General features: G+C 59.2%; 46 protein-coding genes, 2 tRNA genes and 2 pseudogenes (1 of these 50 running past the window's edge). 29 read left to right on the forward strand and 21 right to left on the reverse strand.

Translation table 11 applies throughout. The features are described from left to right. The 11 genes and pseudogenes from AXK12_RS07015 to AXK12_RS07060 form a co-directional block, all read left to right on the forward strand. Positions 1-515: pseudogene (locus tag AXK12_RS07015) on the forward strand (hypothetical protein); the annotation flags it as partial. Between the two features lie 57 nt (positions 516-572). Further along, positions 573-1,070: a 3-hydroxyacyl-ACP dehydratase FabZ family protein gene (locus AXK12_RS07020; RefSeq protein WP_068712877.1), complete on the forward strand. Its 498-nt coding sequence runs from the start codon at positions 573-575 to the stop codon at positions 1,068-1,070. Continuing rightward, the gene (locus AXK12_RS07025) at positions 1,067-1,981 is read left to right on the forward strand and encodes an enoyl-ACP reductase FabI (RefSeq protein WP_082782723.1); all 915 of its coding nucleotides are present in this window, start codon (positions 1,067-1,069) and stop codon (positions 1,979-1,981) included. Before AXK12_RS07020 ends, AXK12_RS07025 begins: the two co-directional genes overlap by 4 nt. After that, the gene (locus AXK12_RS07030) at positions 1,978-3,051 is read left to right on the forward strand and encodes a 3-oxoacyl-ACP synthase III (protein ID WP_068712879.1); all 1,074 of its coding nucleotides are present in this window, start codon (positions 1,978-1,980) and stop codon (positions 3,049-3,051) included. The genes AXK12_RS07025 and AXK12_RS07030 overlap by 4 nt, the downstream gene beginning before the upstream one ends. A 70-nt stretch (positions 3,052-3,121) precedes the next feature. After that, a complete protein-coding gene (locus tag AXK12_RS07035) occupies positions 3,122-4,042 on the forward strand; it encodes an alpha/beta fold hydrolase (RefSeq protein WP_068712881.1) in 921 nt (306 codons plus the stop codon). Between the two features lie 228 nt (positions 4,043-4,270). Then, complete coding sequence (locus tag AXK12_RS09325; protein ID WP_197457018.1) at positions 4,271-4,447, forward strand: hypothetical protein; 177 nt, start codon at positions 4,271-4,273, stop codon at positions 4,445-4,447. Positions 4,448-4,458: 11 nt separating this feature from the next. Next, a complete protein-coding gene (locus tag AXK12_RS07040) occupies positions 4,459-5,514 on the forward strand; it encodes a PDDEXK nuclease domain-containing protein (RefSeq protein ID WP_068712948.1) in 1,056 nt (351 codons plus the stop codon). Further along, entirely contained in the window at positions 5,511-5,735 is a 225-nt protein-coding gene (locus tag AXK12_RS07045; RefSeq protein WP_068712883.1) for a hypothetical protein, read from the forward strand. The genes AXK12_RS07040 and AXK12_RS07045 overlap by 4 nt, the downstream gene beginning before the upstream one ends. Before the next feature lie 206 nt (positions 5,736-5,941). Next, positions 5,942-6,763 (forward strand): hypothetical protein, encoded by an 822-nt coding sequence (locus AXK12_RS07050; protein ID WP_156468923.1) that lies wholly within the window; start codon positions 5,942-5,944, stop codon positions 6,761-6,763. Between the two features lie 314 nt (positions 6,764-7,077). Then, a pseudogene (locus tag AXK12_RS07055) lies at positions 7,078-7,272 on the forward strand (type II toxin-antitoxin system RelE/ParE family toxin); the annotation flags it as partial. A gap of 44 nt (positions 7,273-7,316) precedes the next feature. Next, on the forward strand, positions 7,317-7,631 hold the full coding sequence (locus AXK12_RS07060; protein ID WP_068712887.1) for an addiction module antidote protein: 315 nt from the start codon (positions 7,317-7,319) through the stop codon (positions 7,629-7,631). A 246-nt stretch (positions 7,632-7,877) separates the two neighbouring features. Here AXK12_RS07060 and AXK12_RS07065 read toward each other — a convergent pair. Beyond that, positions 7,878-7,954, reverse strand: a tRNA-Pro gene (locus AXK12_RS07065). 214 nt (positions 7,955-8,168) lie between these two features. Here AXK12_RS07065 and AXK12_RS07070 point away from each other — a divergent pair. The 5 genes from AXK12_RS07070 (at position 8,169) to AXK12_RS07090 (ending at position 14,322) form a co-directional block, all read left to right on the forward strand. Further along, positions 8,169-8,753: a LysM peptidoglycan-binding domain-containing protein gene (locus AXK12_RS07070; protein WP_082782725.1), complete on the forward strand. Its 585-nt coding sequence runs from the start codon at positions 8,169-8,171 to the stop codon at positions 8,751-8,753. Positions 8,754-8,955: 202 nt separating this feature from the next. Next, entirely contained in the window at positions 8,956-10,350 is a 1,395-nt protein-coding gene (locus tag AXK12_RS07075) for a phenylacetate--CoA ligase family protein (RefSeq protein ID WP_068712891.1), read from the forward strand. A gap of 216 nt (positions 10,351-10,566) precedes the next feature. Beyond that, on the forward strand, positions 10,567-11,367 hold the full coding sequence (locus tag AXK12_RS07080; RefSeq protein ID WP_068712893.1) for a succinate dehydrogenase cytochrome b subunit: 801 nt from the start codon (positions 10,567-10,569) through the stop codon (positions 11,365-11,367). Positions 11,368-11,440: 73 nt separating this feature from the next. Next, positions 11,441-13,426 carry a fumarate reductase/succinate dehydrogenase flavoprotein subunit gene (locus tag AXK12_RS07085; protein ID WP_068712895.1) on the forward strand — a complete coding sequence of 662 codons (1,986 nt, stop codon included), beginning with the start codon at positions 11,441-11,443 and terminating at the stop codon, positions 13,424-13,426. 113 nt (positions 13,427-13,539) lie between these two features. Further along, positions 13,540-14,322: a succinate dehydrogenase/fumarate reductase iron-sulfur subunit gene (locus tag AXK12_RS07090; protein WP_068712950.1), complete on the forward strand. Its 783-nt coding sequence runs from the start codon at positions 13,540-13,542 to the stop codon at positions 14,320-14,322. Between the two features lie 212 nt (positions 14,323-14,534). Here the strand turns inward: AXK12_RS07090 and AXK12_RS07095 are convergent, their stop codons facing one another. Both AXK12_RS07095 and AXK12_RS07100 read right to left on the reverse strand, forming a co-directional pair. After that, positions 14,535-15,023 carry a hypothetical protein gene (locus AXK12_RS07095; RefSeq protein ID WP_068712897.1) on the reverse strand — a complete coding sequence of 163 codons (489 nt, stop codon included), beginning with the start codon at positions 15,021-15,023 and terminating at the stop codon, positions 14,535-14,537. A gap of 97 nt (positions 15,024-15,120) precedes the next feature. Next, positions 15,121-15,375, reverse strand: a complete 255-nt coding sequence (locus tag AXK12_RS07100) for a hypothetical protein (RefSeq protein WP_156468924.1) — start codon at positions 15,373-15,375, stop codon at positions 15,121-15,123. Positions 15,376-15,478: 103 nt separating this feature from the next. On the opposite strand from AXK12_RS07100, the gene AXK12_RS07105 reads away from it, so the two are divergent. Next, positions 15,479-16,486: an NAD(P)H-dependent glycerol-3-phosphate dehydrogenase gene (locus AXK12_RS07105; protein WP_068712901.1), complete on the forward strand. Its 1,008-nt coding sequence runs from the start codon at positions 15,479-15,481 to the stop codon at positions 16,484-16,486. A gap of 104 nt (positions 16,487-16,590) precedes the next feature. Here AXK12_RS07105 and AXK12_RS09330 read toward each other — a convergent pair whose 3' ends face one another. The 5 genes from AXK12_RS09330 to AXK12_RS07130 form a co-directional block, all read right to left on the reverse strand. Next, positions 16,591-16,908: an Arm DNA-binding domain-containing protein gene (locus AXK12_RS09330; protein WP_068712903.1), complete on the reverse strand. Its 318-nt coding sequence runs from the start codon at positions 16,906-16,908 to the stop codon at positions 16,591-16,593. Positions 16,909-17,358: 450 nt separating this feature from the next. Then, positions 17,359-18,942: an ABC transporter substrate-binding protein gene (locus tag AXK12_RS07115; protein ID WP_068712905.1), complete on the reverse strand. Its 1,584-nt coding sequence runs from the start codon at positions 18,940-18,942 to the stop codon at positions 17,359-17,361. Next, a complete protein-coding gene (locus tag AXK12_RS07120; protein WP_068712907.1) occupies positions 18,939-19,826 on the reverse strand; it encodes a tetratricopeptide repeat protein in 888 nt (295 codons plus the stop codon). The genes AXK12_RS07115 and AXK12_RS07120 overlap by 4 nt, the downstream gene beginning before the upstream one ends. A gap of 137 nt (positions 19,827-19,963) precedes the next feature. Continuing rightward, positions 19,964-20,824: a DUF3108 domain-containing protein gene (locus tag AXK12_RS07125; protein ID WP_068712909.1), complete on the reverse strand. Its 861-nt coding sequence runs from the start codon at positions 20,822-20,824 to the stop codon at positions 19,964-19,966. A 1-nt stretch (position 20,825) separates the two neighbouring features. Next, positions 20,826-21,995: an AI-2E family transporter gene (locus AXK12_RS07130; RefSeq protein ID WP_231863587.1), complete on the reverse strand. Its 1,170-nt coding sequence runs from the start codon at positions 21,993-21,995 to the stop codon at positions 20,826-20,828. 169 nt (positions 21,996-22,164) lie between these two features. On the opposite strand from AXK12_RS07130, the gene uvrA reads away from it, so the two are divergent. The 3 genes from uvrA to AXK12_RS07145 all read left to right on the forward strand — a co-directional run bounded on the left by uvrA (position 22,165) and on the right by AXK12_RS07145 (position 26,476). After that, positions 22,165-25,059, forward strand: coding sequence for an excinuclease ABC subunit UvrA (gene uvrA, locus AXK12_RS07135; RefSeq protein ID WP_068712914.1), 2,895 nt, complete (start codon positions 22,165-22,167; stop codon positions 25,057-25,059). 20 nt (positions 25,060-25,079) lie between these two features. Then, positions 25,080-26,258, forward strand: coding sequence for a Y-family DNA polymerase (locus AXK12_RS07140; protein ID WP_068712916.1), 1,179 nt, complete (start codon positions 25,080-25,082; stop codon positions 26,256-26,258). 143 nt (positions 26,259-26,401) lie between these two features. Next, positions 26,402-26,476, forward strand: a tRNA-Arg gene (locus tag AXK12_RS07145). Positions 26,477-26,595: 119 nt separating this feature from the next. On the opposite strand, the gene dusB is transcribed toward AXK12_RS07145, so the two are convergent. The 5 genes from dusB to AXK12_RS07170 all read right to left on the reverse strand — a co-directional run bounded on the left by dusB (position 26,596) and on the right by AXK12_RS07170 (position 33,888). Then, the gene (gene dusB, locus AXK12_RS07150) at positions 26,596-27,708 is read right to left on the reverse strand and encodes a tRNA dihydrouridine synthase DusB (protein ID WP_068712918.1); all 1,113 of its coding nucleotides are present in this window, start codon (positions 27,706-27,708) and stop codon (positions 26,596-26,598) included. A gap of 173 nt (positions 27,709-27,881) precedes the next feature. After that, on the reverse strand, positions 27,882-28,484 hold the full coding sequence (locus tag AXK12_RS07155) for a hypothetical protein (protein ID WP_068712920.1): 603 nt from the start codon (positions 28,482-28,484) through the stop codon (positions 27,882-27,884). Between the two features lie 164 nt (positions 28,485-28,648). After that, positions 28,649-29,335, reverse strand: coding sequence for a DUF4198 domain-containing protein (locus tag AXK12_RS07160; RefSeq protein WP_068712922.1), 687 nt, complete (start codon positions 29,333-29,335; stop codon positions 28,649-28,651). 197 nt (positions 29,336-29,532) lie between these two features. Beyond that, complete coding sequence (locus AXK12_RS07165; RefSeq protein WP_082782727.1) at positions 29,533-31,674, reverse strand: TonB-dependent siderophore receptor; 2,142 nt, start codon at positions 31,672-31,674, stop codon at positions 29,533-29,535. Between the two features lie 48 nt (positions 31,675-31,722). After that, positions 31,723-33,888, reverse strand: a complete 2,166-nt coding sequence (locus AXK12_RS07170) for a TonB-dependent siderophore receptor (RefSeq protein WP_197457019.1) — start codon at positions 33,886-33,888, stop codon at positions 31,723-31,725. 641 nt (positions 33,889-34,529) lie between these two features. Between AXK12_RS07170 and AXK12_RS07175 the strand changes: the two genes are divergently transcribed. Beyond that, positions 34,530-36,779, forward strand: a complete 2,250-nt coding sequence (locus AXK12_RS07175) for a TonB-dependent siderophore receptor (RefSeq protein WP_068712924.1) — start codon at positions 34,530-34,532, stop codon at positions 36,777-36,779. An 88-nt stretch (positions 36,780-36,867) separates the two neighbouring features. On the opposite strand, the gene AXK12_RS07180 is transcribed toward AXK12_RS07175, so the two are convergent. After that, on the reverse strand, positions 36,868-38,511 hold the full coding sequence (locus AXK12_RS07180; protein WP_068712926.1) for a glycosyltransferase family protein: 1,644 nt from the start codon (positions 38,509-38,511) through the stop codon (positions 36,868-36,870). 643 nt (positions 38,512-39,154) lie between these two features. Between AXK12_RS07180 and AXK12_RS07185 the strand changes: the two genes are divergently transcribed. Beyond that, the gene (locus tag AXK12_RS07185; RefSeq protein ID WP_068712928.1) at positions 39,155-40,525 is read left to right on the forward strand and encodes an ABC transporter substrate-binding protein; all 1,371 of its coding nucleotides are present in this window, start codon (positions 39,155-39,157) and stop codon (positions 40,523-40,525) included. A 385-nt stretch (positions 40,526-40,910) separates the two neighbouring features. Here the strand turns inward: AXK12_RS07185 and AXK12_RS07190 are convergent, their stop codons facing one another. From AXK12_RS07190 to AXK12_RS07215, 6 genes are all read right to left on the reverse strand, one after another. Then, positions 40,911-43,061 (reverse strand): TonB-dependent siderophore receptor, encoded by a 2,151-nt coding sequence (locus AXK12_RS07190; RefSeq protein WP_068712930.1) that lies wholly within the window; start codon positions 43,059-43,061, stop codon positions 40,911-40,913. A gap of 189 nt (positions 43,062-43,250) precedes the next feature. After that, the gene (locus AXK12_RS07195; RefSeq protein ID WP_068712932.1) at positions 43,251-44,507 is read right to left on the reverse strand and encodes a MalY/PatB family protein; all 1,257 of its coding nucleotides are present in this window, start codon (positions 44,505-44,507) and stop codon (positions 43,251-43,253) included. Between the two features lie 500 nt (positions 44,508-45,007). After that, positions 45,008-46,186 carry a mandelate racemase/muconate lactonizing enzyme family protein gene (locus AXK12_RS07200; RefSeq protein ID WP_068712934.1) on the reverse strand — a complete coding sequence of 393 codons (1,179 nt, stop codon included), beginning with the start codon at positions 46,184-46,186 and terminating at the stop codon, positions 45,008-45,010. A 22-nt stretch (positions 46,187-46,208) separates the two neighbouring features. Beyond that, entirely contained in the window at positions 46,209-47,198 is a 990-nt protein-coding gene (locus AXK12_RS07205) for a transketolase family protein (protein ID WP_068712935.1), read from the reverse strand. After that, positions 47,195-48,040, reverse strand: coding sequence for a transketolase (locus AXK12_RS07210; RefSeq protein ID WP_068712936.1), 846 nt, complete (start codon positions 48,038-48,040; stop codon positions 47,195-47,197). Before AXK12_RS07210 ends, AXK12_RS07205 begins: the two co-directional genes overlap by 4 nt. A 4-nt stretch (positions 48,041-48,044) precedes the next feature. Further along, positions 48,045-48,872, reverse strand: a complete 828-nt coding sequence (locus tag AXK12_RS07215; RefSeq protein WP_082782729.1) for an SDR family NAD(P)-dependent oxidoreductase — start codon at positions 48,870-48,872, stop codon at positions 48,045-48,047. 219 nt (positions 48,873-49,091) lie between these two features. Between AXK12_RS07215 and AXK12_RS07220 the strand changes: the two genes are divergently transcribed. The 4 genes from AXK12_RS07220 (at position 49,092) to glcF (ending at position 53,832) form a co-directional block, all read left to right on the forward strand. Further along, positions 49,092-49,949 carry a fumarylacetoacetate hydrolase family protein gene (locus AXK12_RS07220; protein WP_068712938.1) on the forward strand — a complete coding sequence of 286 codons (858 nt, stop codon included), beginning with the start codon at positions 49,092-49,094 and terminating at the stop codon, positions 49,947-49,949. A gap of 81 nt (positions 49,950-50,030) precedes the next feature. Then, positions 50,031-51,530, forward strand: a complete 1,500-nt coding sequence (glcD, locus tag AXK12_RS07225; RefSeq protein WP_068712940.1) for a glycolate oxidase subunit GlcD — start codon at positions 50,031-50,033, stop codon at positions 51,528-51,530. Then, positions 51,530-52,591 (forward strand): glycolate oxidase subunit GlcE, encoded by a 1,062-nt coding sequence (gene glcE / locus AXK12_RS07230; RefSeq protein ID WP_068712942.1) that lies wholly within the window; start codon positions 51,530-51,532, stop codon positions 52,589-52,591. The genes glcD and glcE overlap by 1 nt, the downstream gene beginning before the upstream one ends. A 2-nt stretch (positions 52,592-52,593) precedes the next feature. Beyond that, positions 52,594-53,832: a glycolate oxidase subunit GlcF gene (glcF, locus tag AXK12_RS07235; protein WP_068712944.1), complete on the forward strand. Its 1,239-nt coding sequence runs from the start codon at positions 52,594-52,596 to the stop codon at positions 53,830-53,832. 141 nt (positions 53,833-53,973) lie between these two features. On the opposite strand, the gene leuB is transcribed toward glcF, so the two are convergent. Continuing rightward, positions 53,974-55,089, reverse strand: coding sequence for a 3-isopropylmalate dehydrogenase (gene leuB, locus AXK12_RS07240; RefSeq protein ID WP_068712955.1), 1,116 nt, complete (start codon positions 55,087-55,089; stop codon positions 53,974-53,976). A gap of 110 nt (positions 55,090-55,199) precedes the next feature. Between leuB and AXK12_RS07245 the strand changes: the two genes are divergently transcribed. From AXK12_RS07245 to AXK12_RS07255, 3 genes are all read left to right on the forward strand, one after another. Beyond that, complete coding sequence (locus AXK12_RS07245; RefSeq protein WP_068712957.1) at positions 55,200-55,835, forward strand: MBL fold metallo-hydrolase; 636 nt, start codon at positions 55,200-55,202, stop codon at positions 55,833-55,835. A gap of 68 nt (positions 55,836-55,903) precedes the next feature. Continuing rightward, positions 55,904-57,214: a bifunctional diaminohydroxyphosphoribosylaminopyrimidine deaminase/5-amino-6-(5-phosphoribosylamino)uracil reductase RibD gene (gene ribD / locus AXK12_RS07250; RefSeq protein WP_231863588.1), complete on the forward strand. Its 1,311-nt coding sequence runs from the start codon at positions 55,904-55,906 to the stop codon at positions 57,212-57,214. Continuing rightward, positions 57,189-57,671: the 5' portion of a non-canonical purine NTP pyrophosphatase gene (locus tag AXK12_RS07255; protein WP_068712946.1), read on the forward strand. Its footprint extends 183 nt past the window's final position; only the first 483 of its 666 coding nucleotides appear in the window; the start codon lies at positions 57,189-57,191; its stop codon lies beyond the right edge, outside the window. Before ribD ends, AXK12_RS07255 begins: the two co-directional genes overlap by 26 nt.

A 57,671-nucleotide genomic window follows, 5' to 3' on the forward strand; every position in this document is an offset into this window, starting at 1 on the left:
CCGACCTGCACACGACGAGCCGCACCTTTTCGGTTTACTACCCCGACACGCGCCCCGGCTCTGATCGCTACACCGTCGTTGCCTCGCTCAACAGCCGCTACCTCGACTGGGAAAAGATGAGCGACGAAGAGTATGCGCAGCACAAGCAGCGGCTAATTGAGGAGTCGCTTGCTTCGCTCGAAAAATTCATCCCCGGCGTGCGCGACAAAATCGATTGGATGGAGGCGGCGACACCGCGCACGGTCGAGCGTTACACGACTCACTGGAGCGGTGCGTCCTTTGGCACGAAGTTCGAGGGGCTGAAAGTTTCGATGGACCTCCCCGAGCAGCTTCCCGGGCTCTATCACGCGGGCAGCGTGGGCATCATCATGTCCGGCTGGCTCGGCACGATTAATTACGGCGTCATCACTGCCAATAAGATCGATAAAGCTCTCTTTGAGATGAAGAAACGGGAAGCGGGGAAAACGCCTACACGGATTTCCGAAGCGGTCGAGCCGGCACCCGCCGCTCACTGATTCACCTGCACCGCCCGCCCAATAAAGACCGCTGTCTCTTCACGCCCGCCCAATAAAATGACCGACGAAGTCACTGCACTCATCCCGCACCGACCGCCTTTTCTTTTTGTCGACCGTATCCTGAGCGCGGATACCGACTCGCTCGTTGCCGAGCGGACTTGGGCTCCGGAGGAAGACTTTTATCGCGGGCACTATCCCGAAGCTCCGATTACGCCTGGAGTGTTGTTGTGCGAAGCGGTTTTTCAGACCGGCGCACTGTATATGGCCAAGCGTGCGCAAGCGGAAGCTGCGGCGGCGGGGCAGGGAGGAAAGAGTGAGGGCGTGCCTTTGCTCGCGAAAATCAGTGACGTGCGTTTCCGCTCGCCCGTTTTTCCCGGTGACGTCGTGCAAATCGAAGTGCGCAAAAAGGAGACTCTTGGCGGCTTTACGATGATGGACGGCGCGATTCGCAAGGCCGATGGCACGCGCGTCCTCAACGTCAGTTTCGCCGTCGCGTGGAAAACGCCGGAGGGCGGCGGCGGCGGAGCAGGGGCGCTAGGAGGGCGCGCGAAGTGAGCCGCGACTTTCTCCAGCTCGCGGGTAAGCGCGTGCTCGTCCTCGGTGTCGCCAACCGTAAAAGCGTCGCGTGGCACATCGCCCAAGCTCTCGAAGAGCAGGGCGCGACTGTCCTCTACAGCGTGCGCTCCGAAGCGCGTCGCAAATCTCTAAACACGCTTTTGGCGCAAAAGCCCGTTTACCTTTGCGATGTGGAGGAGGAGGGGGCCGTCGAGCGACTTGCCGCGCAAATTGCGGCGGATGCGCAGGGCGAGCCGCTGCATGGCGTCGTGCACTCAATCGCCTTCGCTAACTACAGCGAAGGCTTTAGGCCGTTTCACGAAACGCGCCGTGCCGACTTCCTCCAAGCGACCGCGATCTCTGCCTTTTCGCTCGTCGAACTCGCTAACGCGCTAAAACCGCAACTCGCGCCGGACGCTTCGGTGGTGACGATTGGCATTTCTTCGCTGCAAGTCACACCCGACAACTACGGCTACATGGGCCCGATAAAGGCCGCGCTAGAGTCGAGCGCGCGTTTTTTAGCCAAGTCGTTTAGCGCGGACAGCGCAGTGCGCTTCAATGTCGTTGGCGCAGGCCCGCTCAAAACCAGTGCCTCGGCGGGCATTCCCGGCTACCTCGAAAGCTACCTTTACACCGAAAAACTCACACTGCGCCGCCAAAATCTCTCGACCGCCGAAGTGGCCAACGCGGCACTCTTCCTGCTCAGCCCGCGCAGCAGCGGCATCAACGCCACAACGCTCGTGGTCGATGCGGGCCTGGGCTCCAACTTTTACGACGCCGACCTCGTCCGGCTCGCCATGCGGCCCGAGCATCCGGCGCGAACAGCGGCGCTTTCTCCTTCTGCCGGCAAGCCGACAAGTAACGGGGCTGCGCTGCCCGGCTCGCCAATAAGAGGGGCTGTGACCCAATGAAATTTTCCCAAACCTACATCGAGTCCCTCGCCGCCGCGCTCCCCGATGAAATCCTCACTTCTGCGGAGATTGAGCGCCGGCTTGCGCCGCTCTACGAGCGGCTCCACCTGCCCGAAGGCCGCCTCGAATTAATGACCGGCATTCGCGAGCGCCGACTCTGGCCAGCGGGTACGCGGGCCTCCGATGCGAGCGCACGGGCCGGTCGCGCTGCGCTCGCCAAATCGTGCATCCGCCCCGAGCAAATCGAGCTCTACATCCATGCCGCCGTTTGCCGCGACATGCTGGAGCCCGCGACCGCCGCCTTTGCCCATCGCAAAATCGGGCTTAGCCCGAACTGCCAAATCTTTGATCTTTCCAATGCCTGCCTCGGCTTCCTCAACGCGCTGACACTTGCCGCCAGCATGATTGAAGCGGGGCAAATCCGCGCCGCCCTCATCACTTGCGGCGAAGACAGCCGCCCGCTCGTCGAGCAGACCTTGCGCACGCTTAATGCCGAGCCTTTAACGCGAAACGGGATAAAGCCCTACTTTGCTAACCTCACAGTCGGCTCGGGCGCAGTCGGCGCGGTCGTGTGTCACGAAAGCCTCGTGGTGCCTGAAGGGCTCGGCAGCGGTGGCGCAGCAGGGGAGTCGTCGCGCGCGCACCGGTTGATCGGTGGGGTCGTACGCGCGGCGACCGCGCACAGCGAGCTCTGCCAAGGCGAGACGCACGGCGCAGACTCACTGGCTATGCAGACCGACTCCGAAGCACTGCTCATTGCGGGGGTCACACTCGCGCACGAAACTTGGGGGCAGTTTTGCGAAGAAACCGGCTGGGACGCGGCTACGCCCTCCCGCTTTATTTGCCACCAAGTCGGCAGCATTCATCGGCGTAAGCTTTACGACACGCTCGGGATCGATCTCGCGAAGGATTTTTCGACCTTTGAGTTTTTGGGCAACACCGGCTCGGTCGCGCTGCCCGCGACGCTCGCGCTCGCAGTAGAAAAAGGCGTCGTCCGCTCCGGCGACAAAGTCGCACTCCTCGGCATCGGCAGCGGGCTTAACTCGCTGATGCTCGCCGTGGAATGGTAGTAGTAGGCGTGTGCGCAACACAGGGGCGCAGCCCCGTCTTTTCCGCCGAGCCCGCCGTAAAAAACGAACCATGAATCCACCTCCTGCCGCGATTTTTCCACCCGAACTCCGCGAAGCACTTTATCCCTTTGTGTCGCACTGGTTCACGACACCGAGCGGCGCACGAATGCATTACTTGGACGAGGGCCCGGAGGGAGACGGCACGACGTGCGACGAGGCGGTGCTGATGCTCCACGGAAACCCGACTTGGTCGTTTTATTATGCCCAACTCGTAAAAGCGGTTTCGCCCAAGCTGCGTTGCATCGCTGCCGACCACATCGGAATGGGGCTCTCCGAAAAGCCGCAGAACTACGATTACCACTTAAAAACGCGAATCGACGACATCGCTGCGCTCGTTGCCACGCTCGGACTCCGGCGCGTGCATTTAGTCGTTCACGATTGGGGCGGAGCGATTGGCTTTGGCTTCGCGGCGCGGCACCCCGAGCTCATTGGCCGAATCGTCATCCTCAACACGGCGGCCTTTCGCTCAAAATGGATTCCCGCACGAATTGCGCTCTGTAAACTCCCAGTAATCGGCCCGGCAATCGTGCGCGGATTAAATGGCTTTGCGCGCCCCGCGCTCGCGATGTCGATGAGCCGCCGCGCGCTCAGTGGCGATGAACGACGTGCATTGATTTTCCCCTATAACTCATGGGCAAACCGCGTGGCCGTTAGCGGCTTTGTTCGCGATATCCCGATGAGCGCCGCACATCCGAGTTGGGACACCTTGAGCGAAGTCGAAGCGGGGCTCGCGCAGTTTCAGAAAACCCCCGTACTGATCCTGTGGGGCGGACGCGACTTTTGTTTCAACAAACGCTTCTACGACGAATGGCGGGCGCGACTGCCAAATGCCGAGGCGAGTTTTTATAAAGACGCCGGACACTACGTGCTCCTCGACGCAGCGGAACAAGTCATCCCCAAAATTAGCGAATTCCTCACCCGTCCAGCCTGACCACGCGCCAAAGCGCAAGCCTCGCCATTCATGGCGAGGTCAAGCGAGGCAGTTGTTATATGGAGCCGAAGGCTCCGCCAACTGGTGGCGGAGAATCCCCAGACTCAAGGCCGGGGTTCTTCACTCAAGCCAAGGCGCCTCGAAGAGCAGATAGGGGGACCGGATGCAGGGCTCCGATTTTTTCGCTATAATGGACAAAGCTGAAAATATTTGTCTTTAATAGCGAACATGCCCCGCAAACCACCTGTTGTCTTTCCACAGGAGCAGCGCCTGGCCGGCAAGCGGCGCAAGCTGAGCAACGCGGTGGTGGCCCGCGACGCCGGGTTCAAAGACAGCGCGGTCAAGATCAACGTGGAACAAATCTTCAAACTGTTGTCGCCATCCACCGAAGTGAAGAGCATTTGAGGGAGGCGCACATGAGTAAAGATCAATTGACTGTCAGCCCAGTTGGATATGCCGACTGGCTGGCTGAACTTAAGCAGCGTATCCATTCAGCGCAGCAACGCGCTACGCTTGCGGTCAATCGTGAGCTGGTGCTGCTGTACTGGCAGATCGGTCAGGACATTTTGGCGCGTCAGGCCAGTCAGGGTTGGGGCACGAAGGTGATCGAGCGGCTGGCGCATGACTTGCGCGCAGCCTTTCCGGACATGAAGGGCTTTTCCCCGCGCAACCTCAAATATATGCGGGCCTTTGCCGAGGCGTGGCCGGATGGCGAATTTGTGCAAGCGGCGCTTGCACAATTGCCCTGGTATCACCAGTTGGCCCTGCTGGACAAGCTCCAGAGCACCGAGGAGCGGCAATGGTACGCCGCGCAAGCCCTGGAAAACGGCTGGTCGCGCAACGTGCTGGTGATGCAGATCGAATCCGGCTTGCGCCAGCGTACGGGCAAGGCCGTTACCAACTTCGATCAGCGCCTGCCTGCACCGCAATCCGATCTGGCCCGCGAGTCACTGAAAGACCCGTACCGCCTGGACTTTCTCGGTCTTGGCAAGGAGGCGCAGGAACGTGCCATTGAGGATGCGCTGGTCAAGCACGTCACCCAGTTCCTGATGGAGCTGGGTGCGGGCTTTGCTTTCGTCGGACGGCAGGTGCATGTGGAGGTGGGCGACAAGGATTTCTACATTGATCTGTTGTTCTATCACCTGAAGTTGCGCTGCTATGTGGTGGTGGAACTGAAGGCCGGGGAGTTCCAACCCGAATACGCAGGCAAGCTCAATTTCTACCTCAGCGCGGTGGACAGCCAACTCAGGCATCCCAGCGACAACCCCAGTCTGGGCCTGTTGCTGTGCAAAAACCGCGACAAGGTGGTGGCCGAGTACGCCTTGCGCGACATGAACAAGCCCATCGGCGTTGCGGAGTATCAACTGGTGCAGGCCTTGCCCAAGGAACTGCAAACAGACTTGCCTCGCATCGAGGATATCGAGAGTGAGTTGCGGGATGCGGAGGATGCGCCCGGGGAGGCGCGGGCATGAAGCTGAAATTCAAGACCCAAGCCTACCAGACCGCCGCCGTGCAGGCGGTGGTGGACTGCTTCAAGGGGCAGGTTCCGTATCATGGCGGCATCCGCTACCGCCTTGACGGTGGCACCCGCAAGGCAGCACCGACCAGCCCTCAGGGCGCGCTGGCGCTGGAGGCCGCGCCGGAGTTTGGTCGATCCCAAATCCTGTTTTTTCAAAAGTCTGACCGTCCATGAACACGGACACCCTCACGCTGGCAGGCCACACGTACACCTCGCGCTTGCTCGTCGGCACCGGCGGCGGGCGGGCTTGAGGCGCGTTATTGCCTCCCGCCGGTTTTGAAGCGATGGCGTGCTCTTGGCCTGCCGCTTAAAGAAAGCTGGCGCGTGAGGCTTTACAGTCGGCGGTGGCGGCGTTTCGCTCCGGGGTTTTCCCTTTTCTTATGAGTTCACCCGAGAAATCCGCTGCTGCTGCCGTTGCTCCCACTGCGCCCGCTTCCGAAAATGCCCCCGCCAGTCCTAGCTTCGAAGAGAAGCTAAATGGGTTTTGGGCAAAGAACCGGAAGCTCGTTTTCCTGCTCTGTGCCGTGGTTGTCGTGGTGATTGTCGCGCGCGAAGTTTCGGTGCTCAGTGCCGCTCAATCGCGTGAGCGTCTGGCGCAAAGCTATGCTACCGCGGCGGCGACCCCTGAGGGATTACGCCAGTTTGCGCAGGACAATGCGGGGCTCCAACTCGGCGGGGTCGCGTGGTTGCAGGTCGCTGATGCCGCTTACGAGGCGGACAAGTTTTCGGATGCGGCGAGTGCTTACGAGCAGAGCCTGAAGGGCTTGGCTCGTGGGTCCACGCTTGCGAATCGTGCCGCGCTGGGCTTGGCGGTTTCGCAGCTAAAGGGCGGCTCCGAGGCGCAAGGCAAGGCGGCACTCGCCGCGCTGGCGGATAGTCCGAGCGTGTCGGTCGCTGTGCGTGCTGAGGCGGCCTACCACCTCGCGCTCTCGGCGCATGTGGCGGGTGAGCAAGAGGCCTTTGCCCAGCGGGCGACGCAGCTCGCGCAAATCGACCCGGCGAGTTTGTGGAACCAGCGGCTGCTTAGCCTGCAAGTGACGCGCTCAATGAGCGGGGCAAGCGCCGGAGCGACTTCTGCAAGCCCGAGCGTAAGCATCTTGCCAGCGGCCTTGCTGAGGCCCGCCGCCCAAAGTGAGGCTGGCGAATCTGCTCCTGCTGAGGAACCGAGCGAGCCAGTTATCAAGTTTAACTTGGGCAACTAAAGCCCTGCTTCGCGGGAGGGCCTGTGTATATAAAGAAAGTAAAGTGGCGGGCCTCCTCTGCCTTCTGCTATGGGGAGACTTGAGTAGTAACAATCAAGAGTGTTGATAGCTAAGGAGTTGCCCAAACCTGAGCTAAATTCATGCCAGTTTTGTGCCAATTTCGCGGCGATTCGAGGCAAAGCTGGCGTCAGGACCCCGCACATTTCGCAACAGTTTGTTAGCAAAGCGACAGCGCTTCGCTGGACGCGGTAAGAATCCTCTTGCTAGCAAGGAGAGGATGTTAATCTTCGTGAACAAGTGATTACACTCAAGCCATGTTCACGGTCAGACAGACCCCAGAATTCGAGCAGTGGCTCAACGGCCTGAAGGACGGGCTGACGCGCATCCGCCTGGGCAAGCGGCTGGACAAAGCGCAGCGTGGGATTCTGGGCGATGTGGAACCGGTGGGCGAAGGCGTCAGCGAGATGCGCGAGTTCTTCGGTCCCGGCTGGCGCATGTACTACGTCCAGATCGCGCCCTACGCGGGCGCGTGGATTGAAACGTGAGTAACACAATGACCAAGACGCTCAAGATTTCCAGCCTCCCCGAGTTCGATCTCGCGGAACACCTCAAGACCAACGAGGACGTGGCCAACTACCTAACCCTCGTGCTTGAAGAGAACGATCCGGCCGAGTTGGCGCACGCCCTCGGCGTCATCGCGCGTGCGCGCGGCATGAGCGAAGTGGCAAAAGCCAGTGGACTGACGCGCGAGGCGCTGTACAAGGCGCTGCGCCCTGAGTCCCAGCCACGATTCGACACCATCATGCGCGTATGCGGAGCACTCGGGGTGCGCTTTGTCGCCGAACCTCGTCACTCTTTAAACGTGTAAACTAAGAAATTCAGCAAATTGCGCGATCAAATGTTGCCAGCGTCACAATCACGGGCGGCAGCCCGCAACGTGACGCATAGACCCCAGCACGCCGCGCTAACTTCCGCTGCGCCGAGACAATCGCCGCACGACGAGCACTCACCTTGCCCCGACCCTTATCTTGTGCCAAAATCGACCACAAAACGCCGTTATAATGCACTTCTTGTAACACTTTCCTCTCTGGCGCCGCCCTCGACGCCTCGTCCATGGTCGGGGCGGGGAGATTCGAACTCCCGACCTCCTGCTCCCAAAGCAGGCGCTCTACCAGGCTAAGCTACACCCCGAAAATGTAAGGCGGACAGAGCGGGCGATTTGCGGGGCTTTGTCAACTGCGGGCCGTGTTTATTTGGGGCCGTGCCGCGAATAGCCGGGCAGAGATCGGGACTGCGTTTGTTTGCCGTGTGATAAAACGGGCGTTGGAGTGTGGAAGACTCTTGCCTAGGGAGAGGCTTGGTCTTTTGTCGCGCGAACCCTCTCCAACTCTCTCTTTTTCTCTCTATGGACACTATCGGATCTCGCGAACCTAACAGCATGCTGCCCGTCGGGGCGATTATTGTTGGCGTAATCGGGCTGCTGCTCGGCGGCTATGCAGCTCTCACAATCGGTAACGTTAAGCGCACGCTCGCAGAGCACGAGGGGAAGATGGCACGCTTTGACCAGTTCGAGTCACAGGTTTCCACGGCGGCTTCGGCGAGCGAGAAGGCGACGCGCGATATCGGCGCGCTGACGCGCTCGACGCAGGATGCGTTTAACCAGGTGGGGGCGGAGTTGGGCAACCTGCGCGGTGCAATCACTAAGCTGGAGGAGGCCCCGCGTACGCGCGCCGCCGCGACGGCTGCTCCGGCAGCGAATCGCGGAAATGCCGCCGCTGCCGCTTCGGCAAATGCGGGCACGACGGCGTCCAATAATGCGGCTGCGCGGCCTGCGGGGGCGGCTTCGGGCGAGTATGTCGTCAAATCGGGCGACACGGGGGTGAAGATTGCGCGCGAGGTAGGCATCTCGCTTGGCGCACTTCAAAACGCCAACCCCGATGTGAATTGGAACCGGCTCCATGTTGGCCAAAAACTCAATATTCCGAGGTAAGTTACTTTGCCATTTACGTAGGAGTGGCATGCCGCCGCTCCTGTTTATCTCACGGACAAGATATGGCGGACAAGGTGTTCTTCCCCTACTTTGTCGGAGGCCGCTCGCAGACTGTTTTTGTTTTGCAGGCCGGTGCGAGGCGCACGGCCACTTGTTGGCGGTCTGGCTAGGATTTGAGTGATTCTTCGGCTTTCCTCCCCCCATGACTTCCCAACCCCAATTCGCTAACTCTGCGGAACCGTTTGTGCGAGAGCGTGAGGCAGTGGAGCCTTCGCGTTTGCCGGAGCCCTTGGAGGACGAGATCAGGGCGATTTATAGGCGAAGCCCGCTGTATGCAGAGCGGTTTCCACTGCACCCCGAGCCGCTGCACTGGGCCTGTTACCGGGAGATTCCGGCCTTGTCGAAGGAGGAGATCGTAGCGCGTGGGGCGGAGGCGTTTTTCCAAAATTACACGGAGGTCGAGCGCGGCTTGCAGGAGGCGCGTTACGAATACGAGAGCACAGGCGGGACAACCCAGCGTCCGATGACCGTGATTATGGAGCGCGGCTGGTGGGAGGCGCAAACCGAGCGTGCGTATCGGGCTTCGCCGATCTTACGCGAGTTTGTCGGTAGGCGTTACCGCAAGTGCGTTTTGGCCCCCGTGGGTTGTTCGAGTAATCTTTGTCCCTACGAGGATCACGCGTTTCCAAACCGGTATTTCGACGGGACGGTTTATCTGAATTTGTCGAGCGATCCGTTTTCATTTCCCGAGAGCGAGTGGGACCGGATCGTGTTGGAATTGCAGGCGACGAAGCCCGAAGTGCTAGAGGGCGAGCCGGTGTATTTGTCGTTGCTCGCGCGGGCTCTCGCTCGGCGTGGCGTGCGAGTGCCGAGTGTGCGCGTAGTGATTTTGACTTACGGAAAGGCGAGCCGGCAGCATGCGGCACGAGTAAGCGAGGTGTTTCCGGGCGCTCGCTTGGTCGATCTCTACGGCTCAACGGAAGCGGGCTACTTGTTCGTCGGCGAGGCGTTTTGCGATAACGCCCAGCCAGTCGAGGAGAATGCGTTTATAGAACTCGCGTCGTTCGACTGGGGCGCAGTAGGCGTGCCGCCGACAAGTGGCCGTGCCCCTGGCACCGGCATGCCAAATGAAAGGGGCTGCGACCGCGATGTCCGCGAAATTGTCGTGACGACGCGGGGCAGGGAGGCGATGCCGCTCTTGCGTTACCGGACGGGCGATTTGGTGCGAAAGCTACCGAGCGGCTATCGCGTACTGGGGCGGGCGCGGGATTTGTATTGGCGTCCGCACGACAGCGCACTCATCTCGGTTTACGAAGTCGATGCGGCGTTGCCGGGCGATTTCGCGTGCTGGCATTACCAGCTGGTGCAAACGAGCGCGGCGCGTTGGGATTTTTACTATGTGGCCGATGCGACGTATCCGGCGGCGAAGTTGGAGGCGGCGTTGGCTGAACTGCTTGGCGCGGGGCAGGGGAGCAGCGTTCGAGTAAATGCCTTTCGGCGGCGAGTGATCGCGCCTTCCGCGAGTGGCAAATTTTCGCCCTTAAGGCTGCTGAGTAAGGTAAGCGGTTTTAACCAACAAGTCGTCGGTAGTCACTGATTGTCGCTGCGTTAGCAGAGCGGTCGTGCGGCGTGTTTCACGCTTGTCGGCGGCGTAAATGTCTGGGGCGACACGCCTTCTTCTTTGCGAAGTAAGGGCAGCTAATACACTGCGAGACCGATTCCCAATAAAAGGCATGCGGCTTTACAGGGTTTTCTTGTGAGGCTTAACCCTTGGTGTAGGCTGAATTACCCCCTGCCTCTCCCCCCAAAATTTATGAGCCCAATCGCCACTCTCTTTCGCTCTTCCATTGGTCGAAAATTTCTCATGGCCCTCAGCGGAATCGTGCTCGTCGGTTTCGCGATTGGGCACTTGGTCGGCAACCTCCAGATTTTCAGTCATCCCGACCATCTCAACGGCTATGCCGAGTTTCTGCATAATACGGGCCCGATGTTATGGGTGGTGCGCGCGGTGATGTTGCTCTCGCTTGGGGTGCACGTTTGGGCGGCGACGGTGCTGACTTTGGAAAACAAGCGAGCGCGTGGCGGGCAGGCTTACGCTGCGGGGAAGAACTGGCTGCGTGCGCCCTTCGCGTCGCGCTATATCCGGCTGACGGGCTACGTGGTGCTGGCCTTTGTCTTGTATCACCTCGCGCACTTCACGCTGGGCGTCACAAATCCGGCGGACTTTAAGGGTGCACATGCCTACGTAATGCAGGGCGACTACGCGGTGGCGGGGCTGCCGGTCGTCGCCGCGGGGACACAGGTCGATAACGTCTACCTCATGGTGTATCGCGGCTTCGAGAGCGTGCCAGTTTCGCTTTTCTACATTGTGGCGGTGGGGCTGCTCTCGCTGCATTTGCTGCACGGCATTGATAGCCTTTTCCAAACGCTCGGGCTGCGCTCGCAGACTTGGGCGGGCGCGCTGCGCAAGATCGTGGCCCTCGTGTGTTTGCTCTACTTCATCGGTAACGTGGCGATTCCGGGGGCGATTCTCACCGGTGCACTCGCACCCCATCCTGCCGCTGAAGTTTACTCGGTAAGTGCCACTGCGACTGCCGCTAGTGCGCAAAACTGAATCTCAAGTTTGCCTCCTTTCTAAATCGATTTCGTAAAAACTGCTTTCTGCCCCTCCAGCCCTTTTGCTCAACATGGCCACTCTCAATTCCAACGTCCCGCCTGGCCCACTCGCTGAAAAGTGGAGCAACCACAAGTTCAACAACAAGCTGGTCAACCCAGCCAACAAGCGGAAATACGAGGTCATCGTTGTCGGCGCGGGGTTGGCAGGAGCCTCCGCCGCGGCGAGTCTCTCGGAGCTTGGCTATCGGGTAAAGTGTATCGTCTTTCACGATAGCCCGCGCCGTGCGCACTCCATCGCTGCACAGGGTGGTATTAACGCCGCTAAGAATTACCAAAACGACGGCGATAGCGTGTATCGACTTTTTTACGACACGATTAAGGGCGGCGACTACCGCGCTCGCGAGGCCAACGTCCACCGGCTCGCCGAAGTGTCGGCCAACATCATCGACCAATGCGTGGCCCAAGGCGTGCCCTTTGCGCGCGAATACGGTGGGCTCTTGGCGAATCGCTCCTTCGGTGGGGCGCAGGTGTCGCGCACCTTTTATGCGCGCGGGCAAACGGGCCAGCAGCTCCTGCTTGGGGCTTACTCGGCACTCTCGAAACAGGTCGGCGCGGGCGCGGTGGAGCTTGTCACGCAACACGAGATGGTCGACCTCGTGGTGATTGACGGGCATGCGAAGGGCGTCATCACGCGCGACCTCGTGACCGGTGAGTTCCACCGTCACTCGGGTGACGCAGTCGTGCTGGCGACCGGCGGTTATGGAAACGTCTTTAACCTATCGACCTACGCGCGCGGATCGAATGCGACCGCGATCTGGCGCGCCTACAAACGCGGTGCCTGCTTCGCCAACCCGTGCTACACGCAGATTCACCCGACCTGCATTCCCGTTTCGGGCGACTACCAATCGAAGCTCACGCTGATGTCGGAATCGCTGCGCAACGACGGTCGGATCTGGGTGCCGAAAAATGCCTCCGATTGTAAGAAGAACCCCAACGATATCCCTGAGGAAGACCGCGACTACTACTTGGAGCGGATTTATCCGTCGTTTGGAAACCTCGCCCCACGTGATGTTTCTTCGCGCGCGGCGATGCGGATGTGTGACGAGGGACGCGGGGTAGGCGAGTCGGGGCTCGGCGTGTATTTGGATTTTGCGGACGCGATTCAGCGTTATGGCCACCAAGCGGCCGCCCGTGCGAACCTCACGAATCCCCCTGCCGAGCAAATCCTTGCGTTGGGCGAGGCGGCGGTGCGCGAGCGTTACGGAAACCTCTTCGACATTTACAAAGAGATCACCGACGAGGACGCCTACAAGCAGCCCATGCGCATTTACCCCGCCGTGCACTACACGATGGGTGGGCTTTGGGTGGACTATAACCTCATGAGTAACCTGCCCGGGCTCTTCGTCCTCGGTGAGGCCAACTTCTCCGACCACGGTGCAAACCGGCTCGGCGCCTCGGCCCTCATGCAAGGGCTCTCCGATGGCTACTTCGTTTTACCGAACACGATCAACGGCTACCTCGCGGGTCAAAAGCCCAACAACAAACCCTCGACCGATGCCCCCGAGTTTGTGGAGGCCGAGGAGCGCAGCGCGGACGTCGTTCGTCGCCTCATGTCCGTGAAGGGTAAGGAGCCGGTGAATCATTACCACAAACGGCTCGGGCTCATTATGTGGAAGCGCTGCGGGATGGCGCGCACTCGCGAGGGCCTGCAAAAAGGCATCGAGGAAATCCAGGCTTTGCGCGAAGAGTTTTGGGCGGGGGTCAACGTCCCCGGTTCCGCCGAAAACATGAACCAAGCCCTCGAGCGCGCGAACCGCGTGGCCGACTTCATGGAGCTTGGCGAACTGATGTGCCGCGATGCGCTCGCTCGCGAAGAGAGCTGCGGCGGTCACTTCCGCGAGGAGTACCAATACCCCGACGGCGAGTGTCTGCGCGACGACGAGAAGTTCGCCCACGTCGCCGCTTGGGAATACCAAGGCGAGGGCGTCGAGCCGCTGCGCAACGTCGAGCCGCTCGACTACGAATTCGTTAAGATGAGCATGCGCTCCTACAAGTAACCCAAGTCTTGCGCGACACGCTTGCACTCCCCGCCTCGCCGAAACCGAAAAACACTAGACCTCTTCCCACAATGGCTGCGGACACTCACTCCACTACGACGCCTCGAAAAAACATCTCTGTTACGCTGCAAATCTGGCGGCAAGCGGCAGCGGATAAGCCGGGCCACTTCGTCGAATACAAGGCGACGAATTGTAACCCGAATATGTCGTTCCTCGAAATGCTCGACGTCGTAAACGACGATCTCGAAAAGCGCGGAGAAGACCCGATCGCCTTTGCGCACGACTGCCGCGAAGGCATTTGCGGCACCTGCTCACTCGTAATCGACGGCAAGCCGCACGGTCCGCACGAGGGTATCGCCTCGTGCCAGACTTACATGCGCAGCTTCGAGGACGGCGCGGTCATCACGGTCGAGCCCTATCGCGCTAAACCCTTTCCGGTTATCAAAGACCTCATTACCGACCGTTCGGCTTTCGATAAAATCCAGCAAGCGGGCGGCTTCATCAGCATCCGCACTGGCGCAGCGCAAGACGCCAACGCGCTTCCGATTCCCAAGCAAGATGCCGACCTCGCGATGGATGCTGCCGCGTGCATCGGCTGCGGCGCCTGCGTGGCGGCCTGCAAAAATGCGGCGGCTATGCTCTTTGTCTCGGCCAAGGTCTCGCAGTTTGCGCTGCTTCCTCAAGGTCAGCCTGAGCGCGACACGCGCGTGCTCAACATGGTGGCTAAGATGGACGAGCTGGGCTTCGGCAACTGCACCAACCAATACGAGTGCTCAGCGGCCTGCCCGAAACTGATTTCGCACGACTTCATTGGCCGGATGAACCGCGACTATATCGCCGCGACCTTCCGTGCCGCCTGCAAAGACAAGCCCGCCGCCAGCACCGGCGGCGCCTAGAGGGCTTTTCGCGTTTGAAACGCGAGGCATCTGGCTCGCGGCTCGCCACTCACGTGTGCTGCGCACGCTCGCCCCACGCGTAGTGGGAAAAAGGCGTATCAGCGCGGCCGCGGTTGAAACGCGAACAGCCCCTGGGGAGGATGCTGCAACGAAGGGGGAAACGTAGGCGCGTATGCTTAAAGTGTCGCGAGAGCGTAGAATGCCACGGGTGCTCAGCGAAGGAGTGCGGTGAGGTCGATTTGGCCGCGAGATTGCACGGGGATGTGCTCGGTTTCGTTGCCCAGGCGGTAGCGCATTGTGGTGACTAGGCGGTAATTTACGGGGCCTGAGAGCCCGCGCTCGGCGAGTTGGCGCAGGACCTGGGGCTTTTCGATTTCGACAAACACTTCGCGCTCTACATTTCCGGCGGGCGGGATGCCTAGGGCTTGGCGGTTGGTCGCTAGGCCGACGTAGTTGCCTTCGAGATACAGCTTATGCTTCGTTTCGGCAAAGGCGACGGGCATGATGTTGTCGTTAAAGAAGCGCAGGGTCATCACGGCGCGGCGGTGGTTGCCGGTGGCAGTGCTTGCGGCGGTGGGCTGTAGGTCCGTGACGGCGATTGCGATACCGCTAATTTTGTAACGCGTTTGGCAGCCGCTGAATGAGAGGCCACCGAGGAGGGCGAGAATCGAGAAAAGCGATAGGGAACGCAGTAAAGTCATGGTGCGGATGAGAAGTGTCGGTGCGCCCGACGGCAAGCATCGGTCGATGTGTAAATGGCCAATTCTCAATACTGCCTTCGGGGCACTTGTTATACGGCTAAAATACCGAGAGCGCCTTCGCGCTTTCGATTGCGACCCAAGCGATGCCGATGACGAGCAGGGCGAGCGCGCTGCCCCGCAGCCAGCGTCGCCAAAGGAGTGCGCGTTCGTGCGCGTTTCCCCCAAGCCTGCGCCGATTGTTGTCGAGCATGAAACTGACGAAGCCCGGATTCCTCAAGGTGCGCCGCCGATCCCTCGCGAGGCCCATCCGAATGGCCGGTCGACGGAGGAGGTTTAGGAGCGCGCGCAACACAGCTCAGATGCATAGAAATACGGTGTTTTGGGGCAATGTTAAAACCGAGCGAGTGGTTCGAAAAATCGTGCCACTCGTTCAAAGGAGGCTTAGCGAGAGCGGCATGAATTTCACGGTTATCGGTGCAGGAGCTTGGGGCACGGCGTTCGCGATTCATTTGGCGCGCAGTGGCGCGCACTCGGTGTCCCTGGTCCCGCGTCGTGCTGAGCATGCTGCTGCCCTCGTGGCGGCACGCGAAAATGAGGATTACCTGCCCGGGATCGCTTTGCCCAAAACTCTGGGGGTGACTGTGGAGCTCGTCTCCGCTCTCGCGCAGGCCGAAGTGCTGCTACTGGCCTGTCCTTCGCAGGCACTGCGTGAGACCTGCGGGCGAGTACGCGCGGCACTGCCGGAAAACTCCACTGCGCCGCTCGTGCTCAGTCTCTCCAAAGGGCTTGAGCTGCACAGCCACAAGCGACCTTCCGAGGTCATTGCGGAGTGTCTGCCGGAGTGCGCGGTCGGTGCGCTTACCGGTCCGACAAATGCGGCTGAGGTTGCGCGCGGTCAACCGGCAGCGATGCTGCTCGCTAGCACGTTGGGGGAGGAGCCGTTGCGCAGCGTGCAGGCCGCACTTAGCAGTGTGGCACTGCGCGTTTATACTAGCGGTGATCTCGTGGGTGCAGAGCTCGGAGCTTGCCTCAAAAACAGCTATGCGATTGCGGCGGGCTGCTGCGATGGGTTGAGGCTCGGCGATAATGCCCGAGCTGCGTTGCTCACGCGCGCACTGGCCGAGATGATCCGTGTGGGCGTCGCGCTCGGAGCGAGGCCGGAGACGTTTTACGGCTTGAGCGGCTTTGGCGATTTAGTCGCAACCTGTCACGGGGCCTGGAGTCGCAATCGGCAGTTTGGCGAGCAAGTCGGAGCGGGAGCCCGAGCGACCGAGCTACTCGCGGGCCGCCGCAGCGTGGTTGAGGGCTACAAAACTACGCAGTCGTTCGCCGAGCTTTGTGCTGAGCAAGGGATTGAGGCACCGATTTTGCGTGAGGTGCACGCGATCCTCTTTAGGGACAAGCCGCCCGCCGAAGCGCTCGCCTCACTGATGACTCGTGAATTAAAAGAAGAGTACCGCTAAAGCGCGGATGCGCCCCCGGCTCTAGGGTCTGTTCCCGCTTCAAACGTGGCCGCGACGGAGGCCTGTTTTGTGCGGCGGCAAATCATGAGGTGTCCAACTGAAGTTTAGGCGGCTTGTTCCTCGGCGGCGTGGTGAAGCGCGATCGCGCAATGTGCGACATTGCCGAAGTTTTGGGTGCTGCAGCCCCCTCTGCGGATGGCGACTTCGCGGGCGAGCTGGGCAAAGAAGACATCGCGTCGTTCGCGGGCCGTTTCGAGGCTTTTGGTGCCGAGCGAGCGGCGGATCCGTTCCTTGGTAAAGGGGGTGGGATGCGTCGTGTAGTGCAGGAACCAAGTGCCGTGGTTATTCCACAGGTGATGGTTTGGGTTGTCGGTGCTGAGCCGCAGGCCTGGGAGTGGCGAGTTAGGTATGGTCGTGGTCATAATGCGTGATGTGCTGGGTGCTGCGATTGCGGGATCACGCATCAGGTTTCAAAAAAAGCCGCCCTGACGGTGCATCATCAGGGCGGCTTTTTTAGGAGCGTTCTTGGTTCGCCTTTTCCTTCTTACCAAAGAGGAAGGGCGCACATCTGAGCTTTCGCTCGATCCACCGTGGCCGCTCCCGGCCCGGTTGGCGGAGTCGTCCACTTTGGGGTGGGCAACTCATTCCTGATGCAGCGGCGAGCCTGCCAAGTACATCAGCGCTGTCTAGAGCTTTTTGCATTTATGACACATATGCCCTGTAGGGATGAGGGGACTACGCAGCACATGGAGCCAGACCAATAGAGGCAGCCATCGCCGTCAGCCTATCGGGCTCTGCCGAAGTACGAAGTGCGCAATAGGTGCGTGTATCCGTGGCCACCTTACAAGACGGCAGCTCTACCGCAGTGCACTTCACTCTCCCGGTGGCTCCAAATAGTGTTGGTACTCGATATAGCGGCTTTGGCTGCCGTGTTGGGCTTCGGTGTGGAGCTGCCAGTTTGTGCGGGCGGCCTGCTCATGCTCTTCGGGGAAGATGTAGTGTAGGGCGATCGTGGCGTCGAAACGCTGGGTGTTCAGCCGGTCGTAGCGGTGGTAGTACTTGAGGTCTTCGCGGATGTTGGGCGCGAGCTCAGCATCGATGGTTTCGGCAAAGCCAGAAATGTCGGGACTGGGGCCGATGACTTTGTGAATGTGTCGCTGGATGAGGTTGCGGACATTGTTGTTTCCGAGGAAATTATCGACGCGAAACCCCGGGATCTCACCCTCGATTTGAGGGGCCATTTTTTTGAGGGCGTCGGGTACGGGGACATCGATGATGGTAGAGATCCGCTGACTCATTTCGGAGAACTGAGTCGCGACGGGGTGGCTGGTGAGAAATTTTAGAAAATCAATTGCGATTTCGGTATTTGGGCTAGTGCGCACGATACCGAGTGCAGCGGTGGTTCTTACGTCTTCGGCGGCTTGGCCTAGAGTGAATTTCCCGTACTTGGGGTCATCGGTGGTGGGCATCGGTAACGGCGTGACCTCGGTTTCAAAGCTCACTTGGTCGACAAGCACAGCGTAGTCCCAGCTACCGGCGACGAGCATGAGACTGCGTTGCTGGAGGTAGGTAGCGATGGCATCTTCTGGGGCAAATTGCTGAAACCCGGGGCTGAGCATTTGGGCGACCTCGCTCATGAGTTCGAGGCTGCTCACAAACTCCGGCGTTTTACTGTAGCTGTACTTGCCGTCGTACATGGGCCGATAGAAGCCCCACGACTTCATATGGAAGCTGTAGTCCACCAGGAACCTTTGCATCTGGGAGCCGACGATGCGGTCAAAGATGTATTCGGCGTAAGCTTTGCAGCTGGCGATCGGGATGAGATGGGCGCCGTGGCTTTGATTATAGGCGCGGACTTTTTCGGCGAGAGCGTGGAGTTCGGCGTAGCTTCGAGGGAGCGCATCGGTGCCGGTGATCTCGAGCAGCAGGTCGCGGTTTATGTAAAGCCGCATGGAGGTAGTTTGCAGTATAACGCCGAAAATCTCATTGGGGGCGGTCCAGCGCATGCTATCACTAAGCCCACTGAGGCCGTCAAAAAAGGTGTCGCGCCAAGCGACGCCTTCGAGGGGGGTACCTTCGTTGTAAGGGTTGGGGGCAGACGTTAGCGTGGTGATTGGCTGGAAAAACTGGACAATCTCTATGTCGGTCCCTGCGAGTGGCATGATGTCGGGCGCGGTACCACTGACGAGCTGGGTACGTGACCAAGCCGGATAGATGCGCGAAGGCACGCTGACTTGTACGATGCGCACTTCCGGGTGGAGGGCTTCGTAGGCGACAATCGCTGCCTCAAAGGCTTCCCGCATGCCAGTATGCAGCTCCGAGTGAGCAACGCGAATTTCGATTTTATCATTCGTGAGGCTTTGCACATTGCGCGTGGCAACTGTGCCAAAGGAAGCGAGGAGCGCGAGGGCGAGTGCCACTAGGCCGATCCGGTTACGGAGTTTTTCGGAGATCATGGCTGAGTGGGCTTGGCGACAGCAGTGGACATTTTGCTCGCCTCTTCGAGTTCCTGAGCGAGGCGACGTGCGGTATAGGCGCGATTATCGCGGGGGGAACTTTCGTAAAAAGCGCGATAGTGCTTGGCGGCGAGCTCCAGCCGCCCGAGCTGCCGCGCTAGGTAGGCGATGTGCAGGTCAAGGCTTTTGTCATCGGAGCCTTCTTCCTGTGCTGCAATGAGATGCGATAGCGCGGCAGATTTGTCTTTTAAGCGATCTAAGTAAATCCTGGTCGCGAGTCCGAGCAGCCGGAGGCGGTGAGATTTATTGGAGACTGTGGGAAGCGTGGCCTCAATTTGGCTGACGACTTCGCCACTGCGCGACTCAGGCGACTGGAGGTAGATGAGGAGGTGGAGCTGGACGGCAGCCTGATCGGCGAGTGGATGTTGCGGGTATTCACGGAGGAGCTGTTCGTAAAAGGCGCGCGACGATTCGAACTGCACGGGCTCGATATGGTCGTGGTCGATGCGTCCGAGTAGGAGCAAGACCAAGGGGCGGTAGTGCGTTTCGCTTACAGGCAGCTTGGAGAGGAGATCTATAAGGATGCTGCGGGAGGTTCTCACATTCGCCCGCGTCATCGGATCGCGGGTTAGGAGTGAGGCCGCATAGGCGAGTGTCAGCCGAGTGTCGTCAGGCGAGGCTTTGGCGAGTTTCTCGAATTTGTGAGAAGCTGCCGTGTAACGGGTGTTGATGACATCGAGCCACGGGTCATCGTTGGGGCGAGTATTGGCAGCGAATGCGCAGAAGTTGGAAAGGCCAAGGAAGGCGAGACCAAAGGCTGTGAGCCAAATCGGCGAGCGCGTCGTCAGCGCACGCAAGCGCAGAGCAAAGCGAGGCAGAGACATTGGGCGTGGATAACTAGGGGGATGGGGAAGTTACCCGCTGTGCCGCTTAACGGCAAAGAAGCGAGGAGGGATGAAAGCTCGGCAACTAGGGGATACTGTTTCCTAAAACTCAACTTTGGAATGCCCAAAGCGCCCTTTCAGATGCTTGGCCTAGCCGGCTCCGAATGGCCAACTCTGGCATTGGGCGGGCGGTAGGCGATTAAGGTGGCGATACCAGAGCCAAACTTGAACTCGACCTGGAAGCGAACAGGGAGGCGTTGTGCGTCTTGAGAGATCCACACTTTCACAGTAGAGCCGCGCTTAAACATGCCTTTGGGCTCGGTGCGCTCCATGCGCGGTTCGAGGACGAGGGTGCGGAACTTTCCGAGCGGCGTGGTGAGGGTTTCGTAGCCAGTGGCGTGAATTGTGAGTTCGTAAAAGTCGTCGTCGAAAATGACGAGCGCGTCGCGGCTTTGGCCGGGCACTAGCTCCCACGCTCGGGTCTGCATGAGGCTGGTGATCAAATCCATCGGTTGACCGGGGGGCAGCACGAGTGTTTTTGATTTCTCGGGCTGAACTTCGTTTCGGTAGTCGGCGCAGCGCGCGGCGTAGTCGAAGTGGAGCTGTTGGCCGGTCTGTTTACGCTTCGATTTACTGCGCTCTTCGCTGCGCTGGAGGAGGCCCGTGTGTAGGTCGAAGTCGGCTAGGGACTCGGCGCGAAAGCGGAAGAGTTTTTTTAGCGTCCCGCTGGTGTGGGTGCTTGTCGTGATGCGGAGGACGGGCGCGGACTCTGAGTCCGCATCAATGGGGCTCTGTGCAGGCAGTTTTTCAGCACTGATTTTGATTTCGCCGGCTCCGGGGAAAATCCCCCAAGCAATCCGGTAGTGGAGGGATTCGCCGTCGTGTAGCGCAACGGGTTCAGAAGCAGACTCGGAAGTCTGTGCGCCTGCCGGATGCGCGTCGAGTAGCTGCAAAGACAATCCCGAAAAGAAGAGTAGGGAGGCCGTGCAGCGAATCATCTCAATCTCCCAGAGTTTCGCCCGTGCTGGTCTCGTTCTTCAACTCGGGCGATTTCGTGATAGCCGCGAAATACTTATGCCGGATGAGCCGCCACAAGGTTACGAAAAATGCGGTAAGTGGGATTGCGAAGAGCATCCCGAGCACGCCGCCAAAGGCCGTCCCCCAAAAGAAAATCGATACGATCACCACCACCGGATGCAGGCCGGTGCGATCGCCCATGATTTTCGGCGTGAGGAACCAGCCTTCGATGTTTTGCACGATGACGTAGACGAGCAGGACGAGCCCCACGAGTTGCCAGCCGCCCTCGGGTTGGAAAAACGCGAGCGGCACGGTGATGCACAGCCCGATGATGGTGCCGAGGTAGGGCACGATGTTGAGCAGTCCGAGGCTGAGCCCGATGACGAGCCCGAAGCGTAGCCCGACGAGCGAGAAGCCCGTCGCGAGCATCACGCCCATGAGCAGCGCGATAAGGAGCTGGCCGCGAAAGAAGGCGACCACGATGGCGATGAACTCGTTGACCAAAAACACCACGTCTTGGCGCAGTGAGGTCTTCATAAAGCCCAGATGCTCGGGGAGGTGCCGCGTGGGCGTGCCGCGGGAGAGCAGGAAGAAGAACAGGTAAATGGGCACGAGGGCGAGTTGTGCGACTGTGCCAAAGACGCCCAGCGCGCCTGCGCCTGCCGCACGCAGTGAGGGCAGGGCGTGTGAGAGTAGCCCTTCAAACTCTCCGCCCAAGCTCGTGGCAATCGACGCCACAGTCGGGTTTTCGAGCTGCCGCTTCACGAGCGCAATCCAGTCGGGGAAGGCGGCTTGGAAGTAGCTACTTACCGCCTCCCAGAGCGTCGGCACGTAAGCGACGAAGTGCAGTAACTGGTCGACTAAAGGCGGCAGCAGCAGGACGAGGAGCCCGCCGAGCGCGCACACAAAGAGCGCGTAAAAGGCGCAGACTGCGGTGAGTCGTTTTAGCGAAAACTGCTGCTCCACAAACTCGACGACGGGCCGCATAATCAACGCGAGCACCGCGGCTAAAGCCAGCGGCCAGAGCACTCCCGAGAAAAACGCCGCCAGCTTTCCAAGCGTGAAGACAGTGGCGACGAGCAGCACTACGATCCCGAGCCCAGCCGCAAAGCTAAGCGCAAAGCCCACCACGCGCCGTTGTGCGGAGCTCAAAAAATGCTGCGGGGCTTGCGGCTTACCGTTGTCCATCGGAAGGCAGCGATGACATGTGCGGGCAGCGACGTTGACGAGTCTATTTGGGGAGCGGCACTTTCTTTGCTCCGCAGTGCCCAGCCAGCCTGCGCTCCCTTCTTGCTCTTCTCCTTCTCCACTTCTTTCCGAAATGCAGGCCGCTACTCACATCCACATCAAAGGCGCGCGCGAGCACAACTTGCGTGATCTCGAATTGAGGCTGCCGCGCGGGCGACTCGTGGTGATTACGGGGCCGAGCGGTTCGGGGAAGTCCTCGCTCGCCTTCGACACGCTCTATGCGGAGGGCTACCGCAAGTACATCGAGTCGCTGTCTGTGCAGGCGCGCGCCGTGCTCGACCAACTCAAGCGGCCCGATGTCGATTTCATCCACGGGCTCTCGCCAGTTCTGGCAATTGACCAACGCGGCAGCGCGGGGGCGGGTGGGGGCGGGAGCTCACGTCACACAATTGCCACTACGACAGAAATCGCCGACTACGCACAACTGCTCTGGGCTCTGGCGGGCGAGCAATTTTGTCCGAAAGATGGCGGGCGAGTCGTCCGCCGCTCGCTCGACGATAACATTGAGCAAGTGCTCAAAACCTGCGCTGGCCAGCGGGTGATGCTCCTTGCGCCCGCGCTCTGCGCAAAGCCCAGCGTGTTGCGCGAAGAGCTCCCACGCCTGCGCCAACGTGGGTTTCAACGCGTGCGTATCGCGGGTGAAATTGCCGACCTCGACGACGAGCGTGATTTTATCCCCAAGGGCCAAGGCACGCGCGAGCTGGCCGTGGAGATCGTCGTCGACCGGCTCGTCGTCAGCGCGGAGCAGCGCGCCCGGTTGGCTGACTCTCTGGAGCTGTGTTTTCGCGAGGGCAGCGACCGCGCAATTGTCCTCGCTCAAGCCGACCGCGACTCCGATGAGTGGCGTGAAGTCCCGCTCAGCCAACACCTCGCCTGCGAAGTTTGCGGTGATGTGTTTGAGAAACTCACGCCGCAGCATTTTTCGGCGAACCACCCGAAGGGGGCCTGTCCGACCTGTGGCGGGCTGGGGCGTAAACTCCGCTTCGCGCCCGAACTCATCGTGCCTGACTCGACGAAGAGCGTGCGCGGCGGCGCAATCAAGCCGTGGCGACTCGGCGGTAAAAACCTCATCATCCGACACAACGCGTTGCTCAAGCAACTCGCCGAGCAACTGCCCTTTGACGCGGATCTACCGTGGGCCGAATTACCCGAGACGCAGCGGCAAGTGATTCTGCACGGCGCGGGCGAGCGCGAGTTTGCGTTTAAACTGCGGCGGATGGCGGGCGGGCGTACACCGCAGTCGATGCCCTTTGCCGGAGTGATCGCCGACCTAGAGCAGAGTTTTCGTGAGACCAAGAGCGAGGGCTTTCGCGCGCGGTTGACGAGCTTCATGGTCAGCGGGCCTTGCCCAGAGTGCGCTGGCACCAAGCTCAATGCGCGCAGTGAGGCGGTGCGCTTGTTGGGGAAAACTTACCCTGACTTTCTCGCACTGGATGTCGAAGAGGCCGCCGCGTTTGCGGGCGAGTTGGAGGCGCGTTACGCGGCGGACGGCGGGCTCGATGAGCTTTCGCGCGGTATCGCCCAGCGGCTTCGCTTCTTGCTCGATACCGGGCTCGGCTACCTGAGCTTGGGCCGCGAGCAAGCGACGCTCTCCGGCGGCGAGGCGCAGCGTGTGCGGTTGGCGACCCAGCTTGGGATGGGGCTCATGGGCGTTATTTACGTGCTCGACGAGCCGAGCATCGGGCTGCACCCGAGCGATAACGCGCGGCTCTTACGCCAGCTCGCCGAGTTGCGCGACCGAGGGAATACTGTCGTCGTCGTCGAGCACGATGAGGACACGATGCGGCTGGCCGACGAGTTGGTAGAACTCGGCCCGGGTGCGGGTAAGGAGGGCGGGCAGATCCTCTTCCAAGGCACGCCCACCGAATGCCTTGCGCTTCCCCCGAGGCAGTCGCCGACCGCCGACTATCTTTCGGGTAAATTACGCATCGAGAACGATGCAGGGCTGCGCTCGCCTAGCGGGGCCTGGCTCAGCGTGCGCGAGGCGCGTGAACACAATCTCAAGGGCATCGATGTAAAATTTCCGGTTGGGCTTTTGACCTGCGTGACCGGCCCGAGCGGATCGGGCAAGAGCACGCTCGTTAACGACATCCTCGCCCAAGCCGCCGCGCGAAAGCTCAACCGCGCAAAAACCTTGCCCGGCCTCCATGCACGAATCGAGGGGCTGGAGCTTTTTGAGAAACTCGTCCTCGTCGATCAAAGCCCGATTGGCCGCAGCCCGCGCTCGAATCCGGCGACTTATGTCGGGTTGATGGATTTGCTGCGCGACCTTTTCGCGCAAGTCCCGCTCGCCAAAGTGCGGGGCTACAAGGCGAGCCGCTTCTCCTTTAACGTGCGCGGTGGTCGTTGCGAGACCTGCCAAGGCGACGGGCTCATCAAGCTCGACATGCAGTTTATGGCCGATGCCTACGCGCCTTGTCCGAGCTGTGGCGGACGCCGCTTTAACCGCGAGACGCTCGAAGTGCGTTTTCACGGGCACTCGATTTCCGACGTGCTCGATATGACCGTGCAGGAGGCGATTGCGCTGTTTCGCAACATCCCGCGCATCATCGATAAACTGGCGACGCTGGAGGCCGTGGGCCTCGGCTACCTGACGCTCGGCCAAGCGGCGCCGACACTCTCCGGAGGCGAGGCGCAGCGGCTCAAGCTCTCGCTCGAACTGAGCAAACGCCAGCAAGGCCAAAGCCTCTACATCCTCGACGAGCCGACGACCGGCTTGCACTGGGTCGATATTCAGCGGCTGCTCGACCTGCTCTTCAAACTGCGCGATGCGGGTAACACCATCATCATTATCGAGCACAACCTCGACGTGATGGCCGTGGCCGACTGGCTAATCGACCTCGGCCCCGGCGGCGGCAAGCACGGCGGCGAGCTTGTTTACGCAGGCCCGCGCAGCGGCATCGAGGCTGAGCCGCGCTCGACGACTGGGGCTGCGCTAGCCCGCCTCGAACACAAAGAAAACGGCTAAGCGTAGCCGCCTGTTTCAGAATGCCTCGCCCGCCACTCCCCACGATTGTGCATCTCGATGCGGATGCGTTTTTCGTTTCGTGCGAGCTGGCGCGGCGGCCCGAGCTGCGCGGCAAACGTTGTGCAGTCGGCGGTGGGCCGCAGCGCGGGATAATCTCCTCGGCCAGTTACGAGGCGAGGGCGGTGGGCGTGTATACGCCGATGCCCACGGCGCGCGCGCTTCGTGTGTGCCCCGACCTCATTTTGCTCCCGCATGATAACGAGCATTATGCGAAAACCTCGCAGGCGATGTTTGACCTGTGCGAAACCGTGACGCCGCTCGTCCAGCGCAACTCGATCGACGAAGGCTACCTCGACCTTGGCCCCTGCGCTTGCGCGAGTGTTGCCGCAGTTGAGGCGAAGGTGCGCGGCTTGGTGGCACGGATTTGGGAGGAGCTGCAAATCCCTGTTTCAATTGGAATCGGCACTTCGCTTCTCGTGTCGCAAATCGCCTCGAAACTCCGAAAGCCGCGCGGCTTCGTCACCGTGCCCGTGGGTGAGGAAGCGGCTTTTCTCGCTCCCTTACCGATTGAGCAACTCCCCGGAATTGGTAAAAAGACTGCAGAGGAAGTGAAGGCGCGGGGGCTGCGGACAATCGGCGACGTAGTGCGAAAAACTGACAGCGCGCTTGCGGGGATTCTCGGGCGTGATTGGCGACAAGTCGCCGCATGGGCACGCGGCATTGATACGCGCGCAGTGGAGACCGAGCGCGCGGCCCCCAAGAGCTATTCGCAGCAGGAGACCTTTCTCGAAGACCGAGCGTTTGGCGACTTTGAGGACATTGAGCGCGGGCTAAAACGGATGCTCGACGAACTCCTCGTAAAGCTGCGTGCGGATGGGAAACGCGCGCGGACGCTTACGGTAAAAGTGCGCTATCCCGATTTCACGAATAGCTCGCACGCGCAATCGCTCCCCGAGCCGAGCGATCTTGAGCGGCCCTTTTATCCACTGGTGGGGGACTTGCTCCGCGCGGCATGGACGCGCCGCCGCCAGCCGCTCCGACTTGTGAGTGTGCGGCTTTCGGGCCTCACCGAAGGCCCGGCGCAACTCGATCTTTTTACGAGTGCCAACGAGGCTAAACACCGCCACCTCGCAGCCGTCGTCGACAGGTTAAACGCAAACGGAAAAAAGCCACGCGTCTACCACGGCTACGATTTGTAGCTGAAGCGATCCGCCGTAGCGAAATGCGAAGGGCTGCCTCGCTCGTGCCTTCATCTGAAACTGTAATGAAGAACGAGGAAACAGCTTGAAGCGCAGAAGGCGCGGGCGTACTGCTTCCAACTCCGCTCAAGTGTGAGCGACGCGCTCCTGTAGCACAATGGATAGTGCATCGGTCTCCGAAGCCGGTGATGTGGGTTCGATTCCCGCCGGGAGCACCATGTCGGGAGAGGCTCGCAGTTGGCCAGAGTCGGTGGAGTGCAGCGATCGCTGCGGGGGCTCTGTCGCGCTAGTCGTTAGGTGTATTGACGAGAGCGCTACCGGGGAGGAGTCGCTTCGCTCACCAAACTTCGATGGGGCCGCGTGGCACAGGGATTGCGGTGCGCTCGGGAGTGCGGGTGTCCGTTTCGGCGTCCATGAAGGAGGCGCGGAGTGGGTCGAGGGCGTAGCGGGGGAGCAGTTCGCCGTGTTCGTCGCAGAATTGGCTGCGCCAGTCGATGTAGCGTGTGAGCACGGCCTCGAAGTCCGCACGCGAATTGATGGTGATGATGTCTTGTTTGAAGGGCTTTGCGGGGCCGAAGCGTTTGGCATACCAGGGGGCGACTTTCCTAAATAGGCGGGCGCCGTGGGCTTCGCCGTAAAAGTCGCAGTAGCGCTCAAAGTGCAGCCGCATGACGCGGACGCGCTCGCCAAAGTCGGGCTCGGGGAGGAGCTCGCCGCTGCGCAGGTAGTGGTCAGTTCGGCGGAAAATCCACGGGTCGTAAAAGGCACCGCGCCCGATTGAAACGCCTGCGCAGCCGGTTTCATCGATCATGCGCTTTGCGGCTTGGGGTGTAGTGACGTCACCATTACCGATGACGGGAATCGTGCGCACGGCGGCGGCGACCGCGCGGATGCCGCTCAGATTAACGCGTCCGCTAAAGCCCTGCGCGCGGGTGCGGCCGTGGACGAAGATCGCAGCGACGCCCGCCTCTTCGAGGACGGCGGCGAGTTCGGGCGCGCTCAAGTTTTCATCGTCCCAGCCGAGTCTCATTTTGGCGGTGATGGGGATGTCGATGGCCTCGACCATTCCGCGAACGAGCGCGGCGGTTTTCCTTAGCTCGGTCATCATCGCGGAGCCGCCGCCCACGCGGACGACTTTTTTGACGGGGCAGCCCATGTTAATATCCACAGATTGTGCGCCGAGTTCTTGGCAAATGCGGGCGGCTTCGCGCATTTCTTCGGGCACGTTGCCAAAGAGTTGGATGGCGAAAGGGCGATCCTCGGGCGAAGAGGCGACGAGCTTGAGCGCGGCGGGTGTGCGCTCGATGAGTGAGCGGGCGTTGACGAGATCGCAGGTCGTCCAAGCGAGCCCGCCGAGTTCGCGTAGCGTGAGCCGGAAGGGCAAGTTGGTATAGCCCGCGAGCGGTGAGAGGAAAAGATTACTGCTGAGTGTGTAGGGGCCCAGTTGCACGGCGCAGGCAGCGTCGTGGGCTCTGCACCAGCAAGCCAACTTTGAAATCACCTAGCGGAGCAGCCCACAAGGAGCAGCGCGACTCCAACAGCCAGTAATCCGCCGAGCGTAGAGGCTGCTGTCCCGCGAAAGGGGAGACGTGCCAGCCGCTCGTGCTAGGGCATTTAGGGCGTTTAGGGTTTGCTGAGCCGGAGTGTGGCGGGGTCACGGGCGCGGAGTGGTTCCCTGCCTGTAGCAACGACTTTGTAGTCGCCAAAAAGCTCGCTCAGTCTCCACTGATAGTAGAAGCGCGGGTCGTCTTCAGTGCTGGCCTCACGGTCTAGTCCCACGTGGGCCAAGAGCATCAGCTTGTAGTCGGTTTTGGCCCAGCGTAGTCGGGTCGGGTCGCTGGCGGTGTAGCGCGTCCAGAGGCTTCCTTTTTTGTCTCGGATTTCCTGGAGTTGTGCGCCGCGGAGGACGACCTTTTCAAATTCGTAAGGGGTGTGGTTACTAAGATCGACCACCTGCACTTTTACGGGGACGCTGCGGCGGAGGCGCTGGTAGTTTCCCGACTGGGGGCCGAAGCGTTCATCGGCGATTTTGTCTAGAGTGGCGGAAACGGCGGCGAACGCTTTTTTAAGGTCATCGATATCGAAGCCGGAATGCTCTACGGGGTCGATACGGATGTATCGTGTATTGCTTTTGGCGATACCTTCACGCGCAGTGAGGAGAAAGGCAGCAGCGCAGGCGAGGAGCGCGAAGAGGAATCGGGTGGGGCGAGTGAGCGGGGTTTTCATCGTGGGCTGGAGGCTGGAGACTCTGTTTGGTGCGACAAGTGGTTTTCCGCCTAGGGCGATGGCTTTTCACAAAAATGGCCTCCGACTGCTACTCGGAGGCCAACGCGATGGAGACGGCGGCTCAACGAACGCGCCGCCAAAAATGGAGAGGGGATACGGTCCTCTCAACTGTGCTCGTAGGGGAGGCCGAGGAAGGCGAGGGTGGTGTGCAGGAATGTTTGCTCACCGTTTTCGTCCGTTTCGGCGATGAAGCCTGCGAGGACGTTGAGGCCGGCGTTGCGGACGATGATGCTCGCGCGGCCTTCGGCGTCGGTCGTCGCCGCGCTTTCAAAGGCGGTCGTCCCGACACCGCGGTAATCGGCCATGATACGGACACCTGCGGCGGGTTTCCCATCGACGTAAACGCGGATGGGTAGCGGGTTTCCAGGGCCGACTTTGAGCGGATCGACTTCGGGCACGAGGACGAGCCGAATGTCTTTGATTTGGTCGAGCCTCGCGCCTTCGCGGAGCACGATAAACGCGTTTTTGATGTTTTTGGTCGCGCTGTCTTCGGGACGGAAAAACTTGGCGTCGAGCGAGGCGAGGACGACTGCGGCTTCGTTTTGGCGGGGGACGAGCAGCGCGTGTGTCTCGGTGCGCTGAATGTCTACGCGGATGGGGCTGCCGTCTGGCGCGTAAGCCCAAGCCGCAAAGAGGTGGTCGGTCGGGTAGGCTTCGACGGCGGGGCCGTGCCCAAAGACGGCTTCGAGCCGGCCGTAGCGCGGCTCTATCCAAAAGCCGTGCGCGTGAGCGGCTTGCGCGGCGGCGAGTGTGCCGAGGAGTAGGGAGCTGAGGAGGTAGCGAAGTTTCATGGTGGTGGGAGGAGGAGGAACGGGATGCGGCTTTTACCATTCACGCCGCCGACACGATGAGACCTGTTCCACCTAGTCTTCCCTGCTAGCGCAGAGGCTGACTTGGGTGGAGCCGCGCTTGGGTGCGCACGGCTGAAGGCCGCTGCCCACAACAAGGGTGATTTGCCGTCTGTGTCGGAGCGTGAATGGCAGTTTGCTTAGAATTTGTAATTTGCGGTGAGTTTGAAGTTGCGCGGGTCGCCGGGGACGCCTGCCCAAGTGCCCCAGCCGCGCGTGTAGTGCTCTTTGTCGAGGAGGTTGTTGAGGTTGAGCGTGAGGTTGAGGCGGTCGTTGATGCGCCAGCGGGCGAAGAGGTCTACGAGTTGGTAGCTGGGTAGCTCGAAGCTGCTGGTGACGTTGGCCTTGCGTGCGGCGATAGTGGTATAGGCCGCACCGACTTCGAAGCCGCGCGGCAATTCGTGAACTGCAAAAAGGCTAGCGCTGTGCTCGGGGACTCCGGCGAGGCGGTTACCTTTATAGTTGGCGCGGTTGTCGTTGGTGACTTCAGCGTCGATGTAAGCGTAGGCGGCGATGAGGCGCAGTGCGTCGGTGAGTTTGCCCGTGATCTGGAGGTCGAGCCCGCGGCTGCGCTGCTCGCCGACGGTGATTTGGTCAATGACGGTGGGGTCGGGGTGCGGCGTTTTTACGTTTTCTTTTGTGATATGGAAAAGGCCGATCGTCGCACCGAGACGGCCTTCGAAGAGGCTAAGCTTGGTGCCGATTTCGTAGCCGACGCCCGTCTCAGGGTCGTAGACATTGCCGTTGGAGTCGGTGCCGTTGGGCTTAAAGGAGCGTGAGGCATTGGCGAAGGCACTGACTTGGGGCGTGAATTTGTAGAGCACGCCCGCGCGGGGGACGGTGGAGTCGCGGTCGTAGCTGCTGCGGTTGCCGTTTACGCGGTTGTGGCTGGAGGTCTCGACCGATTCGTAACGCAGCCCGACCGAGCCGATGAATTTTTGCGTAAAGTAAATCTGGTCTTGGAAGTTGAGCGCGTAGCTTTCCTCGCGGGCAATGCTGTCGCTGAGGCTGGTGTAGGGCGGCGGCGGCTTTCCGTGGTCTTTGGCCGGGTCGAAGATATCGACGCCATAGGCGTTACTGGAGCCGGTGGCCGGATACACCATGTCGGAGCGGTAGTATTCGTACTCGGCACCGATGAGGACTTGGTGATCCCAGCCGAGGAGGCGGAACTGGCCGTGGACTTCAGCGTGTTGGTGGAGGTCTTGCCACTCGAAGTCGCGCACGCGGTAGAAGCGGCGCACGATCGTGGGAGTAGCGGCAAGTGGCTCGCTGGGCTCGGTGGCCGCACCGGTGAGGTGGCCGTGGTAGAACTGGCCCGCGACGCGCAGTTTCCAGTGCTCGCTTAGCGCGTGCTCAAGCGAGGCTTGGAGCGACTGATTTTTGTTTTTGATTCCTCCGCTGGAGGGCTCGCCGTAGAAATTGCGAATCGGCACTTGGCCAAACTTGGCGCCGATAGCGGGGATGCCGCGGTCAAAGACGTTGTCGTTGCGGACGTATTGGCCATCGACGACGAGGAGGGTTTTCGGAGTGAGCTGCCAACTGACGCTCGGGGCGAAGACGTAGCGCTGCGTCTCGATGTGGTCGCGGAAGCTGCGGTTGTCTTCGAGGGCCATGTTAAAGCGGCCTAGGACGCTGCCGCTGGCATTGAGCGGCGTGTTGGTGTCGAGGGTGGCGCGGTAGCGATCCCAACTGCCCGCGCTGGCGGAGACGCGCGTGAACGTTTCGCGCTGCGGGCGTTTGGTCACGAGGTTAACGATGCCGCCCGGGTCGGCGCGACCGAAGAGTCCGGAGGATGGGCCCTTGAGGACTTCGACGCGCTCAATCGTCGAGGCGTCGGGCTGGGAGTTGGTGCCTTTGCCCGAGCTGAAGCCGTTGCGATACATGACTCCTGTCGTGAAGCCGCGCACGTTGTAGCCCGAGATATTCATGCCGCCGAAGTCGTTACCGCGCGTGACGCCGCCAGCGAAATCTAGGGCGCGGTCGATGCGCTCTTCGCCGAGGTCGGCCATGACTTCGGCCGTGATGACGGAGACTGCGCGCGGCACGTCTTCGAGCGGCGTGCTGACCCGCGTGGCGGTGATTTGGCGGGTGGGCCGCCAGCCTGCACCGACTTCGTCGCGCGCTTCGACGTTTAGCGCGTCGAGCTCGTAGACAGCGTCCGCATCGGCGAGGTCGAGTCCGCTGGCAGCGGTGGCGACAGACGCGCTAAGACTCGCAGCGAGCAGCGAAAACAAGGCCGCTGCCTGACGATATAATCGTTGTGTGTTGGTAGGGGAGGGCATGGTGTTAGGGAAATCGGTAAGCGTGGGAGGGCTGTCGTTATCAGGTGCTTATAACTTTAGGCTGACATTTATGCTAAAGTTGCGCGGGTCGCCGGGAACGAGCCAAGTATTGCCAAAGAGCCGTTCGTAATAGCGTTTGTCCGTGAGATTGTTGAGGTTTAGCCCAATACTCAGGTTTTCGCTCGGTTTATAACGAAGAAAAAGGTTGGTTGTTGTATAGTCCGCGATATCGAGCCGGTTGGCGTCGGTGCTGGAGGGGCGTGTGCCGACGTAAAATACGGAAACACCAAACTCCGAGCCTTTGAATACTCCGCGCTGGAATTGATACACTCCCATCACACTGCCGCTGTGACGCGGGATCCCAGCAAGGTCGCGGCCAACGGGTAGATTGGGGTTATTACTTTTAGATACTTCGGCGTCAATCCACGCATAGGCTGCGATTAGCCGGATGCTTTTACTGATATAGCCAGCGACTTGCATATCAAAGCCGCGACTGCGCTGCTCGCCAATCGGGATTTGCTGAATGATACTGCTCGCCGGATAGTCGGGATTACTCGTTAATACATTCTCCTTTGTGATATGGAACAGCCCGAGTGTGCCGCCGAGCCGTCCGCTTAGTAACTCGAACTTAGTGCCTGCTTCGTAGCCGAAGCCTTCTTCGGGTTTACGGGAGTTACCAAGTTCATCCACCCCATTGGGCTTGAAGGACTTCGCCACGCTTCCGAAGAGATTTACTTGGGGGGACACTTCATAAACCAAGCCGATTCGCGGGGTGGCGATGTCTTTTTCTTGATGGGGATTTTCTGCGCCGGTAACGAGGTTACGGCCATCAAGTTGATAGTTCTCGACTCGCACGCCGATTTGTCCGCGCAGTTTTTCGGTAAAGGAAACTTGGTCTTGTATATTAAGACCCCAAATCTCGGTTGTGGAGGCAGTGCTGGTTTTAGTAACAGTCGTGGGCTTGGGCCCACCGTAGACGGGGTTATAAATGTTTAGCGCATAGCTAGGCGGGTAGTCACTCTGCCAAAAGGTTGAGCCGTTGGTGTGGGTTTCATGCTCAAGCCCGAGCAGAAATTGGTGTTGCATACCTGCAAGAGTGAAGCTGCCGACTAGGTCTAGGTGGGTCATATTCCCGTGCCATTGAAAATCACGGGCGCGAGTGCGGCGTCGCACGGTATCAAAGTCGGGCGCGGCGGGAAGCTGGTTTTCGCTCGTCGTGCCTTGCAAGTGTCCGGCCCAGTATTGATTGGCGAGGCGCAGTTTCCAATTGTTGGGAAGCCAATGTTCGAGCGCGGCTTGGAGCATTTGATTGTTATTACGCATTTTTCCGTCGTTGGGCTCGCCCAAGAAACGGCGGCGACTCATTACATCGGGGTTGCCGTTTACGGGTGAAATCCCGCGGTCATAAATGGAGTCGTTGCGGATGATTTCAGCATCTACTTGGAGCTGGGTTTTGGCGTTGATATGCCAAGTAAGGCTCGGCGAGACGACTTGGCGTTGCTGCTCGACGTGGTCACGGAAACTCCCGTTGTCCTCAACAGCGAGGTTGAGTCGGGCGAGGACTTTTCCCGCCGTGTCGAGCGGGCGGTTGATGTCGAGTGCGGCGCGGTAGCGATCCCAGCTTCCAGCGGAGGCGCGGACGCGGGTAAAGGCGTCTTGCTGCGGGCGTTTGGTGACGATGTTGACGAGGCCGCCGGGGTCGGAGCGTCCGTAGAGGCCGGAGGAGGGGCCTTTGAGGACTTCGACGCGTTCGACCGAGGAGGCATCGGGAGAGGTGCTGGTGCCGCGATTAGCGGGGAAGCCGTTGCGGTAGATCTCACCAGTGGTGAAGCCGCGCACAGTGTAGCCCGAGATTTGGAGTCCGCCAAAGTTGTTACCGCGTACGACGCCTCCGGCGAAGTCCATCGCATGGTCGATGCGGGCCACGTCGAGGTCTTCGAGGACTTGGGCCGAGATTACGCTAATGGATTGCGGGATGTCCTCAATGGCCGTGTCCGTGCGCGTCGCACTGGCAGAGCGCGTGGGCCGCCAATCTTCGCCTGCATGGACGTTGAGCGCGTCGAGTTCGTAGACCTTGTCGAAATCGGCAAGGTCGAGAGCGGCGTCACGCCCACTCGCCGCCGCGACGATAGTGAGTGTCGATAAGCCGAGCGCGGCGAGGCCGAGCAGCTTCCGAGGAAGAGAGGAGGAGTGCGGGTGTAGGGAAGTGCTCACAGGAGATTGAAACAAGAATTAGTCTCAATCTTAACTGATCGCGCACATGTCAAGAACGGCGTAAAAAATAGTAGTCCTAAGACGCTATCTAATAGGGGATAGCATTTTAACGTATCTCATTTATTAAAATCTCTTGCCGATTTATTTCGATTCTCGTGCTCGGTCCGATCACCTGGTCCCTCAACTGCTGAATAGAGCTTAACTCGCGCGACATGCCCTAAGGCTTGCTGCGTCTGTGCTCGCCCCTAATAATTTGCATTTTGAGCAAAGGGGAGCACGGGTATCGGGTTTGTTACCCCAGACGATGCTTACCCCGGCATATTATCTCACTTTAGACGAGCAAGCAGACGCGACTGCGTCGCGTCTGCTCTGTCGCTGGAAGCTCGGAAGCTCGGAAGCTCGGAAGCTCGGAAGCTCGGAAGCTCGGAAGCTCGGAAGCTCGGAAGCTCGGAAGCTGAGGTAAACTGCGCCAGATTTGTGTCAAGCTATTTATTTAAAGTAGCTTACGTTATTAGGAAATCACTTTTCCCAGCCAGTTACGGCCTGTGTCCGTGACTGGCTTTTTTGCGCCCGCACTTTCGGGTGCTCCAACGAACAACTCCAGGACCTGTACTATGAACACCCCCAAGACCTGTATTCCAATGAAGCCCCCCAAATTACTCCCGATTGCATTGAGCCTTTGTACTTTCGCTTTGGGCTCGCTCCACGCCCAACAATCCCCTGAGCAAGACGACGAAGAAATCGTCCGGCTCTCGCCCTTTTCCGTAAGCGAGAGAGCCGATATAGGCCGTTACCAAGCCGCCCAAGTCAGTTCGGGCAGTCGGATTCGCATGGACTTGATGGACTCGACACAAAGCATCTCGGTCGTCACTAGCGAGTTTATGCAGGACATCGGCACAGCTCGCCTCACCGATGCGACCAAATATGTGGCAGGCCTTAGTGCTCTAGGCGCGTTACCGTTGTCGATGGACATAATGAACGTTCGCGGCTTCTCCGACTATGACTTGACCCTAGATGGGTTCACCATGTTCAGCCTAGTCAACCAAGACCCGATTATCGTCGAGCGGATTGAGTTTGTAAAGGGCCCCAATGCGATTCTCGCCGCACAAGGTCTTCCCGGGGGTGTCGTTAACAACATCTCCAAGAAGCCGCTGTTCACAAACAAGGGCTATCTGTCCTATCAAGTCGGCCGCTACGATGCTAACCGAGCCGAGTTCGATGCTAATTATGTGGTCAACGATAAGCTCGCCTTGCGCGTGGTCGGGGCCTTCACCGAAGCCGACCACTACAGACAGGGGCTGTTTCACCAAAACACCACGGCGATGCCAATGTTTACCTACCGACTTAGCCCAACGACTGAGTTCACCCTCCAGTTTCAAATACAAAAGTCGGACACTCTTTCTGATATCGCGGCCCCGCTTTCCGTTTACGCTGTAGGGCGTAACAACATTCATCTACCCCAAAATTTACCACGCGATTTCCAAATCGCAGGGCGCAATAGCCCACAGCACCAAAAATCGCATAACACCCGCTTTTTTCTTACTTCACAGATTACCGACAAACTCTCGATGCGAGTCGGGGGAAACTGGTCCCAGTCGGACGTGCGCTCAAACGGCCCCACTCCGAGTGCTCCCTACCTCGGGCAAACAGGAATAGTTGTAGACCCCATCCGGCTCAACGATATCACGGGTGAGTGGTATTGGGACGGCTCCTTTAACGACAACCCGACATACAAACTGTCCGGCCTAAAAGAATGGCCAGTACGTATGAGGGGAAATTTCCAAAACGACTTCGTCTACGAACACACAGCGGCCAATTGGAAATCGCAAACGGTCGCCGGCTACGCATTTAACTACATCAGCCAACACTTTCGGCAAAGAAATTATGCGGACGATGGGATATACTACGATTTTGAGAATAACTATACGCCTCCGCCTTATGCGTTTGATCCCGATATCGACTGGCACTTCAACTCATCGGACCGCCATCGTGGTAATCAGGTCTATATTTATGAGGTGATTAACCTCTTTGATGACCACCTCGTACTCAGCGGCAGCCTTTCGCAAAACCGCTACGTTTCCAATATTTATGACAACCTGACAGGAGTGCGCAGCGACAATAGAGCAGAGGCGACGCTCCCAGCTGCCGGTTTCGTTTACAAAATGACACCTGGAGTTTCGGTTTTCTACGGTTACTCGAAACAAGAGGTGCTCGTACCAGGTGACCCGGGCCAGGCAATCCCCTCTCACACCCGCCCTGGGCGGCAACATGAGGGAGGCCTGCGTCTCCGGCTCTTCGATGGGCGACTCTATGCCACTGCCACCTACTTCGATATTCTACAGGAGAACCTTTGGAGAAATAACCCTGAAAATCACAGAACCCCCATCCCCTTCCCTCTACTGCCTGCGGTAAACACTAACGTCACGTCTAAGGGTGTCGAATTCGAGCTCGCTTGGGCCCCAAATGAGAACTTCTCGCTAATTGGTAGCTACACTAACTTCAAGTTCCGCGATGATGACAACATGAGGGGGCCTAATGTTCCCGAAGAGACTGCGGCAATGTGGGCCTCCTACACCTTCACCCAAGGCGCACTGAGCGGGCTGCGAGTAGGGCTAGGCGCAAGCTATGTGGGTGAACGCGCCAGCGATGCAGAAGGGCGATGGACGTCTCCGCCGGCAGGCTATGACCCCGTGCGAATCCAACCCGTATTCTGGATGCCCTCCTACATCGTCGCCGAAGCGAGTGCCAGCTATCGGTTTAACAAAAACTGGCAGGTGCAGCTATCCATCCACAATCTCTTGGATAAAGACTACATCGCTGGCTCTGCGCTCCGTCGAGTTTTTGTCAGCACACCGATCAACCCAAAGCTTACGCTTCGTTACGAGTTTTGAGTGAGTATCAGTTAACTGTTTCTCTTGCGGCGCACCTTTTGGTGCGCTGCATTTTTTTTCAGATTTGTAAATTCACTGTGTGCGAGACTTACTTCCTTGAGGCGAGTGCGTAAGGAGTGAGTGTCGGAAGGGCAGGGCGTGCTGCGGGAGTTAGTCGTATAAAAACCCACTCATTGCCGATTCCCTGCTCAAACTCCATCGGCCAACCGGCCTCGCCAAGCTCTGTTAGGAATTTCTCTCCACCATCGGCGTAGTCCTTTCGATTAAACAAAATCCCAGAAAACCCGAAAGACTCCAAAGTAGCAGCCATTTCTTTAGGGGGCAACTCTTGCACATCAAGTTGCCAGTCTGCTCCCTGTCGCCCCTTATTACTCCCATAGGAATAACGAAGCTTAGTGGAGTAAAGAAAAGGGCGTATTGGGTCATAGATAAAAAAGTTGATCTTATAAGCCCCGCGCCCCTCAAAGGGCTCAGGGAAGTCTAGGACAGGCAATATGTAGATCATAGCTCCAGCCTCTAAGCTGTCTTCCAGCCTTAACGCCAAGTCCCTATCGGCCATTACTCGCTCTTTAATCACACGAGTGGGGATATTATAGCGAGGGTGAAAATAATTATGGAAGGATTGGTCCATCATAGCTAGCAAAGCCAGTCCCCCCAAAGCACTGAGCTTGGTAGCAAACGAGCAGTTCCGCATCAATCGATTAATCACAAAGGCAAAGTAAATCAGCCCGATAGTCGCGATCGCCACAAAGTAGCGATTCGTTCCCCGTATGTCGTAAAAATTTAATATTAAACTAAAAATAGCATTAATTCCCCCAAAGCTGGAGTAGGCAATAATCCAGCACCCGGCGAGAAAGGGTAGTGAGGGCGCACGTTTATTCACTTGGCGTTGAATTCCCTTAAGAAACAAAAACAACAGGCCTGCCATAGGAAGGAGCCCAATATAAATACCCCACCACTCCTCCCCGATATCCATCTTGCCTCCATCATAGTATCTCGAGAAGAAACCTGCAAACATCTCTAGGTGAGTTCCCCAACGAGGGATAAAAAGCTCTATCGGCTTAAGTGATTCTCGATCTACATCCCCATAAGACCTAACTAGGGCCGCCGGGTTCTCTCCGTAACTCATCCTATAGACAATATAACTCCCCAGTAGTGCCCCAACTATCAGACAGGTAGTTATAATAGGAGCAAGAGACGCGATGGAGTTTTTCCTGCCCTTAAGAATCCGACATAACAGAGCAAGCACGTACAGGTTCAGAAAAAAGAACACCCAGTAAATATTTAATAATCCACTCAGTAAGCCTATAGCCAAAGTCAACCTAAAGCGGAAAGAGCCCCAAGATACATTCTGGACGGTCGCGATATACCACAGGCAATAGAACTGAAGCGGGAGGAGCCCTGTAGCTATTACCCCCAGGCTATCAAGCGAGCGTTGATTATGAGGGAGAAAGGCATAAACGACAGCGAAAGCCCATGAGCTTAGACGTGATATCTTCCAGAATCGAGCAGCCGCATAAAATGAAAAGGCCGCGACTATACAGGAGAGTATTAGCATCGCATTCGCGGCGGGCATAAGTCCAATTACCCTAGCGACCTGCCCGCCGAGCCACACAATGACTCGCTCCGTCTGGGGAAAGTCATTTAGCTGGCCGGTGAATGGAGCCCCTAGCGACTCTGTTGTGACATGAGTAAACAGGCCTAGATCGCCTTCTTTGGACAGTTTCATCATTTCTAATACATAATGAGAGTCACCAGTATAGCGTGTCGGAAATTGAAAGTTGCTCCCCCAACGATCCTCAATAGTCAACCACAGTGCACATACCGCAAGAGCAAGTAGGAGCAGCCACATGAACCGTCCCACCACGCGAGGCCACCACGCCCTCGTGAGTGCGCCCCGACTTGGATATAAGGACTCTGTATAACCTGACTCATTGATCTTCATAAATAGATTAAAATAATACTAAGAAGTTAGTGCCTGCTTTTCTGCCAATCAAGCGCTTGCCTGTTTTATGACTCCAAAAGAAGGATGCCACTGCCCTCTGCTCAAACTCCGCTGCGATTTCGGTATTTGGTAGCCATGCTTTCTGTGGGTAATTGCCTTACCGCATTCGGAAACCGCCGCCTCGCTCAGCAACCGCCACAAACCTGACTCTTGGGCAAATGAACCTGGACTAAAACGCTATTTCTATCTATAGATCAATAGATTACTCGTTTTGAAAAACCTAGATAGATAGGATTTTAGGTAAATCCTCTTATTTTTTTACCATAGCTCTCATTTTTTCCCCCTGCTCGCTCGCTTTCTCCTTCTTTCTCCCTAAGTTAGTCGTTTCTCCCTCCCCATCACAGCCCCCTCCAAACCCTAGCATTTCCTCATGAGACTTTCCCTCGGATCTGCTGTCATTTTCTGCCTTGCGATTGCAAGTGCCGTTCTCGTAGCGCTGATCCCGCACAGAGAGCCCGAAGGTATCACTTTTTGGACTTTTGCCACTGTGCTGCGCGACGCCTATATCGAGCCAATCGCACACTGGAATGAGGAGCATCCGCCGGAAAGCCGCGTCTCGATGACGATGCTACATCCCAATGCGATTGAGCACCGGATGATTTCTGGTTTCCTTTCGGGCACACCGGTCGCCGATCTAGTGGAAACACATGAAGGGATGTATCCCAAAATATACAACGGCCCCCTTGATCAAATCGGCTTCCTAGATATCACTGATCGACTTCATGAGGAGGGGCTGTACGAGCAGTATGACCGGACCGTGCTTCTGCAGCACTCTCATCGCGGACGCCATTTTGGACTTCCCCTTACTGCGTCTCCCGCCATGTTGTCGTATCGCTTCGACCTGGCCGAAGCGGCCGGAATAAGTGACGAAGACATGGCGCAAATCGAGACTTGGGACGATTATTTCCGCGTCATGCGGCCGCTGATGACCGATTTGGACGGCGACGGCCGCCCGGACCGCTACTTACTGAGTCTCGGGGAGGTTAGCCACGACACAATCCGCATGCTCGTTCTACAAAATGACGGAGTGCTTTTTGACGAAGGCGGTAGCCCTTCCTTTGCCAATGAGCAAAACGCGCGTACCCTTGCGACGCTCACTACATGGATTACCGGACCAAAACGCGTAGCAACCGATGTCCACCTTAATAGTGCTACTGGACACAAACAACAGCTCGAGGGACTCGTCGTAGGTACAATAATCACCAATAATCTACTTGGCATTTGGAAAAGGGAAAATCCTCTCCTCAGCGGGAAAATAAAGTTTATCCCTATCCCTGCGTTTGAGCCCGGAGGCCGCCGCACCAGTACGACCGGCAGTACGCTGATCTCTATCAATAGGCGTAGTTCACATATCGAAACCTCTTGGGAAATGGCTAAAAACCTCTACACCTCCTTAGGAGTCGTCGAGTACCTTTACCGCGTGGCCGGTGTGATTACTCCTTATAAAGCGTATTGGGAGGCGCCCTTTTATCACGAACCCGATCCGTTTTGCGGTGGGCAACGGACAGGCACGCTTTTCATTGAGCAGATCCCCCATATGCCCCAGTCTCCGGCTTCTCCCTATCAAAACTTGGTTTATGCTGAACTGGTTAACGCGATGATCGCTCTGCGCGCCTACGCCGACCAAAACGGCATTTATGAAGTCGAACCTCTCGCGGCTGAGGCCTTCCGACTCCTCAAAAAGTCCCAGGATGCACTCCAGAAACTCGTAGATCGAAATGTATTTATAAGTGAGAGCTAGAGTCCAAGCCTGCCGCTGCGCTTCACGCAAAATCTTCCGCTGGCACCGTGGTTTAACCGGGTCCACCACGGTGATGGCCTACGAGTAATGAGCCAAATGCCTGTCGAGAGTGTCGATTTAGTCGTAGCCCCGCCGCCATATACGGATATTTTAGGGCTTTGCGCCATTAAGTTTAATTCGAGCCCTTAATGAGGGCAGGGTTGCTCTCGATTTTGGCGCACGCTCAAGCGTCAATAAGCACTCAATCCGTAATTACGGGACCAAGGTTTAGAATACGAGAGCGAGATATTATGAAAATTGATCAGAATATCTCGCTACTGTGACCGTAGCTAAGTGCTTCGGCGTGTGGCGAAGCAGATGAGTGCGGCCACACGCTGTTTCATTGTTAGAACTTATATGTGGCGGTGAGTTTGAAGCTGCGTGGGTCGCCGGGGACGCTCCACCAGTTGTACCCGTTGTTGAAATATTGCTCGTCGAGGAGGTTGTAGAGGTTGAGCGTGAGATGGAGACGGTCATTCGCTCGCCAGCGGGCAAAGAGGTCTACCGTTTGGTAGCTGGGCACTTTGAGTGTGCCGGTGATGCTGGTTTTGCGTGCGCCAAAGGTGGTGTAAGCGGTGCCGATTTCTAGTCCACGCGGCAGCGCGTAAATGGCGAAGAGGCTAGCGTTGTGCTCGGGGACTCCGGCGAGGCGTTGGCCTTGATATCCGGGGCGGGTGTCTTTGGTGACTTCGGCATCGATGTAGGCGTAGGCGGCGATGAAGCGCAGTTCATCGGTGAGCTTACCGGTTATCTGGAGGTCGAGCCCGCGGCTGCGTTGCTCGCCGACGGTGATTTGGTCAACTACGGTGGGATCGGGATGTGGCACTTTTACGTTTTCTCTCACAATGTTGAAGAGGCTGAGCGTGCCGCCGAGGCGTCCCTGGAAGAGGTTAAACTTGGTGCCGAGTTCATAGCCGGTCCCTTCTTCGGGTTTGTGAATTTCGCCGTTGGAGTCGACGCCGTTGGGCTTGAAGGAGCGTGAGGCGTTAGCGAATCCGCTGATTTGGGGCGTGAATTTGTAGAGGACGCCCGCGCGGGGAACTGTCGCGTCGCGCTCGTAGCTGCTGCGGATGCTGGAGAGCCGTTGGTGCGAGGAGGTTTTGACCGAGTCGTGGCGAAGGCCGAGCGAGCCGATGAGTTCGGGCGTAAAGTAGATCTGGTCTTGGAGGTTGAGCGCGTAGCTTTCCTCGCGCGAGAGGTTGTCACTGACCAAAGTGTAGGGAGGGGGCGTTTTCCCGTAGTCTTTGGCGGGCTCGAAGATATCGACGCCGAATGTGTTGGTGTAGCCGGTGCGCGGGTAAAACTGACCGTTGCGGTAGTGCTCGTATTCGGCGCCGACGAGGACGTGGTGTTCCGCGCCAAAGAGGGTGAACTTGCCATGGACTTCGGCGTGCTGGTGGTAGTCTTGCCACTGGGCGTTGCGCCACTCGTAAGTGCGCCGGACGATTGTGGGCGTGCTGGGAAGTGGCGCGTCCATGTGCATGGTGTGGCCGTGGTAGTGTCCGTGGTAAAACTGCCCGGCGACACGGAGCTTCCAGTGCTGGGCGAGCTGGTGCTCGAGGGCGGCTTGGAGCGAGTGGTTTTTGTTCTTAACTTTTCCGTTGGCCGGTTCTCCGTAAAAATTTTTGCTGCGGACGCGCCCGAAATCGCCGTCAACAGCCGGGATGCCGCGGTCAAAGAGGTTGTCGTTGCGGATGTATTGGGCTTCGAGGGTGAGGAGCGTTTTTTCGGTGACTTGCCAGCTGAGGCTGGGCGCGAAGAGGTAGCGTTGCGTCTCGATGTGGTCGCGGAAGCTGCGGGTGTCTTCGAGTGCCATATTGAAGCGCGCGAGGAGCGTGCCGCTGGCGTTAAGCGGTGTGTTGGTGTCGAGTGTCGCGCGGTAGCGATCCCAACTGCCCGCGCTGGCGGAGATGCGCGTAAACGTTTCCCGCTGAGGGCGTTTAGTCACGAGGTTGACGATGCCGCCCGGGTCGCCGCGGCCAAAGAGGCCGGAGGCGGGGCCTTTGAGGACTTCGACGCGCTCAATCGTGGCTGCGTCGGGGGGGCTATTGTTGCCGCGTGAGGCGCTGAAGCCGTTGCGATACACGGCACTGGTATCAAACCCGCGCACGTTGAAACTGGCCATATTGAGCCCGCCAAAGTCGTTGCCGCGCGTGATCCCACCCGCGAAGTCGAGTGTGCGCTCAATGCGCGTCTCGCCGAGGTCGGCCATGACCTCGCCAGTGACGACGGAGACGCTGCGCGGCACATCTTCGAGCGGGGTGCTGATCCGCGTGGCGGTGACTTGGCGCGTGGGCCGCCAGCCTGCGCCGACTTCGTCGCGGGCTTCGACACTCAGCGCGTCGAGCTGGTAGGGCGCATCCGCATCGGCTAGGTCGAGCGCGGAGTCTCGGCTAGTGGCGGCGACGAGCGGAATCGAGGCCACGAGGCCCAGCGTGAGGGCACTGATGGCAGTTAATAGAAGGGTAGAGGGACGCGGGTGCTTTGTTTTGTTCACAGGTGTTTAAATTGAGAATAGTTCTCGACTTAAAGCCTAGCAAAGTCGTCAAGCCCTACGCACAAATAAGTAGCCTTAAAAATCTACCTAACAGCGAGTAATAAAATTTATGTACTCTTTTTAGGCACACAAGCGTTGCAGTGCCACGCGTGAAACATGGCCCCTTCCAGGTCAGCCTCTAGAGCGAAGCTAAGCGGCAGTGGGGGCCGTTTCGACGGCGGTTTTTAGTCGACGGAGGGCTGCGTCGAGCGTGCTGCGTGGGCAGCCGAAATTTAGCCGTACGTAGTGTCCGGCGGGAGCACCGAAAAATGCGCCGTCGCTTAGGCCCACGCCGTGTGCCTCGAAGTGAGTGACCGGGTCGGCGAGGCCGAGTGCGCGGACGTTTAGCCAAGCGAGGTAAGTTGCCTCAATCGGGGCTTCGATTTCGACGCCGGAGAGTTCGTTTTTAACAAAGTCGATTAAGCGGTCGCGGTTTCCGCGCAGCGTTTCGAGGAGGGCTTGCCGCCAAGGCTCAGCATCACGATAGGCGGCTTCGCACGCGGCGTAGCCGAGGGCATTGACTTCGGGCACGATTCCGGAGGCGGCACGGTTAAACTGGGCGCGGAGTGCGGCGTCGGGGATGATGGCGAAGGAGGTGCCGAGGCCGGGCAAGTTGTAGGTCTTGCTCGGAGCCATGAGAGTGAGGCTGCGTGCGGCGATTTCGGAGCTGAGGAGCGCGGTCGGCGTGTGGCGCAGCGCGGGCTCGAGGACGAGGTCGCAGTGGATTTCGTCACTGCATAGGGTGAGCTTGTGGCGCAGGCAGAAGTCGGCGATTTGTGCGAGCTCGTCGCGCCGCCACACGCGGCCAATCGGGTTGTGCGGATTGCACAGGAGGAACAGTTTGGTGCGCGGCGTGACCGCAGCTTCGAGTGCGGGCCAGTCGATCACCCAAGCTCGCAGACCTTTTTTATTGGGCGTGTCGTCGCGGTCGCAGACTGAGCCGCTCCCTTCGGTCGTCACTTCGGCCTCAGCGTCATTTTGTTCCTCCAGTTTTAGCGGCACAGTGACGGTGCGCCGCCCACTGTTTTTGGGCGCGGATATGAAGGGCGGATAAATGGGCGCGAGGGTGAGGACTTCGTCGCCTGTGCCGGCAAAGGCTTGGGCGGTGACGTTTAGCCCGCAAACGAGCCCGGGCAGCCACACAATCCACTCGGGCGAAATCGTCCATCCGTAGCGGGTTTGCATGGCGGTGACGATTGCGGCGGTGGTGCTAGGGCAGGGGCGTGCGTAGCCGAAAATGCCTTGGTCGACGCGGGCGTGGAGCGCATCGAGGATCTCGGGTGCGGAGCGAAAGTCCATGTCGGCAACCCACATCGGGATGATGTCGCGGTTTTCGTATTTAAGCCACTTTTGCGAGTCGGTGTGGCGACGTTCGGGCGGGGTCGTGAAATCGAATCTGGAGTGCATGGAAAGGTTTGCTCCGAGACTTGGTGCGGGCGGTTTTGCGTTGCGATTCAAAACCGCAGGGTAGCTTTCGGGGCTGTGCGTTTCGAGGGAAAGCCCGCAGTTAAGCAGGAGTGCGCGGGAGCCCTCTGCTCGAGGGGCGCGGGGTCAGCACGTCACAGTTGAGCAATCGATCTACGTGCAGGGTTTTCCGACTACGTAAACCTTCGGTGCTTGTTTGCATGTAGGCACCGGAACGGGTGAGCAAATCCTTGTACGGTCGGGGGCCGAGGCTGGGGCGCTCGAGCAGCACAAGACAGCCTTCAACGAATTCAATCCGATCTTAGATCATGTCGGCTATACCAGCCCTCGACATAATCGTGCACCATCTCCATGATCAGCCCGTTGGGCGCATTGAGCAGCATGTTGAGAGCTGCCTACAGACGACAGAGGGCCGATGGGGGCATGGACGACAGGTAAAGGGCTAGAAACTAGGTCGTTTTAGCCCTTGTGAACTGACCCTTTCACGCTGCCTCACTGCCTTGGGGCCGCGTACCAAGTCGACGCTCCCAGCCTTCAGTATGGACGTTCAAATAGGCGTTGGGGTCGTAAGGATGTGCCTTGATCGCGTCGATATTCAGATCGATTCCGAGGCCGGGGGCATCCGGGAATGACAGATGGCCATTGTCGGGATTCACGGTCGGATGCCAGGTGACCAATTCGCGCGTCCACGGCTCGTTAAACGCATCAAAGTGCTCCTGAATCAGAAAGTTGGGGACGGCGGCGGCAAGCTGCAAGCACACTGCGGTGGCGACCGGCCCGCCGCTTTGATGCGGCGCTATCACACTGCCGTGGCCGGCTGCGATGGCCGCGACCTGCATACTGGCACCGATGCCGCCCAGCGACATGGGCTCAGGTTGAAAGATATTGACCCCGCCGCCTTGTGCCAGGGTGTAGAACTGGCCGACGGTATCATACATTTCGCCGGTTGCCACCGGGATCGGCGAGCGCAAGGCCATCTCGTGCACGGTTTCCTGACGGTCGCGGCCCGTGGGTTCTTCAAACCAGTAGATATCGAGATCGGCAAATTTCTGCGCGGCCTGTAACGCCGCAATCCCGGTAAAGCGCGCGTGCACGTCGATCAGGATACGGGTATCGGCAGGCAGGCGGTCGCGCAGCGTGCGGCAGATTTCATAAGCGAGCTCCAATTCTTCCTTGGAAATAAAGCTCTGCGCGGTGCCGAACGGATCCAGTTTGAATGCCTTGAATCCTTTGGCGAGAACCGCCTGCGCTGCTTGCAGAAACGCTTCGGGCGTGCGCTCGGTGCGATACCAGCCATTGGCATAGCCAAGCACGCTCTCGCGTGCACGCCCGCCAAGGAGCTGATAAATCGGCACACCAAGGTGTTTGCCGAGAATATCCCAACACGCGACTTCAATCGCCGCAATCACGGTGCGATGAATATGACCGCCGTCGAGCGAAACGCTGTCGAGCAATCGCTTGACCAGTGCGGTGATGTGCCGTGGATCCTGACCGATGGCCAGATGTTTCAACTCGTGCACACCGGCTTCGGTGGTGCGGATAAAGCCATTGAGCGTGCCTTCGCCGATGCCGTAGATGCCTTCGTCGGTGATGACTTTGACAAACAGCCAGTTTTTCCAGCCCGCACCGACGGCATAGGTTTCGATATCAACAATCTTCATATTTGCTTCGTCCTTACTGATGTTATGAAACCAATGCGCCGATGGTATCGATCATCGCGTCCAATGAAATGCCATATTGCGCCTGAAGCGTTTGCACGCTACCGCATTCAATAAATTGATCCGGCAGACCAATCCGGGTCAGCGGTTTTACTTGTCCTGCATCAAACAGCGCCTCGGCGACCAGCGTTGCCAGCCCGCCTTGAACGACGTGGTTTTCCGCTGTCACCAGATATTCGACGCCAGCGGCAAAACGCGCCACCGCCACGCCATCAAACGGCTTGAGGGTCGGCACATGCAGCACGCCGACCGAAATCCCGCGCGCCTCAAGTGCCGCCGCTGCATCCAGCGCGCGCTCGGTCATCAGACCCGTCGAGATAATGCCAATCTGCGTGCCCTCGCGTAGTGGCCGCGCTTTGCCGATCTCGAACGTATAGTTCTCAGGCAGCACGCGCGGCACCTGCCCGCGCAACAGGCGCATATAGACCGAGCCTTGATGGGCCGCAATCGCCTCGACCGCCGACTCGATTTCGACCGCATCACACGGATCAATCACGACCATATTCGGAATCATGCGCATCAGCGCCACGTCCTCGATGGCCTGGTGGGTGCCGCCATAGCCAGTGGTCAGCCCCGGCAGCCCGGCGATGATTTTCACGTTCAAATTGGAGTGCGCGCAGGCAATCGCGGCAAATTCGTACGCGCGGCGCGAGGCAAATACGCCATACGTGGTGGCGAAGACTGTTTTGCCGGTGCGCGCCAAACCTGCGGCGACGGCAATCATGTTCTGTTCGGCCATGCCGATATTGAAAAAGCGCTCCGGGCAGGCATCGCGGAAGGGGTGGATGTCGGTGTATTTGCCCAGATCTGCGGTCAGCCCGACAATCGCCGGGTTCTCCTTGGCAATCCGTGCCAGCGCCCTGCCAAACGGCGCATTGACCATGGCGCGTGCGCCGTTGGTCGCCTCGTCCTCGCCCATTGCGAGCGTGCGGTTTCTTGTCGTTACGGTACTCATACGGCGGCCTCCAAGCTGTGTTCAAATTCGGCGATGATGTCATCCCATTGGTCGGTGTTGACGCGGAAGAAGTGTGCTTTTTCGCTGGTTTCAATCCGGCGTACGCCCTTGCCGGGCAAGGTGCGCAGCACAATCGCGTGCGGCTTTCCCTGCCGTGCTCGCGCGCGCTCAAGCGCCGTGACAACGGCGCTGATATCGTTACCATCGATTTCCTGTGTTTCCCAGCCGAATGCGGCCCATTTCTCCGCGATCGGTTCCATATCGAGCACCATCGGGCCGTCGGCCTGGATGCCGTTGCAGTCGATCAGCGCTACCAGATGATCGAGTTTGAAATGGCTGGCCGACATCGCCGCTTCCCAGGTTGAGCCTTCCTGCATTTCTCCGTCTGAAAGCTCCACGAACACCCGCGCCGTAGACCCATCTAGGCGCAAGCCAAGCGCCTGTCCGACGCCTTGCCCGAGGCCGTGCCCGAGTGCACCGCCGATCATCTCGACGCCCGGGGTGGTGTCCAGCGTGGACATTTCCAAGCGGCTGCCGTCCGCGCCATAGGTCGGGAGTTCTTCCAGGGGCAGCACACCTGCTTCGGCCAACGCGGCCCACAGACCGATCGAATAGTGACCGGTTGAAAGCAGAAAGCGGTCGCGCTCCGGCCAGTTTACATTGGCCGGGTCGTAGCGCAGCTCGTGGAAATAAAGCGCGGCTAGCACGTCGGCCATGCCTAAACCTTGGCCGATGTAACCTTGGCCTTGCCCGTGCGCCATGGTCAGCATGTGGCGGCGCAATTGTGTGGCGCGGCGTTTTAATTCGCCGATATCGGCGGGTTTGGAGGGGTGGGGGTTCATTGTATTAGTCCTTGTCGAGTCCGCCAGACATGTTCAGACGCTCAGCGGTCATATACGGGGGGGCATCCAGACACAACCAGACGACCGCCTGCGCAATCTCGTCAACCGAGGCGCGACGCCCAAGCGGAATACGCTGTGTGCGTTCGTCCAAAAAGGCTTGTAAATCGCTACGACCATTAATCCGCGCCATCTCCATCTCGGTCGAACGCTGCATTTCCGTGTCCATCATTCCCGGCGCAAGGGAGTTAACTAGAACGCCATAAGGCGCCAAAGCCACCGCTGCGGCACGGGTGATCGAGTCCACGCCCGCCTTGCTGGCCGTATAGGCCGTATAGTCCGGCAGCGCCATGCGCGAGCCTGGCGAGGTGATATTGATAATGCGTCCGCTGCGCTGCTCACGCATGACCCGTCCTGCCGCCTTGCACAACATGGCGAGTGCGGTGACGTTCAGTGCCAGCGTGCGTGTCCACGCTTTATGCGTAGCTTCCAGAAACGGCTCAATGACACCGTAGCCGGCATTGTTGACCAGCACATCCAAACCGCCCCAGCGCGCGACTGCGCGCTCTACCGCCGCCTGCGGTGCATCTTCAGTGGTCAGATCGCAGACGATGCACTCGACCTCTCCGCCCTGCTTCAACAGAAGCTGCTCCGTGTCCGCTAGCCCTTTCGCATCGATGTCGCAAATCGCTACTGCGCATCCACGCTCCAGTAATTGGCGTGAGACTTCGCGTCCCAAGCCGCCCGCCGCGCCGGTCACGAGTGCGCGCCGCGAGGGCCGGTTATTTTTGTCAGTTGTAGTCAAATTTTCCTCCGATTTGTGTTGTGCAGTCATCGCGTCGTTCGCAGGCTAAGTACCTGTACTATATGTAGAACAACGGCGTCATTTTGGTCTCGTCAACTGCTTTGTTATTTGTGTGGGGGCGAAATACGGCTGTATTTTTCGCTTTCTTCCATGTTCCCGGAAATGAACGAGTTACTGTGACCAATTATGCCGAAATTCCGTTGAGTACACCCCAAAAATGGCTCTGAACCTACAATTAAGGAGAATTCGATGAAGTTGTTTCGCCACGGCCTGCCTGGCCAAGAAAAACCCGCACTAATTGACCCTCAAGGACAGGCCCGCGACCTGTCGGGGGTGATCGATGACATCTGCGCAGAAACGCTTACGCCCGCCGGACTGCAAAGCCTGCGCGCCATCGACCCGCAAAGCCTGCCGCTCATCGCAACACCGGGGCGCATTGGCGTGCCCTTCGCCAATCCCGGCAAGTTCATCTGCGTGGGGCTCAACTACGCCGATCACGCGGCCGAAGCGGGGGCGGAAGTCCCGAAGGAGCCGATTCTGTTCACTAAGTGGTCCCGCCCCACAGGCGCGAACGACCCCGTCGTGCTGCCGCGCCAGTCGCTCAAAACCGACTGGGAGGTGGAGCTGGGCGTCATCATCGGCACCCAGGCACGCTACATCTCGCGCGAAGCGGCCCTGTCACATGTGGCAGGCTATTGCGTTATCAACGACGTATCTGAACGCGAATACCAACTGGAGCGCAGCGGCACCTGGGATAAGGGCAAAGGCTGCGACACCTTCGGCCCCATCGGCCCATGGTTGGTGACCGCCGACGAAATCCCCGATCCGCAAAACCTGGACCTGTGGCTGGAGGTCAACGGCAAGCGCTTTCAAAACGGCAATACCCGCACCATGGTATTTGACGTGGCTACCTTGATTCACGAAATCAGCCAGTTCACCACGCTCTACCCTGGCGACATCATCAGCACCGGCACACCGCCAGGTGTCGGGATGGGGCAAAAACCGCCGGTGTATTTGCAGCCCGGCGATGAGATGCGGCTGGGGATCGCGGGCCTGGGCGAACAAACCCAGCGCGTTTACGCCTGGGATGCGGCGTTGCTGGATTAAACTCAGGCCGTGTCCGCGCTCTATTCTCGATGGCCTAACTTGACAGCATGTCGGGGGGGGCCTCCCTTCCGTCCTCGCCCCATGAGCATTCTCTACGACGAACGAATTGATGGCGCGCTGCCTGTGGTGGACCGGGCAGCCTTGCTGCGTGCGCTGGCCGCGGAGATCCCGGACCTTGAAATCCTGAGTGAGCCCGATGAGCTCGTACCTTATGAGTGCGATGCGCTTTCAGTTTATCGCACCACGCCCATGTTGGTGGCACTCCCCAAGCGACTGGAGCAAGTCGAAGCACTATTGAAGCTCTGTTACGCCCGCCGCGTCCCTGTGATCGCACGTGGGGCAGGGACGGGGCTGTCGGCAGGCGTGCTGCCTCTGCCCAATGCGGTGCTCTTGGTGATGGAGCGTTTTACCCAGATTCTTGAAATCGACCCCGCCGCGCGCCGGGCGAGGGTGCAGCCCGGCGTGCGCAATGTTTCCATTTCTAAAGCCTGCGCCCCGTTTGGTTTGTATTTTGCGCCCGATCCGTCCTCGCAGATTGCTTGCTCGATCGGCGGTAATGTCGCCGAAAATGCGGGCGGCGTGCACTGCCTGAAATATGGCCTGACCGTCCATAATATCCTCAAACTCGAAATCCTGACCGTCGAGGGCGAACGCCTGACCATTGGCAGTGAAGCGCTGGATACGCCGGGATTCGACCTTTTGGCCTTATTCACCGGCTCGGAAGGGATGCTCGGAATCATCACCGAAATCACTGTCAAGCTGCTGCCAAAGCCCAAAGTGGCACAAGTCTTGCTCGCGGCCTTTGATTCGGTGGAAAAAGCCGGTCGGGCAGTGGCCGATATTATCGCGGCGGGGATTATTCCTAGCGGTTTGGAAATGATGGATAACCCAGCCATCCGCGCGGCGGAGGATTTTATCCATGCAGGTTATCCCATTGATGCCGCCGCAATTTTATTGTGCGAGCTCGATGGCGTGGAAGTCGACGTCGAGGAAGATTGCGAACGCGCGCGAAACCTATTGCAAAACGCCGGTGCGTCTGAAGTCCGCCAAGCCGCAGATGAAGCCGAGCGTGCGCTTTTTTGGGCTGGGCGAAAAAATGCGTTTCCAGCGGCGGGGCGGCTTTCGCCTGATTATTACTGCATGGACGGCACCATCCCGCGTCGTGCCTTGCCTGAGGTCTTGCGTGGGATCGGTCGCCTCTCGGATGAGTATAAATTGCGCGTCACCAATGTCTTCCACGCTGGAGACGGCAATATGCACCCGCTCATTTTGTTCGATGCCAATAAAGATGATGAGTTAGAGCGCGCCGAAACTTTGGGCGGAAAAATCCTCGAATTGTGCGTCAAGGTCGGTGGCACGATTACCGGCGAGCACGGTGTCGGGCGCGAAAAAATTAACCATATGTGCATGCAGTTTAATGCTAAGGAGCTTACAGCCTTTCATGCAGTCAAAGCGGCATTCGACCCCGAAGGGCTGCTTAATCCGGGCAAGAATATCCCCACTCTCCACCGCTGTGCCGAATTTGGTGGGATGCATGTGCATATGGGGAAAATGCCGTTTCCCGAACTGGAGAGGTTTTGATGCGCTCCTCTGACGCTAATCACAGCCAAGCTCTGATCGAGCAGGTCAAGCAAGCACTGGCCAACCGCACACCAGTCAGGATTCGCGGCGGCAACAGCAAAGCGTTTCTGGGCCGTGCTGTTGATGGTCTTGAAATCGATACCCGCCCCCATCGCGGCATTGTCAATTACGACCCGACTGAACTGCTCATTACCGCGCGAGCTGGAACTCCGTTGTCCGAACTCGAAGCCGCGCTTGATGCCGCCGGGCAGATGCTGCCGTTTGAGCCGCCCCTGGCTGATCAAGGCGCCACTGTTGGCGGTATGATTGCCACAGGGCTATCTGGCCCGCGCCGCCCGTGGGTGGGGGCAGTGCGCGATTTTGTGCTGGGAACCCGAGTCATTAACGGGGATGGGCATCATTTGCGCTTTGGCGGTGAAGTGATGAAAAACGTCGCCGGATATGACTTGTCGCGCCTGTTTACGGCGAGCTTCGGCTGTTTGGGCTTATTGACTGAAGTGTCGATCAAGGTCCTGCCCAAACCCCGCCACACCGCCACGCTGGCCTTATCGCTGACACCGGAAGCCGCGCTGACTCAGCTGGCCGAGTGGGGGCAGCGGGCACTGCCGATCAGCGCAGCCGCGCATGATGGCAATACCTTGTATTTGCGCTTAGAAGGCGGCGAGGGTTCTCTCAAAGACGCGCGCAATCGCTTGGGCGGAGACGGAGTTGATTCCGATTACTGGTCGCAGCTCAATGCCCGCACCCTGCCGTTTTTCACCGACCCCTTGCCCCTGTGGAGGATTTCACTTCCTCATAACACGCCGTTGTTTGCACTTCCAGGCGCACAGTTTCTTGATTGGGGCGGCGCACAGCGCTGGCTGAAAAGTGATGCTCCAGCGGACGCCATCCGCGCGATTGTTCGCACATACGACGGCAGCGCGACCTGTTACACCCAGGGCATCACCGATAGCCCTTTCGCGCCATTATCCGCCATCCTGATGCGCTATCACTGCCAACTTAAGGCGAAGCTAGACCCGCTCGGGATTTTCAACCCAGGTCGCATGTATTCAGAGCTGTAACCATGCAAACTACGTTAAGCCAAAGAGCCAAAGGCCTGACCCGAGCCGATGATGCCGAACGCATCCTGCGCAGTTGCGTCCACTGCGGCTTCTGCAACGCGACCTGCCCGACCTACCAACTGCTTGGCGACGAACTCGATGGACCACGTGGGCGCATCTACCAGATCAAAGAGGTGCTGGAGGGTAAACCGGCGAGCCCGCTCACGCAGCTTCACCTCGATCGCTGCCTGGCCTGCAGCAGCTGCGAAACCACCTGTCCTTCCGGGGTCGAGTACCACACCCTGCTGGATATTGGCCGTGCGGTGGTGGATGAACAGGTCACGCGTCCAATCGGCCAACGTCTCCTCCGCACGAGCTTGCGCCACGTAGTAACAAAGCCGCGTCTGTTTAAGGTTTTGGTAAAGATCGGCAGCACCTTGCAACCCATCCTGCCAGCGGTACTGCAACGCAAACTTCCGCGCAGCATCCCCCGCGCGGCGAAACTGCCCACCACCCATCACCCCCGGCAGATGCTGATGCTGGATGGCTGCGTGCAACCTGCATTTTCACCCAATACCAACGCTGCCGCCGCGCGGGTGCTGGATCGCTTCGGTATCAGTATCATTCCTGTGCGCGAAGCAGTTTGCTGTGGCGCGGTGGATTACCACCTTGACGCCCAAGCCGCCGGGCTGAACCGCGCCCGGCGCAATATCGACGCTTGGTGGCCTGCCATCGAACGCGGCGCGGAAGCCATCGTCCAGACTGCCAGTGGCTGCGGCGCATTCATCAAGGACTATGCCGCTTTGCTCAAACACGACCCCGCCTACGCCGCCAAAGCCGAGCGCGTCAGCGCGCTCTCGCGCGATCTGGTCGAAATCCTGCGCGATGAGCCTCTGGACACACTGGCACTCGACACGCGCCATCAACGCTTGGCCGTGCATTGCCCCTGCACTCTGCAACACTCACAGCCACTCGGTGGCGTGGTGGAGACTGTGCTCACTCGCCTAGGCTTTGATTTGACGCCGGTCGCCGATGCCCACCTGTGCTGCGGCTCCGCTGGGGCGTATTCCATTGTCCAGCCCGAATTAGCCCAGCAATTCCGCGACGACAAGATCGCCGCACTGGAGCAAGGTAAGCCGGATGTTATCGTCACCGCCAATGTGGGTTGCCAGACCCACCTTGACAGCGCGCGCCGCACTCCGGTCCGCCACTGGATTGAGCTTGTAGATGAAGCACTGCTTCCGACGCCCTCGGCCGCCTGAGTGTTCACCGTTTAGATCTGAGTAGAAACGGCTAGGTTTACTCTGATCGGCGTGGGGCTTGGGGCGCCGGCCAAGCAATCGAGAGGGTGAGTCGGGAGACGCTGTTCACGTGCTGACAGATTTTCCGCGCCTCACAGCGCCTCACAAGGCACCGAGGATCTTCTCGGTCATCTGTTCGGTGCCTACAGCAGTGCGACCGAAGGCGATGTCCCCGGTTCGCGTGCCGCTTGCCACGACTTCGCGGACGGCGCGCTCGATGCGTGTTGCTGCGTCTTCCAAACCAAAGCTGTAGCGGAGCATCAATGCGCCCGAGAGGATTTGCGCGCACGGGTTGGCGATGCCTTTGCCTGCGATGTCGGGGGCGGTGCCGCCTGCGGGTTCGTAGAGCCCATAGGGGAGGCCGAGCGTGTTTTTGCGTGCGCCTAGCGAGGCGCTCGATAGCATCCCGAGCGAGCCGCAGATGACGGCCATCTCGTCAGAGAGGATGTCGCCAAACATGTTTTCGGTCACGAATACGTCGAACTGCCCGGGATCGCGCACAAGCTGCATCGCGGCGTTGTCCACTAACATGTGCGAGAGTTCGATATCTGGCGCGTTCGCGGCGACGTAGTCGCTGACGGTCTTTCGCCACAAGACGGAGGTTTCGAGGACGTTGGCCTTATCGACCGAGCAGAGCCGCCGCTTGCGACTGCGTGCCGCCGTAATCGCGACCTCAGTAATCCGCTCAATCTCGCTCTTTCGGTAAATCATCGTGTCAACCGATTCGACGTCCGTACCGCCGTTGAGGAGGGTCGTGCGTTTCGGTTGGCCAAAGTAAATCCCGCCCGTCAGCTCACGAATGCACACGATGTCGATACCTTCGGGGATGCGCTCGTTTTTGAGCGGTGAGGCCTCGCGCAGTTCGGGGTAGAGGAGACCTGGGCGGATATTGGCAAAGAGGGTGAAGTGCTTGCGTAGCGGGAGCAGTGCGGCGCGCTCCGGCTGTTCCTTAGGCGGTAGCGACTCCCATTTGGGACCGCCGACGGAGCCGAAGAGGATCGCATCGGCCGCTTCGCATGCGGTGAGTGTCGCTTCGGGGAGAGCAGTGCCATGCGCATCGATCGCGCAGCCCCCGACGGCGTGTTCGCTGTAGTCGAGTTTGAGCCCTTCTTGGGCGGCCACTTTCTCTAGCACACGGAGGGCGGAGCGCATGACCTCCGGTCCGATGTAGTCCCCTGCCAATACGGAAAATTTCAGTGTCGTTTCGTTCTTCGGCATAATTTGCGAGCGGAAGTAGCCAGGCCAGAGGTAAAAGGAAAAGCTATTTGCTGCGTGGCACGGACTTTCGCGATTGCGCGGGACTGGGGGCCTACGCTGCATCTGTGTACATGAATTTTTATGTGCGCGCGCTTGGGCCTGTTCAGACGAACGCTTACCTGTTGACCGAGCCGGAGCGCGGTGAGGCCGTCCTGATTGATGCGCCGGAGGCGGTTTGGGCGGAGGTCGCCCCGCTGCTCGCTCACGATAAGTGCCGCCTGAGTGAGCTTTGGCTGACGCATGGGCACTGGGATCATATGCAGGGCGCGGCCGAGGTGGTTCGCGAGTCGGGCGCACAGGTCCTCGCTCACTCTGCCGATCAGCCGCTCTATGAGGAGCCGGAGCGAATGCGCAGTTTCATGTTCGAGTCCTCCAAGTTGGAGCCGGTGGGGGTTGACCGCTGGGTCGGGCAGGGCGAGGCGCATGAGGCACTCGGGCTGCGCTTTGAGGTGCGGCATGTGCCGGGGCATTGTCCGGGGAACATTCTTTTTTATGCAAAAGCGCTTCGGGCAGCCTTTGTCGGTGACGCCCTTTTTCGTGGTTCGGTTGGGCGCACGGATTTGCCGGGCGGCGATTTTGAAGCGCTCGCTCAATCGATTCGGCAGCAGATTTATACACTGCCTGCCGAGACGCGGATTTACTCGGGCCACGGACCGGAAACGAATGTCGCCGCTGAACGCGCGACGAATCCCTACGTCCACGACTAAGCCAGTTTTGCGTCGCCGCTCCCCCTAATTTCCTCCCCAAACAGTCTGTACTCTGAATTGTTCCTGCCATGGATGCCGCTGAAGATCTCCTTAAGCCGTTTCCCGATGCTGGAGCAGTTCCCGTAACGGCGGCGGCGGAAAAAGACGACTGCCGTCCGCGTCTCGCCGATACGCCGATGGCGGAGCACGAACAATTCATGCGCCGGGCAGTTGAGCTTGCTCGTAGTGTCTGGGGCACGACACATCCGAACCCGATGGTCGGCGCAGTGATTGTCGAAAGTTCGGCAACCGATTCAGAGGCCCCGGGCACAATCCTTGCTGAAGGCGCAACTTCGCCCGATGGTGGCCCGCATGCCGAGCGGGTAGCGCTCAATGCTTGGCGCGAGGACGAGCCGCACTATGGGGCGACTCCCCACACGACACTCTACGTGACGATGGAGCCGTGCTCGACCGAGGGCCGCACAGGTGCATGCACGGATGCGATTATTGCGAGCGGCATCCGGCGCGTAGTCGTCGGCACACTCGACCCGAATCCGGCGCATGCGGGGCGCGGGATCGATATTCTGCGCGAAGCGGGGATCGAGGTGATGACGGGCATCCTCGAAGCGGAGTGCCGGGGCCTAAATATCATTTTTAACCATTGGATTACGACCCACACGCCGCTCTTTGCGGCAAAGACGGCGACGACGCTCGACGGGCGGATTGCTTGCCGGACGGGCGACTCGCGTTGGATTACGGGCGAAGTGGCGCGGGCAGATGTGATGCGTTGGCGGCGGCTCTTCCCGGCAATCGCCGTGGGCGCGGGCACCGTCATGCAGGACAACCCGCGACTCACCTCACGAATCGAGGGCGAGGAAGAGTGGTGCCCCATCCGTTTCGTGTTCGATGGGCTACTCTCGACCGCTTCCCGCCTCAGCACTCGCGGGCTCCCTGCGCTCTACACCGACGAGTTTAAACACCGCACGATCGTCGTCACTACGCCGCACGGCGGGCTCGGCTACGTGCGCCAACTCCGCGAGCGCGGCGTCCAAGTTTGGGTGCTGCCCTCGCCGACACAGCGGGTGGGCTGGGCCGAGTTTCGCCAAAAATGCGCAGGAGAGCAGATCTTTGGCGTGTATATCGAGGGCGGCGCACAAATCCTCAGCCAGCTCCTGCGCGAGGCGCAGATTGATTACCTGTTTTCCTACCAAGCCCCGATGCTGTTCGGTGACGACCGCGCGAAGCCGATGATGCGCGGGCTGCGCACGGAGCGACTGGGCCAAGCCGTGCGCTTGGCCGAGCCGCTGCACACGATTTTGGGAGACGACGTGCTGACGCGCGGACGCGTTGTTTATCCCAACGACCTTTCTCTCGATGAAACTGTTTTTAGCCACGGGTAACGCTCACAAGGTCCGCGAGCTGGGCGAACTCATCGCCGAGCTTGATCTGACACAGCAGCCCGGCCTGCGACCGCGAGACTGCGCAGAAATAAGGCGGGCCTTGACGCTTGAGTCTGCCGCCTCGCTCGGCGGGATGCCTCCCGTAGCCGAAGACACGGGGACTTTCGTGGGTAATGCGCGCAAAAAAGCACATGCGCTCGCCGCACTGCTGCCCACCGACGAGCCCGATGTGTGGGCATTGGCCGACGATAGCGGGCTCTGCGTCGATGCGCTGGGCGGCGCCCCCGGCGTCGAGTCGGCGTATTACGCGGGCCCACAAGCAGACTCCGCCGCAAACCTCGCCAAGCTCGTTGCCGAAATGCGCGACGTGCCGCCCGGTCAACGCGGTGCGCACTACGTCTGCGTGCTCGTCTTGTGCGCTGCCGATGGGCGTGAACAGGTGTTTCGTGGTGAGTGT

Source organism: Cephaloticoccus capnophilus (assembly GCF_001580045.1).
Classification (GTDB): domain Bacteria; phylum Verrucomicrobiota; class Verrucomicrobiia; order Opitutales; family Opitutaceae; genus Cephaloticoccus; species Cephaloticoccus capnophilus.

Excerpts from the sequence above, each read along its gene's own strand:
- AXK12_RS07020 (WP_068712877.1), top strand. The coding sequence starts at position 573 with ATGACCGACGAAGTCACTGCACTCATCCCGCACCGACCGCCTTTTCTT.
- AXK12_RS07030 (WP_068712879.1), top strand. The coding sequence starts at position 1,978 with ATGAAATTTTCCCAAACCTACATCGAGTCCCTCGCCGCCGCGCTCCCC.
- AXK12_RS07035 (WP_068712881.1), top strand. The coding sequence starts at position 3,122 with ATGAATCCACCTCCTGCCGCGATTTTTCCACCCGAACTCCGCGAAGCA.
- AXK12_RS09325 (WP_197457018.1), top strand. The coding sequence starts at position 4,271 with ATGCCCCGCAAACCACCTGTTGTCTTTCCACAGGAGCAGCGCCTGGCC.
- AXK12_RS07040 (WP_068712948.1), top strand. The coding sequence starts at position 4,459 with ATGAGTAAAGATCAATTGACTGTCAGCCCAGTTGGATATGCCGACTGG.
- AXK12_RS07045 (WP_068712883.1), top strand. The coding sequence starts at position 5,511 with ATGAAGCTGAAATTCAAGACCCAAGCCTACCAGACCGCCGCCGTGCAG.
- AXK12_RS07050 (WP_156468923.1), top strand. The coding sequence starts at position 5,942 with ATGAGTTCACCCGAGAAATCCGCTGCTGCTGCCGTTGCTCCCACTGCG.
- AXK12_RS07060 (WP_068712887.1), top strand. The coding sequence starts at position 7,317 with ATGACCAAGACGCTCAAGATTTCCAGCCTCCCCGAGTTCGATCTCGCG.
- AXK12_RS07070 (WP_082782725.1), top strand. The coding sequence starts at position 8,169 with ATGGACACTATCGGATCTCGCGAACCTAACAGCATGCTGCCCGTCGGG.
- AXK12_RS07075 (WP_068712891.1), top strand. The coding sequence starts at position 8,956 with ATGACTTCCCAACCCCAATTCGCTAACTCTGCGGAACCGTTTGTGCGA.
- AXK12_RS07080 (WP_068712893.1), top strand. The coding sequence starts at position 10,567 with ATGAGCCCAATCGCCACTCTCTTTCGCTCTTCCATTGGTCGAAAATTT.
- AXK12_RS07085 (WP_068712895.1), top strand. The coding sequence starts at position 11,441 with ATGGCCACTCTCAATTCCAACGTCCCGCCTGGCCCACTCGCTGAAAAG.
- AXK12_RS07095 (WP_068712897.1), bottom strand. The coding sequence starts at position 15,023 with ATGACTTTACTGCGTTCCCTATCGCTTTTCTCGATTCTCGCCCTCCTC.
- AXK12_RS07105 (WP_068712901.1), top strand. The coding sequence starts at position 15,479 with ATGAATTTCACGGTTATCGGTGCAGGAGCTTGGGGCACGGCGTTCGCG.
- AXK12_RS09330 (WP_068712903.1), bottom strand. The coding sequence starts at position 16,908 with ATGACCACGACCATACCTAACTCGCCACTCCCAGGCCTGCGGCTCAGC.
- AXK12_RS07115 (WP_068712905.1), bottom strand. The coding sequence starts at position 18,942 with ATGATCTCCGAAAAACTCCGTAACCGGATCGGCCTAGTGGCACTCGCC.
- AXK12_RS07120 (WP_068712907.1), bottom strand. The coding sequence starts at position 19,826 with ATGTCTCTGCCTCGCTTTGCTCTGCGCTTGCGTGCGCTGACGACGCGC.
- AXK12_RS07125 (WP_068712909.1), bottom strand. The coding sequence starts at position 20,824 with ATGATTCGCTGCACGGCCTCCCTACTCTTCTTTTCGGGATTGTCTTTG.
- uvrA (WP_068712914.1), top strand. The coding sequence starts at position 22,165 with ATGCAGGCCGCTACTCACATCCACATCAAAGGCGCGCGCGAGCACAAC.
- AXK12_RS07140 (WP_068712916.1), top strand. The coding sequence starts at position 25,080 with ATGCCTCGCCCGCCACTCCCCACGATTGTGCATCTCGATGCGGATGCG.
- AXK12_RS07155 (WP_068712920.1), bottom strand. The coding sequence starts at position 28,484 with ATGAAAACCCCGCTCACTCGCCCCACCCGATTCCTCTTCGCGCTCCTC.
- AXK12_RS07160 (WP_068712922.1), bottom strand. The coding sequence starts at position 29,335 with ATGAAACTTCGCTACCTCCTCAGCTCCCTACTCCTCGGCACACTCGCC.
- AXK12_RS07165 (WP_082782727.1), bottom strand. The coding sequence starts at position 31,674 with ATGCCCTCCCCTACCAACACACAACGATTATATCGTCAGGCAGCGGCC.
- AXK12_RS07175 (WP_068712924.1), top strand. The coding sequence starts at position 34,530 with ATGAAGCCCCCCAAATTACTCCCGATTGCATTGAGCCTTTGTACTTTC.
- AXK12_RS07180 (WP_068712926.1), bottom strand. The coding sequence starts at position 38,511 with ATGATGAAACTGTCCAAAGAAGGCGATCTAGGCCTGTTTACTCATGTC.
- AXK12_RS07185 (WP_068712928.1), top strand. The coding sequence starts at position 39,155 with ATGAGACTTTCCCTCGGATCTGCTGTCATTTTCTGCCTTGCGATTGCA.
- AXK12_RS07195 (WP_068712932.1), bottom strand. The coding sequence starts at position 44,507 with ATGCACTCCAGATTCGATTTCACGACCCCGCCCGAACGTCGCCACACC.
- AXK12_RS07200 (WP_068712934.1), bottom strand. The coding sequence starts at position 46,186 with ATGAAGATTGTTGATATCGAAACCTATGCCGTCGGTGCGGGCTGGAAA.
- AXK12_RS07205 (WP_068712935.1), bottom strand. The coding sequence starts at position 47,198 with ATGAGTACCGTAACGACAAGAAACCGCACGCTCGCAATGGGCGAGGAC.
- AXK12_RS07210 (WP_068712936.1), bottom strand. The coding sequence starts at position 48,040 with ATGAACCCCCACCCCTCCAAACCCGCCGATATCGGCGAATTAAAACGC.
- AXK12_RS07215 (WP_082782729.1), bottom strand. The coding sequence starts at position 48,872 with ATGACTGCACAACACAAATCGGAGGAAAATTTGACTACAACTGACAAA.
- AXK12_RS07220 (WP_068712938.1), top strand. The coding sequence starts at position 49,092 with ATGAAGTTGTTTCGCCACGGCCTGCCTGGCCAAGAAAAACCCGCACTA.
- glcD (WP_068712940.1), top strand. The coding sequence starts at position 50,031 with ATGAGCATTCTCTACGACGAACGAATTGATGGCGCGCTGCCTGTGGTG.
- glcE (WP_068712942.1), top strand. The coding sequence starts at position 51,530 with ATGCGCTCCTCTGACGCTAATCACAGCCAAGCTCTGATCGAGCAGGTC.
- glcF (WP_068712944.1), top strand. The coding sequence starts at position 52,594 with ATGCAAACTACGTTAAGCCAAAGAGCCAAAGGCCTGACCCGAGCCGAT.
- leuB (WP_068712955.1), bottom strand. The coding sequence starts at position 55,089 with ATGCCGAAGAACGAAACGACACTGAAATTTTCCGTATTGGCAGGGGAC.
- AXK12_RS07245 (WP_068712957.1), top strand. The coding sequence starts at position 55,200 with ATGAATTTTTATGTGCGCGCGCTTGGGCCTGTTCAGACGAACGCTTAC.
- ribD (WP_231863588.1), top strand. The coding sequence starts at position 55,904 with ATGGATGCCGCTGAAGATCTCCTTAAGCCGTTTCCCGATGCTGGAGCA.